A 57,671-nucleotide genomic window follows, 5' to 3' on the forward strand; every position below is an offset into this window, starting at 1 on the left:
GTTTAACAATTTGTATTTTTTCTTCTGCTGTAAATCTGGCCATAAAAACACCCCGTAAAAGTTAGATTTGTGTCTAACTTTTACGGGGCAGTTCAAATGACGGGAAGCTTTTTGACATGAATGGGACAAGGTACCTGTCCCCGATGTCCCATTAGTATGCGCGGCCGAACCAAACTGTGTGTTTTGCTTCTTTGCCACAGTTGATGCATGTGTGCTTTTCTGCAGGTGGGTTGAATGGAATGTTACGTGTTGTAAATTTCGTTTCTTCTTTCACGTTTGATTCACAAGCGTCGTCTCCGCACCAGCCAGCAAGTACCCAACCTGGGATTGTTTCATTTTTCTCTGAATCCGCTAAATGTTGGTGTAATTGTTCTAATGAGTCGATATGTGTATGTGAGTTTGCATCACGGAATGCTTTTGCTTTATCGAATAGACGTGTTTGCATGACTTCAAGCTCTTTTTCGATTGCTTCAACGACAGAACCTAATTCTACTGTTTGTTTGTCAGCTTCGTCACGCATCTTTAATAATACTTGGTTGTTTTCAAGGTCACGTGGTCCAAGCTCAATGCGAACTGGTACCCCTTTTAGTTCCCATTCGTTGAATTTATAACCTGGAGATTGATCTGAATCATCTAGACGAACACGGATACCTTTTGCTTTTAATGTCGCGAAGACTTCATCTAATTTCTCCATGATGGCAGGGTTCTTTTTCCAAGGACCAACTGGGATTAACACTACTTGTGTTGGTGCGATTTTTGGTGGTAATACAAGACCTTGCTCATCACCATGAACCATGATCACAGAACCGATTAAACGAGTTGATGTACCCCATGAAGTTGTGTGAACATGTGTGTGTTTGTTTTCTTTCGTTAAATATTTAATGTCAAATGCTTCAGCAAATTTTGTACCTAAGTAATGAGAAGTACCAGCTTGAACTGCTTTTCCGTCTTTCATCATTGCTTCGATTGAATACGTATCGACAGCACCTGCGAAACGTTCAGATGGTGTTTTTTGACCATCATAAACTGGAATTGCTAGGAATCCTTCTACTACTTCTTTGTAGATGTTTAACATCTGCATTGTTTCTTTACGCGCATCTTCTTCATCGACGTGAGCAGTGTGTCCTTCTTGCCATAAGAATTCAGATGTACGAATGAATGGAAGAGTTTTCTTTTCCCAACGGAATACGTTTGCCCATTGGTTGATTAACAACGGAAGGTCGCGGTAGCTTTTAATCCAATCTGAATAAAGGTGACCAATCATTGTTTCTGAAGTTGGACGTAATGCAAGGCGTTCTTCTAATTTTTCCCCTGCTGCTTCAGTTACCCATGGAAGTTCCGGAGAGAATCCTTCGATATGATCTTTTTCTTTTTGGAAGAAAGACTCTGGAATTAACATTGGGAAGTAGGCGTTACGGTGACCTGTTTCTTTAAAACGACGGTCCATTTCTCCTTGAATATGTTCCCAAATTTCGTAGCCATCTGGTTTGAAGGCGATACAACCACGAACTGGTGTGTAGTCCATTAAATCTGCTTTTTGAATTGTGTCAATGTACCATTTTGAAAAATCATTTGTTTGTTGTGACATGGTTTGTTCCTCCTCAATAATTTGCCTCGTGTATTGTTTGTGCGTTACAACGATAAAAAATGGCCATATAAAAAGCGTAAAAGCATCCTCATGTAAGGACGTCTTTACGCTGAATCGACGTGGTACCACCTTAGTTTGGCTTCCACCTGAATTGTGAAATGCCCTCTAAACGTTTTGTAACGAAAACGACTCGGTTAATTTTGTTAACATCTCCGTGATAGGTTTCAATAAGAAGCGGTGATATAGCTCTCAGCAAATGCTATACTTTCTGTTTCACAATTCTTATTTACTTGGTCACTTCATAGATTGTCTATTTCTACTATAATGTATCAAATTCCCGTAAAAAATACAATTCTTACCGAAAAAATTTCTAAAATATTCTTCGATGTGCTGATCTAGGAAGTTACACATAATCAATCAACCATCTTTTACCATCCACTCAAGGGACCCAAAAACAGCTTTCACTTCTTTTTCAAGTGTTTCGATTAGCTGACACTCTTTTTTTCGCGGAGACAATTCCTGGACGATACTGCTGTAGTACCAATGCTGCTCCTCTCTTCCTCGTTTAAATCGATCCCAAACCGATTCTCCCGATTGTTTAAGATCTTCCCGGATTGATTGTAAGTTATGAACTTTATCCGCTGTAATGACATGGATTTCATCAATGGATGCGTGTTGTAATGAATGAATGGTGTGACGTTTTCGCTCTTTCCAAGGTAATGTTTTATCGGGTTCGGATGCAGCTTCGACTAGACGTGTGACTTGTTCACCAAACATTTCGAGTAACTGCTCTTTCGTCACATCTGTATCTTCTAACGTGTCGTGTAAAATTCCAGCAGCAATCACTTCTTCGGAACATCTTGTCTGTTGCAACATCATTCCCACCGCAAAAGGATGTGTAATATAAGGGATATTCGTTCCTTTACGCATTTGTCCCGCGTGAGCGACCGCTGCTAAATTAATGGCTTTTTGTACAATATTCATATTTGCCTCCCGTTTAGAATAATTGGCCTTTATCACATGACCAGTCTTTTGCATGCTTCAATGTAATGTCTATAAAACTTGCTAGTGCAGGCGAAACCCATTTATTTTTGTGATAAATAACTTGGGAGTAGATTTGTTTTAATCCCGCTTCACAAGGAATACTTTTCAACTTCCCTTCCTCGACTTCATTTTGTACGGTCATTAAAGGTAAGTAAGAAATTCCAAGTCCACTCATAACGGAACGCTTGATAGCCTCAATACTCCAAAGTTCCATGATGTTAGAAGGTACAATCCCTTTCTCGCGTAGGTATTCTTCAAATACTCTTCGGTAACTGGCTTCTTTCTCGTTCGTAATGAAACACTCACTAAGCTTCTGATTTTCGACACAGTCAGTTAAACTGCGGATGGAACAGTCAGGACTTCCAACGAGAACAATTGATTCATTTAATAACGGGTGGATGACTAAATCTGAATCCTCAAACTTTGGCAACATGACAAAGGCAATATCTGCATTTCCATCTAGGATTGCCTTTTTGTTAGCTCCACAAGTCGCATTACTTAAACGAATGCTGACATGGGGAAATTTTTTTCGATATTCTCTTAAGATTGGTTCTAAACGATATACAGTAAGAGATTCAGGAGCCGCAATCTTTAGTGTCCCTCTTATATCTTCTTCCTCATTCGTAAGGCTTTCGATTTTTCGATAAGTATCCAAAATTTCTTTTGTATAGGGTAACAGTTTCTTGCCGATCTCCGTCAGTCTTACTTTACGCCCCATCCGATCAAATAAAGGGGAGCCGAGATGCTCTTCAAGTGTCTGAATATGAGAGGTCACGGTGGATTGAGTGTAACCTAAATGTTCAGCCGCTTGGGTGAAACTTCCCGTTTCAATCACCTTGTTAAACGTAATAAAATGGCGTATTTCCATCCCTTCACCCCACCTTTAACATTGTCTTTTTTTTCAATCGTATCAGAAAAATCAATGGATCACTTCATAAACTTCAATTTTACACATGGGTTGTGACTCGTTAAAATGAAAGAATCATAGAGTGAGAGACGGTTTCTCATATGCGTGTTGAGAATGGGACGAGGGACCTGTCCCCCTGTCCCGGAGGAGGTTTTGCTTTGAAGCGTATTCACTATAGTTGGTTTGTTTTGACGGTCACCTTTTTTTCTATTATTGTCGTCGGCATTGTGGTGGCATCATCTGGGGTGTTTTTAACTCCGTTTGAAAATGAGTTTGGCTGGAGTCGCCCTACCATTTCCCTTGCTTTTGGTATATGTATGTTTTTCTTTGGAGTTTCAGGTCCTTTTATGGCCGCTTTACTAGAAGTATTAGGGCTAAGGAAAATGATGTTAACTTCAATGGCCACTCTGTTAATAGGTCTTTTATTCACCTTCTTGATGAGTCAGTCTTGGCATTTGATCCTTATTTGGGGAATGATTATTGGGTTAGGTTCAAGTGTTTTCTTAACTGTATTAAGTCCGTATGTGGCAAATCATTGGTTTAAGGAAAAAAGGGGTCTCGCAACGGGAATATTAACGGCGAGTACGGCAATGGGACAGTTAATTTTACTTCCCGTTTTAGCAATGGTCATTGAAAATTACTCATGGCGATGGGCAATTGGGTTAATCATCACGCTGGGTATCGTGATGTTCATCATGATCTTTTTATTTATGAAAAACTCTCCAAAGGATATGGGAATTCTTCCATATGGTCAAAAGGAAGAATTAGATGAAAAGAACGTAACACAAAAAGGAAATCCAATCATTATTGCTTTCAAAGGATTATTTAGTGCTTTAAAGGCAAAGGAATTTTGGTTATTGGCAGGAAGTTTCTTTATTTGTGGCCTTTCCACGAGTGGGTTGATTGGGACACATTTTATTTCTTATTGTATTAGCTTTGGAATTCCTCTCGTTACGGCTGCTTCTTTACTATCATTTATGGGCGTTTTTAATATGGTTGGAACGACTTTATCTGGCTTTCTATCGGACCGTTTTGATAATCGTTGGCTGTTATTTTGGTATTACTTGTTTAGAGGTGCTTCCCTTGTGCTCCTTCCCTTTGCATTAATGAGCGGGAATATCACATGGATTATTGTGTTTACTGTGTTTTATGGTTTAGATTGGGTGGCGACCGTACCTCCAACGATTAACCTCTCAAGACAAATCTTTGGGCTTCAGAAAAGTGCGATTATATATGGTTGGATTTATGCCGCTCACCAAGCAGGAGCTGCAGTTGCAGCATACGGCGGAGGGTTAGTCTATAAGTATTTTAATAATTACACATGGGCATTTACGATGGCTGGCGTGTTCTGTGTGTTGGCGAGTCTGTTTGTCATTGTTGTAAAAAAACAATCGACCGCGCAATTAACGAAAGAAGAACTTGTGAAAAGTTAGTCATGTAGATTGTTGAGGTGGACGGAGTGGATTCTTCGATACGTACCACTCCCCACTTCATCCCATATTTTTAACTTAGAAGAACTTATTTATAGTTGGCTATTTTAAATAACCTAAGACCCAAAAATAATAAAATAACCGTATAAATAGTTAAACCTGCGATCATTAGTATTGCTTCCCCGGTTAAACTAATCAGTGCATAACCACTATGACTGTTAGTATGTTCTTCTTCTGCTTTGTAAGTGAACCATATAATAATAGAAATAAAACCATATAATAGTATGAGAGTTGACCACTTTACATAACCTAATAATTTGTTATTCGAAGATACTAAATTCACAAATAAAAACAGTCCCCCATATACAAGCATTATGATGATTATTTCGGAAATCCCCATTTTATCCCTCATATTCCACTAGAAATTATTACTATTTATGACTATAATAAAATAATAAAGGTTTCCAGAATATAGGAACATTCCTATTTCTTACATAAAAGTGAACACATATAATATGAGAAGTTTTAATTTCTTATGTTAGAAGCACAACATGTGTTAAAAGGCTACCTCAAAATGACTTAAAAATGGGCATAAGATGACACTTCTTTGTCAAAATCCAAATAATACGTTAACTACAAATCGCTTTATGTTAACATATTATAAAGTCTAATATATTTAGTTGTTATTGAACATTTAGTCAGCGGGGCACTTCACATTTTTAATTCCTACTAAAAACATAATTTTTATCACCTTTAATCAGTACATATTATTTCTCATCGAAAGGATCGTGCATGATGTATTTCAAAAAAGAACCGAAACAAATGACACCACAAGAATTATTAGAAACATTTACTCGTTTGTCGCAATTACCTTCTCGAATACGGACAGAGGAAGAAGAAGAATATCTCTTCGTTATACGAAAAGAAATCATAAAACGGATGGAATAAAGTAAAGGAAGGATGTTGGAACATGAGTGTACGCAAAAGATTTGACTTAGAACTTGAAGCTCTTCAAAAGGAATTTTTAGTGTAAGCCGAAAAAAGCATCAATACTTTAGAGAAATCATTTACCGTTTTTACAAATAAGGACACGAACACTGCGGAACAAATTATTGAGGAAGACGTGAATATTAATCAACTTGAGGAGTCAATAAATGACCAAGTGATTTTACTTTTAACAAAACAACAACCGATTGTTGGAACTGACTTACGAAGATTAATCGTTCTATTAAAAGCAGCCGCAGATATGGAACGTGTGGGAGATTACGCAGTTAAAATTGCCAAAACAACCATTCGTATTGGCAAAGACCGTTTCGTTACTTCCATTGAATTGATGGAAGATATGTGCTATAAAACTTCGCAAATGTTACGTCATATTGTGCAAGCATTTATTGATGAAAATACAACAAAAGCAAAAGAAATTGCAGAACTGGATAATCATATTGATGAAATGTACAGAAATATTATTAAACATTTGATGTCATTGAGCAACGTGAAACCCGAATATGTTCCGCAAATTACGTATTTATCATTTGTGTGCCGCTCTATTGAGAGATGTGCAGATCATGCTACAAATATAGCGGAATATCTTTTCTATCTTAAAAAGGGCCTTCGTTTAGATTTAAATAATTAACTTTTTAAGTAAGACTAATTAAATGAAAAAGTCACTAAGGCTGTTCACTTAAGAGGAATAAGGAGTTTCCAATATTCCTTGCCTTACGAAAAGCCTTTTAATCGTGCGGTCAGACTCCGATTATTCTTGTAACTAAAGGTTCCCACCCAATCATTTCAAGATACCCCTACATATTGTACTCCAAGTAATCACCTACTATTTTGGAGGGATTCATATGCATAGGGATTTTCCGTTTGGCAACGATACTTCTGCTAAAAACATGGTCTTGCTTGATATGAAACAAAGCGATGTGACGGGTGACGGAATAATTGACAATATTTATTTAATCGGCAGTAAAACCAATGTAGCCCAATTCTATATCGATCATATTACACTGCTTATTCAAGATGGACGGACCAATCATATTTCAACAGTAACCTTTCAATATAATGGTGGATACAATGCGCGGCTTTTCCTCGGAGATTTTTCCAAGGATCACGTTTTGGATATTTTGGTAAGTATCGATTCTGGAGGAAGTGGAGGCTACGGTTATTACTATATTTATTCCTTCAAGGATCACATCTTGCGTCAACTGTTCGATGTCGAACAATATAATCAAGAGTATTTATTCGAAGTGAATTATGAGGATTTTTATAAAGTGAGTGTAAAAAGTGCTTCGCTTAATATCCTATTCACCATTGATCTTAGCAATAAAGGGCAAGAGTATTTATCACAGTTCTACGATGAAAATGGCAAACTAAAACACCCGGTTCAAGGTGGGGCTCTTGCTTTAGGTATTTTATACCCTGTCGTTACAACGAATAAAGAATTGAGTTATGACTTACTTGCTTTTCAACGAATCATAGGTCCAACGAATTCAGATACATTAGGATCTATTGAAAATCACTTAACATGGAATGGTACCCAATTCATCTCATCCATATTGAATATCTCTTTACCTGGGTCAAAGTTAAAGCCGCTTGATTAGAAAAATTGTCGACTATGTCGGGAGTTTAATTTCAGGATGGATATTTACGATTGATGTTGTGATTCATTTTACACATCTAGAAGCTTTAGCTATACTTGTATCTCTAGAAATGCGTATCAGCGATTTTCATTTCATCTCCCCCTCTTTCTTAGATAGGACTCATATTGAAAAAAAGTGGTTGTTCATAATCTCCCCTAATGGTTTATTAAAATTAACCAAGCTCCTTTAAGGAGACGCTTTCCTTATTTAAGGATTACACCCATTTCTTCGATAAAAAATGTTACTCAGGTATTGTTCTAAAAATAGGTTGTTACTAGATTTATTAATTTTCTAATATTAGAATTCTGTGTCGAAGTTATGTTAAACTTACAAAGTTATTTTGATCAATATACACAGTTTAAATGAGGGGAAGCTATGATGAATCAATTGTCAAATAGATGGTTTGATAACCCTAGCTATTTTCGCTATGGGTTTTTTCTTCTTTTAATTTTTAGTGTGATCTTAAATTGTATCATTCCTAATGGTGACGATCATTTTTATATATTGTATATTTTTTGCGTTATATTTCTTGGCATCGGTTTCTATAATAAACCGGCATGGTTCTTAATCTTTCTTACCGTTTTGGTCGTATCATTCCGGTATTTATTAATTCTCGATGAAGAACTGAATGTCGTAGTGTTTTGTATTCATTTATGTACGTATTTTTTAATCACGCTAATATCATCTCGGTTAATGAGGCTTGTGCAAAAAGTGAAAGCTGATAATTTGGAATTAACTACAGCACTTGCTAACGCCTTGGATTCCAGAGACACTTATACTTTGCACCACTCTGAAAATGTTGCAAAGTACGCTGTTCAAATAGCTGAGAAGATGAAGTTGTCTAAAGAAAGTTGTGCCATTATCCGCAAAGGTGCATTATTGCATGACATTGGGAAGATTGGAATCCCCGAACATATCTTGTTAAAGAATGATAAATTATTGCACCATGAATATGAAATCATTAAAAGTCACCCTTCTGTTGGCTATAACATCATTAAGCATGTTACAGATTTTCATAAAAATGGGGTTTTAGATATTGTATTGTACCACCATGAAAGATTTGACGGGACAGGCTACCCTAAAGGAATAGCAGGCCATCAAATTCCTTTGTTCGCTCGAATAGTTGCTGTTGCCGATGCGTTTGATGCCATGACGTCAAAACGCGTCTATCGTGATGAACTTAATTTAACATACACGCTCAATGAGATTCGGAAAAATAAAGGAACACAATTCGACCCTGAAATTGTTGATGTTTTTTTAAGTCTTTTTGAGGACAAAAAATAATGTAGATAGAGGCTATGACAAAGCCCGAAAACACCAGTTACTCTCATTTTGGAGAAAACTGGTGTTTTTTTGCTGTGAATGATGATTCTGATGTGGTGTTCGGTGAGAGTGGAGTATGGTGCCTTATGTGCTTGGGTCCTGGGCGAGACTTGTGGCCGTGCGCGTACTTGGTCATTGGGTAGAGACTTGTGACCGTGGGTGTTCTTGGTTTATGGGGCATGACTTGTGACCGTGGGTGTTCTTGGTCATTGGGGCGAGACTTGCGGACGTGGAGTTATCGCCCCCTACCTTAAGGGAACTTTCTTCCGTTATTGAAAAATGTGGCGGCTTTTGAGGATGAAATAAGAGAGTACTATTCCGTTAAGTGCTCTAAATCATGCTGAATTCGAAGATTTTCCTATGATAAGGGAAAAAGTTTCCGCTATTTTTCGAAAATTATGGATTTTTTGAAACATAAGGGAATTTTCTTCCGTTATTGTAAAAAGTGGAGACTTTTGAAGCAGAAATAAGGGAAAGATATTCCGTTAATTGCTCTAAATCAGGCGAAATTTGAAGATTTTCCTATGATAAGGGAAAAAGTTTCCGCTATTTTTCGAAAATTATGGTTTTTTTGAATCTTAAGGGAATTTTCTTCCGTTATTGAATAAAGCGGAGGCTCAGAACAGATTTAAGCGGAGAAAATCCGATTAACCTTTTATCAGAAACCTGTTAAAAGTGGTTTCCCTTAAAAATCTAGCCTCTTAATTATTCAAGTATCTTGTTTCTAAAGATTATTCAAGCAAGCGTTCCTTGATATCCCATCATTAAAGCTTGTCCTGCTTGTTCTCATTAATCTCTATAGGAACACGTGCTTACAAATTAGGTTTAATATATTCCCCTGTAGATGTATCAAAGCCTGCTGCTGTCATTTCTGTCTGGTCACTATTCCAACCAATCACTAATAATAGGTTTATATTTCGCTCCGTGTCTTTTTTTAGCATAAAATTATAACCCTTCGCCCAGTCTTTTCCAGGATAAATATTCCCCATCTTTAGTGCTTTTTTAAGTAACTCAGGTGAATCATACTTAATATCCTCCAATTGAATAAACTCTTTTTGGGGATAAGGAGATGTACCCTCTCCTGTTAAGTCATTTGCTTGATCAATTTTCCCTTCATGAATCGTTACTAAATAAAACTTATTCGTATCAGGTACGCCAAATGAAATATTCCAATATTTCCTTTTTCCATTACTTCCAATTGACTTCCCTGGCTTATCTAAGTCGATACTGATTGCATCTAACAATTCCGCATGTTCATTCCATTCCAAAGCAGATGGATAGGCTAACTCAATTGCTTGTTTTATTGATAGTTGCTGCTCTTCAACGGTTTCTAATGCATCATCTGTTAATTGCAAAGTCCGAGCCGAACCTTTCTCCGTCATGCTAATTGAAATAAACATTAATAAAACAATAAAAACTAATTTTTTCATTTTTTATGAGTCCCTTTTAAGCTGTATTCTTTCCCAGTTCTGTGTTTTTAAGCTCCTCTAGTGATAAAATCGAAATATCATTAAGATAAAGGAGTAAGAACTGAATGGGAGAATTAGATTGGAAATATAATGCACATGGGCGTAAATTTATCGCTTCTTTTAGCGGAGGCAAGGATAGTACGTTAGCTCTTTTTAAAGCAATGAAGGATGGAGAAGCTGTAGGACTCATCGCGATGATGGAAGAAGAAGGAAATCGGTCGAGATCTCATGGAATGCCCCCGGAACTCATTTATGCACAAGCAAGTTCTATCGGTGTACCTCTATGTACAGCTGCTGCAAGTTGGGAAGATTATGAAAAAGTATTTATTGGTCTATTAGAAAAGGCTAAAAATCAAGGAGCAGAAGTGTTAGTCACTGGAGATCTAGATATGCCTGCTGATGGTTGCTGGCATGAAAAGGTTACAAACTATGCTGGATTAAAGCTTGCGATGCCTCTATGGGAAATGGACCATCGTACAGCTGTTGAAGAATTCATCGATTTAGGATTTGTCACGATGATGGTGACGGTTAATTTATCTCTTGGAATGCGTGAGGAAGATTTAGGTAGAACATTAACTCATGAATATGTGAAAGAGCTTGAAGCCCGTGGTATTGACCCGTGCGGAGAAGGTGGAGAATTCCATACGACAGTAATCGACGGACCCATCTTTAAACATCCTATTCCAGTTCGCAAATGTGAAATCGTCAGAGATGGAGAATATGCTTTTTTACCTTTGGAGTTAGATTAGTAACTTACTAAAGCTTTATAAAAAAAGATTCTGAGTCATTAAAAGATTATTCTAATAAAGAATCTAAATTAAGTGTCTGGTGAGAGCGGTCTGAGCACACAAGCCGCAAAGCCATGTTGAAACATGTCTTTTCGACTTTTCTATGAGGCCAACACGATGTTGGTCATGGGGGCAATGCCACAGGACGTGGCGTTTTTGCCCCCGGCTTTGTGTAAGGACCGCTCACATATAATGTATTCTTCTCAACGTACTGGAAACTTTGCGCGGCTTACAGTGGTAGGCCGCGGTTTCTGGAGAATGGCTAACACTTATTAATCTCAAATATTAATGAATCAGGACTTATTAAAGATAATAGTGGATTTTCTTAAAAATTCTACTTATAGAAAGTTGACAATTATGGAGCCTCTTTTTATCTATTAGGTGTTGCATTCTTTATTTGTGTATTCCCATTCATTCGTCAAAAGTCCATATATTACGTGATCCACATAATGATCATATAACCACTCTGCTTGCCTTATGATCCCTTCCTCTTTGAATCCAAACTTTTCGGGAAGTGCTCTGCTTTTTTTATTTTCAATTGCGACTCTCACTTCAATTCGATTAAGTTTTAGGTCATTAAATCCGTAATCAATTAGCGCTTTGAATGCTTTTGACATGATTCCTTTACCTTGAAACTTTTCCCCTATCCAATAACCCACAATCCCCATTTTGTTAGCCTTGTGAATCTCATTAAATCCAATGGTTCCAGCAATTTTATCGTTGTATAGGATGGCAAACGATTGTGGATAACCTCCATTTTCTACTAGCTCTTTACATCTTGATAAAATATGTTGCGCAGTATCTTCTACACTTTTTGTATGGTCGAGCCAACCAAGCCACTCTTTTAAATAGGTTTTTGATCCAATAGTTAAATTGTAAAATTCTTCTGCGTCATCTAAATTGAACAACCTCAAAGAAACTTCATCATCAATCTTGTGTACCAACATTCATCTACACCTCTTTCATTTATTTCATATAATGCTAGAACTTAGTAGTACTAGTAACGGATCAAAAATAAGCTAGAATATTTAAAAGAGTTATTGCACCTACTGGTAACCCGGTTAAAATCAATATTGTGATAAAAAAACTACTTTCAAGAGCATTTCTATATCGTTTTCTATATGAAAATGTGATCAAACAAATGCCCATATAAAGAACGATCAAAATCATAAACAAAAGTTCAGTCGAAAGCATAGTTAACATTTCATTATTAAAAATCAAACTTGAAAAAGATAAGTATATAAACATTAGTAATCCGCCAATGATTAATGCTAAATGTTGTTTTCTGTTCATTTAACATCTCCTTTAATCGCTCATGTGAGGCAGCTTGCAAGGATTTTTACTCCTTTTTCAATTTCCTCACTCGACAATCCTCCAAATCCTAACATGATGTAGGAATTGCTTTCGGAGGTTGGCCGAAGCCAAAATCTTTCCGGTGAATAAACTTTGACTCCTTTTTGAAGTGCCTTTTCAATCAGCTCGTTGTTGGATTTGTTGTGTAGTTTTAATAAAATATGTAATCCTGACTTTTCTCCAACGATTTTTACTTTCGTTCCCATATGTTGTTCGATACTTTTTAACAAGATCTGATGTTTTCGTTGATACTGTTTGCGCATTCTTCGGATATGCTTTTCGAATTCACCGGATTGCATGAATATGGCCAAGGCCCACTGAATTACCGGGGAGACTGATTGGTTGTAATTTGCAAACTTCTGTGAGTATTGTTCCATTAGAGAGGGTGGAAGTACCATATAACTTAAGCGTACTGAAGGAAGAAAGGATTTAGAAAATGTCCCTAAATAAATGACCTTCTCCTCTTCATCCAATGATTTCAGTGAAGGAATTGGTTGCCCCCGGTACCGAAATTCGCCGTCATAATCATCTTCAATAATGAATCCCCCAGATTGATAAGCCCAATCTAATAATTGGTTTCTTTTCGAAATGGACATGACCATACCATATGGAAATTGGTGTGATGGTGTGACGTAAGCAGCTTTTGCTTTGCTCGTTTGAAGATACTCTACTGATAAACCGTCCTTATCAAGAGGCACAGGTTCAATAAAGCATCCCTGATCTACAAATACTGAACGTACCCCACTATACCCGGGTTCTTCCATCGCTACCCTTTTCCCCTGCAATTCTAAAAGTCGGCAAATTAACGCAATGGAATTTTGTGTTCCAGACGTGATCACAATTTGTTCCGGTACACATCGTACTCCTCTAGATTGCAATAAATAGGATGAAATCTCTTCCCTCAATACCAGTTCGCCCTGTTTTTCACTGTATTCAAATAACCAGCTATTCTCCTGATCGACAGCGTCAGATAAGCATTTTTTCCATTGCTTCACAGGAAATTTATCGAGATCCACATTTCCATATTCAAAATCCACAAGGACGTCTCTTATTGGCTTACATTCCGAACGAATGGGATGTATCTTCTCTATCTGATGAAGGGTTGGCTTTTCTATTTCCGCAACCCATATGCCACTTTTCGGAACACTTTCAAGATATCCCTCTGATTGCAGCTGCTCATAGGCAGATACCACCGTATTCCGACTGACCTTTAAATGTGTTGTTAATTGCCGTATTGAAGGCATTTTCATCCCTGGCAAAAGCCGATCCTCTTCAATTTCTTTTTTTATCCAATGATATAACTGGCTGTATAACGGCTCAGGTGAGTCCTTTTGTAAAAATGGGGAAATTTCCACTGTACTCCCTCCATCTGTCCCTATTAAACTTTTCGTTTCTGTCACTTTCTCTATGTACAGAATTTTCTTAAAATGATTTTATCATGTAATTGAAGGATGGGATATACAATGGAAAAAATTCGCCAAGAAAAATTAAGTTGTACAGATGAACAGCGTATTGATCAGTTTTTGAACCAGGCACGGACGGGTTACCTGGGATTAGCGGATGGGGAATTTCCTTATGTAGTACCTTTGAATTTTATCTGGATGAATGGCGCCATGTATTTTCACGGGGCCGCTCATGGGAGAAAAATAAATGTAATTGATGCGAACTCCAACTGTTGTTTCACGGTGGCAGAGGATGTTGGAACGATGGTCAGTCCGATACCCGCTAAAACGGATACGGCCTATATGAGTGTGATGTTGTTTGGCGTATTAGAAACAGTAAGTGATTTAAATGAAGCTACCGCAGCCATGCAGGGAATGTTAGATAAATATGTACCTGGTTACTACGATAAAAACCTTTCGCAGTCCCATGTGGAGAGATATCGCTCCTCACTAGGGAGTCATACCGTTGTATTTAAACTAATTCCGAAAGTACGAACGGCAAAGGAAAATCAATTAAATCCGCAACTGTCATTCTATACTGGACGCAAGGTTGAGATGGATCTTTAAATAAGAGTGGGAGCCAATGCAGTACGACTCATTGACTCCCATTTTGAAAAAAGAACGCCAAATTCGTTAAATGGCGCTCTTTGTGATAAAAGATTATTGATTTTTTAAACTGATAATTCCGGTGATAAAAACTTAGGCAATGCTCTTTCACGCTTATCGAGTAGTATCTGTTCCGTTTTAACACCCTGTTCACGTAGTACTTCAATGTTTTGTAGTAGAAACTCATCACTACCAACAATATAGAAGAGACCCTCTTTGTCAGAAGCAAATTTTTTCACTTCATCATAGTAGTCTTTACGATTGTCGACGAATTGTGCAGTAAAGTTTTTGTCAGGTGCGGATGTGAAAATATCAGTGAATAAATAATCCTTAGATGAGTCGATGTTTAAAGACTGAATTTGATTCACATTGTCAGCACGTTCGAAATATTCAAGGACAATTGGTCTAAAAGTTGCTAATCCAACCCCCGATGACAACAGGTAAATATTTTTGTTTTCTCTTTTTAGCGGTACATTTGAATGAATTTTAAATAGTGCAACTTGATCGCCGACTTTTAGCGTTTTTAAAATCGATTTAAACTCAGAGCATAATTCTCTAATACGTGTTGTAATACCGATTGAATTTTCTTTAGGTAAAGTAGAGATTGACATATGGCGAACAAGGCTTTTATTCGGTTCATCTCCTGCATTAAAACCTTCTAGTGCAAGATGAGTGTGAGCGCCTTCTTCCCATGTAAACCCTTCTGGAATGTCCAGCATATATGTTTTCACTTCCGGTGTTTCCTCAATAATTTTATTTATTTTCGTCCAATATATTTGCATGGTGTAATCCCCTTTTTCATTATTTATCTCTAAAACTACTATACAACAATTGATAATTATTCTCAATTAAAAACTCTTAATAGATTATTACTTATTTAGTACCTTCTCTTTTGGTTGTCGAAAATGGTATTCCTAAAGCTCCAGGTAACGACCTGATTTAGCTAGTAGTTCATCGTGTGTACCACATTCCACGATGTTCCCTTTACTAACACGACAATTTGATGGGCCATGCGAATGGTAGAGCATCCTTCATACAATAGATGCCGAAACATTTAATTTTTTACGAATTAAAAAAACCATTATTTCAACACGATTGAAATAACGGTCCTTTCGGCTATTAGACTGTGTTCTTTCTTGGATTAACGCTCTTCCTTTAAAACCAGCTAATACTTCACGATAATTTTGCTGACTTTGAATTATTTAATTTATTTTTCACTTTAAAAGCACAAGTAAGAGCAATGGTGATTGTCGCTGCGGTAATCAGGTATTGTACGTATTTCGACATTTCAAAACTAGTTGTTGTATACATGCTTGGCATATAAATGGACGTTAACAGGATTCCAGTTAATAGATCAGCTAGTCCAATTGAGATGAGGACAATGATGAAGATTGACACTATTTTTTTCATATGATTCCCCCTTATTTTACTTTACGGACGATAAATGGAAAAAGTTTCAACAAATGTGTTACAAGCCATATAAACGGCTGGTAAAAAAATGAAAATTGACGCATTCCTGACAGTAGAAATGCGTCATAATTATTCGTGTAGTTTACTTCTCCCAAAGCTCTACTAGTCGACCGTCTGGATCTTCAATCCAAGCAAACTTTCCATATTCACTAACCTCTTTTTCCTTTACGAGCGGAACACCAATCTGTTCAAGATGCGTCATGACCTCATCTAGATGATGTACTTGGAAATTTAGCATCACCTGTTGTTCTTTCGGGAAGTAATTGTCATCTTCCGTAAAGAATGAAAAGATTGTTTCATTTCCAGATTGAGGTTTAATCATCGTGCCATTCCAATTATTTATATCCAGTTTTAACACGTCACTGTACCACTTTTTTACATCTTCCAAATTCTTCGTTCTCCAAAATACGCCTCCGAAACCTTTGATCATGTTCTTTCTCCAGTCTGTTCAAGATTTTGCGTAAAATCAAATTACAATTGCTACGATCGCAAGACAATAGTTAATAATAACTAGTATCGACAAACTAAAACCATTCCATATACATTCCTTTTAAAAACTGTTCAGTGATGGGATATCCCGAACTTTCACCAATGACAGCATCAATTCCGCAATATGGACAGAGTGCGGTATTTCCATGTTCGATCCATTCAGATATTTTAGTAGGATGAAAAATTTTCCCACAATAAAAACAACCACAGATTTTGTCCTCTTCTAATTCCTTACGATGTAGACTACTAAAACGGTGTGCCAGTTGGTATTGATTTTCCACTTTTATTCACCTTCTGTATTCATTCATAATATGTATGTAAGATTTTTTCTGAAAGGTACAAGCAATTGATTTAGGAATTGTACTTTTGGTTTGTTTTATTGGCTAATAACTTTCTTATCATGGCAATGTATACGATCAATCCGATCAACCCCGTAATGGCGAAAAGATAGGCAACAAACAAAGATGTTGAAGAAAGGGACTCCGTAAGTATTCTATAAATACTAATCGTAACAAGTAGCAAACTGCTTATAAGTCCAATAATTGTTCTAATTTTACTTTTCATTTTTACAACCTCCTAACTTTACTTTTCAGATGAAATCACCTTAATTTTTTAACGCTCGAAAATTTTAGCCGAGGGAAGCTTAGTCGCCCCCTCCGCCTCCATCTCCTCCACCACTGTCACAACCGTCGTTTGCAGAGTCTGAAGAAAACCAACCACCACCGCCAGAATCAGAGGAAGTATCGTATTTACTACTTTTTCTCCTACGTTTTCTTTCTTTATCGCTCAAACTACCTGAAGACTTACCAAAAATTTTCCTTATGATGCTATAAACAAAATACAACAAGTAACAAACAATAAAATATTTAAAAATAGTAAAAATTAATTCTAGAATAAATTCCACTATTCAACACCTCTTTCTTTAAATTTATAAATCTTTCAATTCCTTCGCTAGTTTTGAACTGCGGAACCCTTTTTGTTGAATGAATTCCTTGATTTCTCCTGCAGACATATAAGAAAGTCGGATATGGAAATAGTTAATATATTCTATCAATGCAAATAGAAATACAAATAGATAAAGGTAAAAATAAACAGGCATTTGTATCAATTGAACGATTAAGAGTACGAATCCAACAATAATTAATAGAAGATTTAGTCCTTTGAACAAGGCAAAAACCTTCAATTGTTTAACTGGCAAATGGGTAAAATCCTTATTCTTTACCTGTCTCCATTTTAGATACCAATAGCAACTTCCTTGAAGGAGAATGAATTCTAATAAGAAAAATGCATAAATCGTTGGCAAGGCCGCTAAGTAAGCAGGACCCCAATCGTATGTTCTTAAATATAAGATCCAGACGATAATAAACAAGATTGTTGCCGTTAATTCCCCTGTAAATAAATTAAATAATTTCTTCTCCACTTTTTTATGCATGCCCGATTCCCCATTTACATCCTTTTATTTACTTTATATACGGATATGTGGCGGAAATGTTTCAGAGATTGGAATATTTACATAAAAAATTACGAACTTGGGCCATATTGCCAAGTCCTTAAGGTGTCGACAATTAGTTATGGTTATTTAGTTCCTTCATAAGAAATTCAACATTTTCATCGTGACAGTCTTTTAAGCTTTTTTTATACTGATAACCGTCTAGTAAATGAAGATGATCTGTATTCGCTTGGAGCGCGGTTTTTAATTGTTGGATATAGTTTAGGCCATCAATTTTTCTTCTCATGATGTCATTTTCATTTTCCGTTGCATGACCATGGCCAGGGATGAGTAAATTGATTTGATGGGTTTGTAAGATTTTATCTGTTTTTTGTAAAGTTGCTATGTAGTCTTCTGAACTTGAATAAATAAATGGAAATTCCATGTCCGATAAATAGTCCCCTGCAATCCAAATACCAAGTGGTTCGATGACTGTAAAAATCCCATCATCGGTATGCCCTTTTGCATTGTAAAATGTAAGCTTTGTATTTCCCATGTCTAGTTGTTGTCCATCTGAAGTGACCACTTCATCGACAATTGGATACGTAATTGGATACGGTCGATCAATATAATACTGGTCGTCAAAGGCATGGATTTGTTCAATGATCTCGTCTTTATTTTGTCTTTTTGAAAAGGTTTCGCTTGCGATGACTTTGGCTTCTGGAAAAGCCCCATAACCTACGATATGATCCCAATCCGAGTGAGTGAATAAGAGATAAATCTGGCGTCCATTTTGAATTTCTTGAACGTATTGGCGAATGTCCTCCACTTCATTTGGGAGCAAGTTCGGGTCCACCACTAGAATACAATCCTCAGTTTGAATCACAGTTGCGGTTGTTTTGTATAATTGGCTTTCAAATACGGTTAACTGTTCGTTTTTATATTGGATCAATTGCTGCAACCTCCAGATTCTTTAGCTATTTATTTATTTTTTTATGTAAGATATTTAATGAAAATTTGACCTTCATCCAATTGATGAAGGTCAATTTTATCCATGAACCATCGAATTTTGAACTTCATACCCTTGATGAAGTTCATTTATATCCATGGGGATCGAATTTTGAACTTCATGCCCCTGTTGAAGGTCATTTTAATTCTCTTTCTATATAACTTTGAACTTCATTGCCCCTTATGAGTTTACTTGTCACACGATTTCCTCAAATCCTGAACTTCATCCCTCTACAATCTTGGGTCAACGGGATCTGACTCCATAGCGAGGGTTCCGAGTACACATTCATGCACTCTTTCGATGGATTCGCCATTGACGAAGCGCTGAATTCCCTCGACTCCTAAGGAAAATTCTTTTAAGGCGAGTTTTTGTTTCTTGCCAATATTCCGTTGCTTTAGTCGCTTCAAGTTTTCTGGATCCAAATAGTCCATGCCATAAATAATATGGAGATATTTTCTACCTCTTACTTTTATAGCAGGTTGTAACAGTTTGCCCTTCGATGTTGAAATGAATGTTTCTGGTTTGATGACAATTCCCTCATGGCCATCACTAGTAATATTCTCCCACCAGTGGATTACTTCTTCTTCACTCGCTTCGTCATCAATCACCACATATTCTGTTTCCACAAAGAGAGTTTCCATCCGCGCGAATTCTTTGTTCATTTCCATATGCCAAGTATGCGGCTTATGGAAAAATGTTTCATTGCTGTGAGCGAGGATGTGGAAAGGCGCAATTTGAATTTGATCAATCTCATTGATTTCCCAACAGTATTTTTGAAACACTTCTTTGAACACGTAGGCATTTGTCAGTTTTTCATCATATTCTTCAAGCCATTTCTCTAAATCCGCATGCTTGTCCCCTATACTTTCAAGCTTGTTCTTCAGCAAGGCACGGTCTAAAATGGCATTTTCAGCAACATGTGCATATTGACTACTAATGAGCTCTTTCGCTTTTAAATTCCACGGCATAATTTCTGCATCAATCAGAACGAATTCCGTTTCATATTTCGTGAAATAGTCACTAGCTTTTAAGCCATTGTTCATTCTAGAAAGGATTTCACCCTCTGTTTCTTCATCAAAAAATCTTCGGCCTGTTCTAGTGTAAATTACGCCAAGTGTTTTTCGACCTACGTATTTAAGACCTGCTTCCTCATCTTTAAACAAGAGCAAAATCCCTCTACTACCCATATGTTTCTTTTCGGCCACCATCCGTTCAATCCCCATACTTCGATAGTATTGAATCGCTTCTTTTGGATGTTCAAGATAGTCTTCTAAAGAAGAAGGCGCTGGCGTTGGGCTCATCGTTGGAGGAATGTACACCAACTCTTCTATCGGAACGGTATAGTGTGACACGGTATCAATTGAAGCAAGTGCATACTCTTTTGGAATATGAATTTCACCGAGTGCATCTGTTAAAACCTGATAACCATTGATGTATTTCGCAATGTTCGGTGGATTTAACCTTTTCTTCTTGAACTCCACTAAAGGATTATGTTTCCCATCAGAATAATCCTGTTCGGCTTGAACCGCTACAAATTCCTTTTCTGGGTAGCGGAAGGCTGTCAACTCTCCACCAAACACAATCCCTTGGTCTATATTAATTGTATTATTAATCACAAGTGGTTTCGGCTTAGGGTCATGCCCCCACACGATCGTTGTGCTTGTTTTGTGATGAATGGTCCAGTCTTTCCTTATAGGTCTTCCGGTTTCATCAAATCCTTCTGAATCACCATAACGACAGAAGTCACTGATATCATGAGACTCCTTCCCAATAAATTCATCTTTAATGCCTGCATGGGTACAAACTAAAGTTGGAACACCATTTTTTGTCAACACATAATGCGATGGAGCTTTCAGCAACAATTGCTTTAGCTCTTGCTTGAATTGCTCCGTAGCTTCTTTACCATGCTGCGCTTCATATTGAATGAATTCTTCTTCTACAAGTTCATCACCATGACTTAAAGTAACTTTCTTGCCGTCCAGCCAACGAGCAATTTTCCAGCCATGATTACTATCGATCATGTAAGCAAGTCCTTCTTTTATATGACGCAAGAAAAATTCCATCGTTTGCAGCGACTTTGGTCCACGGCTCATAATATCTCCAAGGGATAAAAACTTCCTCCCCATTGGATGAACGTACAATTGATCAGCATTTTTCTCATATCCTAATTTTTCAAGAAGTCGAATCATTTCATCAAAGCAACCATGGATATCTCCAATAATATCGATGCCATTACTAACATCCAGTTCAAGTGGATGGTTCGTACGTCTGATTACTTCCATGTCTTTTGATTCTGAGATGAAGTAAGTGGCTAAGTAGCCTTCTTTTTTAATATAACGCTTCTCTTTTTTAAATTGATAGACTTGCTGCTTAATTCTTTTGTTTCCTCTTGGATTTTCACGGGTTTTATCACGTTCAAGTAACTCGCTTTGATCAATATCCAGTACAATCGAGACAATCGGCAGATGATGCTTTTTAGCAATGTTAATATATTTTTTTCGGTCATCTGGATATAAATGAGTTGCGTCGATACATGTTAGCTTATTGAGACGACATCTCGTTTCAATCAACGAGTCCATTAAAGAAAAGGCCTCTGCAGATATTGTTTGGTATTGATTATAGAGCGCATCTGCTTCATCTTTGTTTCTTCTATGCCAATCGATAAATTCAGTGTCACCTACCAACACCCGACATTCATCGGAACTGACGATTTCAGAAGGAAGTATTTTACCTTGCTCAACTAAGTGTTTTAGAAAAGTAGATTTCCCACTATTGGAAGGGCCCACAAGCAACACAATTCCTGTTAAAGGGAGAACGATATTCAATTTTACATCCCCTTTCTCGAAAACAAGCACATTTGGGTCGGGTAACCATAAAGTTCGTGTTGTTCGCCGATTCCATCGAATATTAATTCATATTCTTGTGCTTCATTTTGCTTTTCACACCATTGTGTAAATTCATCTCTCGTCCACTCAAATCGATGATCAAGATGTCGGTATTCGGTATCCATCTCATAAACAGCATTATATTCTTTGTTTGGCGTCGTTAGCAGTAATGCCTTTGGTCGATAATCCTGTAAAATGGTTTTCATGATTTTTGGTAAACGATGCTCATCAATATGTTCGATGACTTCACACAGAATGATGATATCTTTGTTTTTTAATCGTTCATCAAAGTAAAAAAGAGAGCCGATGATTTGTGTAGGCATAATGAAATTCTCTTTCGGTTCTACTTGCTCAAAGCGTTTAAGGGCTTTAATGGATGCTGACTGTGAAGGTTCAACAGCTAAAATTGCTTGTACGCCTTCGATAAAACCTAGTTTTTCAGACAACTTCCCCTCTCCTGAACCTAAGTCAACAATGCTTTCTTTAAATGGTAGTTGGTTAATTTTTTGGATGATTTTCTCGTATCGGAGATCATTTAGTCTCACTTTCGGTTCTGGTTCTTGATTTGTTGCCTCTTCGGTCTCTTTTTCCAATTGGCTATAAACTTCCTGGAATCGAAGTGCTTTTCGTATGATGAAGTCACGTTGTGGATGTTGATCCAACCACCCCTCACCATAGCGCTCAATTTTTTCGACTTCTCTTTCATCAATATAATAATGCTTATAATTATCGAAGACCGGGATTAAAACAAAAAGCTGGCGCAGCCCCATTTGGAGTGTGGTTGAGCCTTTTATCGTAATAAATCGGGCAGTACTCTTAGTTTTAAAATTCATATTATAATCAGCTGCACCGTAAGTAATTTCCACGTTGTATCCTAGTGGCTGAAATAGTGCGGCAATTTCATCATCTGTAAGGTCTGATGCTAGTGGACCAAAGCTGAATTCTAAAGGAAAGGAGTGATATACCCAGGGTTCATATTCCTCTTTTGGTTTCCCATTCAGTGCTGTTCCTAGGGCAGACCTTAAAAATGTACAGAAGATACTACTCACAACAAATTCTCGGTCATTTATATAGGAAGTAATGTCGTATTTTTCTGAATTATTTCGTGAAAGTTCAATTGGGTCTGGTGTAACAAAAAACGTCACATCCACTTCTTCTTCGCTAAATTTTCTAAAAAACATTCTGACAAAATGCCCGCTAACACTTCTTTCGTAAAGGTTATTTGGGTTTTTCGCCAATAAATAAGAGAGCATTTGTACATCTTGTCCTGTCGCACGTATCGATAATTGCATGTCACACACACCTACTTTCTTAAATCAGTTCCCAATTTATAGCCTCTAAACTTACAGTACCATTTGTTATAAGCGGCTGCAAAGTTTCATAAATCAAATGCGACTTGGCGTATTTGATTCCAGATTTTATCGAGCTTAGGCCAACACGATGTTGGTCATATCACTGTTGCCACAGGACGTGGCGTTTTTCAGTGATAAGTGGCGTTCTTAGTCTGAGTTCATCGATTTCAATGGGAGTTGAACCCCATTGAATGAAGTAAAAAAAGAGCATCAACCCCTATCGGATCAACACTCCATTCATCAAAAAATTTTCAGATTACATTTCCGATAGATTTAAACAGTCTACATTGCCTTATAGCATTCTTTTTTATGTTGCATTTTAATTTTATACATATTAGAATCGGCTTTCGCAATTAAGCTGTTCAAATTTTGGCCATCCGTTGGAAATATGGCTTTTCCAATCGATACAGAAACATTATGATGCTGTATTTTCCATTGTTTTTGTTTCATTCCATGTTTAAATTGTTCTATTTTTTGGGATAAAACATGTTCGTCTTCAAACTTTGACAGAACCAGGAATTCATCGCCACCCCATCTAGCGATGATATCTTTTGGATCAAACGTCTCTTCTAACAGTTTTGATATCCCTACCAGCACTTGATCACCGGTTTCATGGCCAAACTGATCGTTTATTTTTTTAAAATCATTCACATCCAAGACTAAGACGGCCATATGTATATTTTTCTTCATGCAATAAGTACTTTCTTTAGGAAATTTATTTAAAACATATCGTCTGTTAAAAATCTTCGTTAACGTGTCTCTCGTTGAAAGATCTACCGATTTATCATATTGGTAACCTAAGTACCAAACTATTATTAAAGGGATAAGCGCTGGTACTGGTAACATGTGAGGTACTTCTCCAAAATGGGATTTGACCACTTCCCTAATTGCAAAAATCGTACATCCGAAAACAAGAACACTAATGATTCTACCCTTATGACTGACCTTTTTAAAATTCACCATGTCAATGTTGTACCCCTCCAACTAAATTGCAGTTATATTATTGTACACTTAAATTATGTTTAATTCTATATTAACCAAAAAATGGAATTAGGAAAATGCTTTTATTAATATTAATGTTGTAGAAGAGGTATAAAAATCCTTTTTTATAATCACTATCTTAGTGCTTTCAATCTTGCAGGAGTTTAGCTTATAATGAACTAACCATTAAATAATTGGAGGAATTCCCTATGAATGAAAATAATCAATCCGAATCACCGAAAAAGAAAATGAGCCTACAAGAGATGATGAAGCAACAACTTGAAAATAAAAAGAACCAGGCTTCAACTTCCGCTAAAGGGAAAATGAACGGCGACCAAACTACGAAGAAAATGAAAAGCCAACAAACAAAAAAAGCTAGCAATACGCGTAGAAAAATGGGTGTTTAATGAACGGTCAAAATCGAAGTAACGTCATGCCTGGGGTAGAAGTTGATATCGTATTAAAACAGGATCAAAAAACGGGCAAATTAACCCACGGCGTTGTAAAAGATCTACTTACAAAATCAGCTACGCATCCCCATGGAATTAAAGTAAGACTAACAGATGGACAAATTGGACGTGTAAAAGAAATTTATTCGAAATAAGAAAAAGCATTTAGAGATCCGTTCTCTGAATGCTTTTTTTGACTTATTTGTAGTTACTAATGCTTCCTAGCTTTCTTTAATTTGTTCGTATATTTTTTGAAGTTCCTCAAAAGACAGGTCACTAAGTGATTCTTTAATTTTTTCTTCAATGACTTTCTTGTTGTTTTCTCGGTATTGAGTCCACCATTCTCGCAGTCCTTCCGTCTTGTCAAAAATGTATTCAATATCGATTTCTTCGTTTTCATCATCTGACAGATAGTCTAATACAGACGCTAACATACGGGAAAGATCCTCGAGATCACCCTGATTTTTTGGTAGTTGAACAATTTTCTCCTCTTCTGACTCTTCATTCGTTTGAGAAGGCTTTCTAGGCATAAATTTCTCTCCTGTTCTACATCATTTATGCTTAGTATGACCTTCTTTAACAGAAAGAAGCGTAGAATCTTTTTTCGTTCAGCCTACTCTTCATCATTTCTATATTCTAAAATATCGCCAGGCTGACAATCTAAAGCTTTGCAAATAGCCTCTAAGGTTGAAAATCGAACGGCTTTGGCTTTTCCATTTTTTAAGATTGACAGGTTCGCCATGGTAATTCCCACTTTTTCCGAAAGTTCCGTTACGCTCATTTTCCGTTTAGCTAACATTACATCAATATTGATAATTATCGTCATGTTGTTCACCTCAGACCGTTAAATCATTTTCAGATTTAATATTGATGGCTTCTTGTAAAAGTCGTTGAAGTACAGCCGCAAAGACTGCAATGACTAACGCTGCAAAGATAGGAACCATGCCGATGATGACCAAACCTGGTGCATCGTCTAGCTGTGCTAACATAAAAACAAATGGCAATATAATCAAATACACAACACTAATCATTAGCGCGCAATATTTAATTTTCTTTAGTACATCTACAGACATTTGAGAAAATGCCTGATTTTTATCAATATTTCCCAAAAGTTTAAATGACTGATACAGTGCAGCAATATACGGAATCACAGCAACAAACATACCTATTACAATTGGGTAAAGGATATGGGCATAATCAGGATTTGCTGGATTATGACTTAAATAAATCACCATATAGATACACAAAGCAAGAACTGGAAGTCCCATTAGAAAAACAGCTATTTTTAAAAAGATGGTTGAACCTCGGTTCATCAAAAACACCTCACTTACTTAATTTCAATTTGATATTAGCATTAAATTTATCGTTTATCAATAAATTTTTATTCATTTTCGCGAATAGATTATAAAAAGGCATTTCTCAAGGCAAAGAAATGCCTTTATCATGTGAAATCTGTATTTAGTATTGAGAAAGTGGCTCAGAAATATTTTTGAAATGGGTGTATGAGAAATTGAAACGCGGCTATACTATTAGAGATTTCACTTCAACCGAATTGACTAAGGAGGGTTAACCCGATGAGTGCGATTGATCGTTAGCTCAGAAGGACCGTCAAGACTGAAAGCTAAAGCAATGGATTAAAGACCCAATGCGGAAAGCGAGGCAGTGTGTCATGGAGGCAGAATGTAAGTGAATCATGCCCGGAAATTATTTTCCGGGCTTTTTTACAGTATCTATTTTTGACTTTCATTTGTAGAAATGAGAATTCATAAGAGAAAATTATTTTGTTGTATTATGTTGCTGGGGCTTTTGTAGGCTAAATAAGGGAATATTTTTCCGTTAACTTCTGAAAAAATGCCAAAATTCATTGACTTCGGAGAGATAAGGGAAAATACTTCCGCTATTATAAAGAAAATATCCGGATTTTATAATTTAAGGGAAAAAAGTTCCGTTATTGTATGTTGCTGGGCTTTTGTAGGCTAAATAAGGGAATATTTTTCCGTTAATGTACGTTACAGCTGCTTTCATAAGCGAAATAAGGGAGTATTTTTCCGTTAATGTACGTTACAGCTGCTTTCATAAGCGAAATAAGGGAGTATTTTTCCGTTAACTTCTGAAAAAATGTCAAAATTCATTGATTTCGGTGAGATAAGGGAAAAAACTTCCGCTATTTTAAAGAAAATATCCAGATTTTTTAATTTAAGGGAATAAAGTTCCGTTATTGTATGTTTCCACTACTTACATAGCGGAGAATTTTTATACAGTTAGCTAAACTAAAAAAAGAGCACGATTCTACATGTGAATCGTACCCTTTTCAAATACTAACTATGAGAATACGGCAATTTTACGTGCGATTGATTCTGTTAGACGAGAGGCTACTTTTGGAACAGCCCATTTAATAATCGGTGTTAACATTGCACCTGATATTCCGCCTGCATTCACTTCTACTGTACAAGTCATCATTGTTTTCCCACTCATATCTTCAGCAGTAAAGTGACCGCTTCCTGTAAAATTGTCTGATAACCCTTTTAGTTCGAACTTAATATTTGAAGGTTCATTCCATTCAGTAATATCTACTTGAGCTTGGATGGTTTTCTTGATTCCCTTTACACTGCCTTCAAATGTCCAAATGGATTGCTTGTCGGTTACGATTTTATGTTCTTTATAGGCTGGTACTGCTGTTGCCCATTTTTCTAGATCACTCACATAGTCCCACACTGCTTGTACATCTACTGGAATTTCTACTGTATGTGTTCCTGTTGCCATTTTTGTTCCCTACTTTCGCTATCTTATATAATTAAAGATTACTATACATAATACCATAATTTACATCAGTTAGATATTTTAACTTGTTCTTTTGTTCATCAAAAATGTAACGGATCTTAAGCACATTCGTCAAATTCATAAATGGAGGCTTGGTTATGAAAAGTTATATTTTATCGATATTCTTACTAGGCAATTTTTTGTTATGGGGATGTTCTCCTGCAAGTAATAATCATCAGCAAACAACGGTCATAACAACTGGTAATCCAACTGCACAAGAGATCTTGGAAAATGATCCAAAGGCAGATATTTTTCAATGGAACGGTACAATTTATCAAACGAATATTGATTGGGTAAATGAACTGGTTTTATCAGAAGGTGATTTTGTAGGTGTCATGAAATATCACACTTCCAATCCAACTGATTTTGTAGATCTTTCGGCAAATGTCTTACCAATTGGAACTGAAATCTATAAGGTGAAGGAACGAAATGATATTCTTATTACAAAATATAACGGTGAATTGAAATACTACTATCAATTAGTGGAAGGATAAACACGCACAATAAAAGAAAGAGTGGTTCATGATGAGTAAATTTGAATGGAGAAAAGAACTCAAGGATCTCTATTTGCCTAAAAAGCCTACGAAAATTGACGTCCCCGAAATGAAATATTTTACAATTAATGGAAGTGGAAATCCGAACGGTGAACAATTTAAAGAGCATGTAGAAGCCCTTTACTCTTTATCCTATACAATTAGAATGATGCCCAAAAAAGGACTAACGCCTGGGGGCTATTTTGAATATACAGTATTCCCCATAGAGGGGTATTGGGATTTAGATGAAGAAGGCCGAAAATTAGATTATTTAAATAAAGATCATTTAGTTTACAAGTTAATGATTCGACAGCCTGATTTTGTCACAGAGGATTTGTATCAATATGCAGTAGAGACGGTTAAGCAAAAAAAGACAACGATTCATTTAGATCATGTTCAGTTTGAATCCATCACGGAAGGTTTATGTGTTCAAGCGATGCACATTGGAAGTTATGATGAGGAACCAAAAACATTCGAATTGATGGAACAGTTTTGTTTGCAAAACAACCTAACGAGAGCAGAAAAAACTCATAAAGAAATCTATATTTCAGACGCAAGAAAAACAGCGCCAGAAAAGTTAAAGACGGTTCTGAGATTTAAAGTGACTGAGAAGTAGTGTTTCTGCAACCATGTAAAAAGAACGGCAAATTGAATCTCGGTGTCACACCTTTTTAAATCAAAATTCTCCTGCTTAATTGCAATATCGAACTTTTCCATAAAACTCCCCCATAGATATCACATATTTATTTGGAGTTCATCACATACTTTTACTTATAGTAATATAAAATTCCACCTCCCTATTTTTTGTTATAATTGGTACAATAAGGGTTAAATATTTTAGATTACTGCAAAATAGTAATGGATACGGAAAATCTATTAATTTTCAGGAGATGTTTATTCCATTTTTTCCTTTTCTATAGAAAGATGGAATTAAATAGGGTAAGATAGATTTATAAATGTACGGTAGGAGGAGTGATACGATGTTCGACCATACTGGTGTGCTTATTTTAAAAGCTCTCATCATATTTACAATTGTGTTTGTTCCGTTTTTAATCCCTCTTGGGGAAGTATTATTTAAAAAACATTAAAGAGCTGGGACATAAGTAGAATTTTTAAGGAAAGCCACAATTATCTATAATAAGATATTGATACTTTATAGTTTGAGAGCAATAAGTGTTAGCCATTCTCCGAAAAAACGCGGCCTACCACTGTAAGCCGCGCCAGTTTTCATTCAACACCAGTCCTCATTCAAAACACCAACCTTAATCGATGAATTAAATTTTTAAAAAATGTGTATGAAAAATTAAGTGCAAGCTATACTATTAAAGATTTCACTTCTACCCAAATGACTAAGGAGGGTTAACCCGATGAGTGCGATTGAACGTTAACTCTGAAGGACCATCAAGACTGGAAGCTAAAGCATGGATTAAAAACCCAATGCGGAAAGCGAGGCAGTGTGTCATGGAGGAAGATCATAAGTGAGTCATGCCCGGAAATTATTTTCCGGGTTTTTTATTGTTTCTTCCCCTCCAAAAACAAATTTTCACTTACTTAATAAAAAGCCATTTGAACTATTCATTAATATTATTTCTTCTCACATTATTTCGGAAAAAATCAAAATTCACCCGTATGAAAAATGAAAATTGATCTATACTATTAAAGATTTCACTTCTACCAAGTGACTAAGGAGGGTTAACCCGATGAGTGTGATGGATTAGCTCAGAAGGACCGTCAATACTGAAAGCTAAAGCATGGATGTAAGTCTAATGCGAAAAAGCGAGGCAGTGTGTCATGGAGGCAGAATGTAAGTGAATCATGCCCGGAAATTATTTTCCGGGCTTTTTATATGAAAAAAACTACACTGATCATTGACCAAGTTAAATCCTTTTGATGTGATACTCCTCGACCTCCCCTTTATTAATGGTTTCCACCACCATATATCGCAGTTAAACAATCTAATTTGGTTTAATCCCCTATTTTTCACATGAATCAGAAAACCCCGTTGAGTTGTAAACGATCATATATCCAATTAAAGAAATATCCATTTCTTTCTAGCAACTTATGATAAAATGGAATAATCTACGCACAAAAAGGCTTTAAGAATGTTTGTATTGTATTTATAAATTTAAGTAGTAGGTGATGGAGTTTGCGCTTTAAAAAAAGTATCCCTAATATGTTAACTTTAGGGAATTTATACTGTGGTTTTCTTTCAATTGGTTTTGCTGCAAATGGTCATTTTAATAATGCTGCCATTTTGATCATCATTGGTATGATGTTAGACAGTATGGACGGTAGGTTAGCTAGAATTTTAAAAGCTGATAGTACTTTAGGAAAAGAGTTAGATTCATTAGCAGATATCGTAACTTTCGGAGTGGCTCCATCTTTTTTAATGTATTACACTTATTTTCATCAATTTGGATTACTAGGGTTGGCTGTTGCTGGCATGTTCCCATTATTCGGTGCCTTTCGTTTAGCTAGATTTAATATAAGTACGAATAAAACATCTCAAAATTATTTTATTGGCGTTCCTATTACAGCAGCCGGTGGGATTTTAGCGTTACTTACTTTGTTTGGTAATTACATTCCTAATATTATTACAACTGTAATCTTTACGATGCTTTGCTTTTTAATGATTAGTCGGATTAGAATACCTAGCTTAAAAGAAGTTCCATTACCTAAATACGGAACGATTGTTACGGTATTTTTAGGATGTTTATTATTTTTAATCTATAAAGAAACGTATGGAAGGTTTCCCTACCTAATTTACATTGCTACGCCTATTTATTTATTTTATTTGCTGCATCTAATAGTAAAAAAGAAAAAAAGTAGTTAATGCAAAACAACACGCTACACTTATCACTGACGGATTTGAAATATGACCATATTTAACACAATTAGATTACCTGTGCTAAAGTACCTCGAAAGGATCTACATAGATGAAAATATCACGTAGAGTTAAATATTATTTAATCCGTCTATTTCGGCTAAAATCTAGTCCTCATCCAGTAGCATTGGGTTTTACTATGGGTCTTATTCCAAGCTGGCTTCCTACGTTTGGTCTAGGTCCCGTTCTTTCGGTTGGTTTAGCTAAACTAGTAAGGGCCAATACCGTTTCAGCCCTCGTCGGTGGTGTCATAGGAACTCTAATTTGGCCACTTCTTTTCTTATTAAACTATCAAGTTGGAAGCTTACTATTGGATAGGAATTCAAAAGTAGATGAACTGGAAGAAGTTGAATATATAGACGCGATTCATCATGCCTATAAGGGGATTGTTGGTTCCCATTCTAGTGGAATCTTATTTCTAACAGGTGCCGTGATTAATATACTTACCTCTTCAGTTTTAATTTACTTCATGATGTATTTCTTATTTAAGACGTGCCGAATGAGGATTTTAAATAAAATCAGAAGAACTTGAAGTTAAAGCGCTCAATATTAAGCGCTTTTTACTTTGCCAAATTTGTTTATTCATTATGAAAATAAATGCCTACGAAAATTTTGTTAATTAAATTCTTTCATCAAATTGTGTCGAGTAAATGGTTTATTTCTAATAATGTCTATCCAAAAAGAGAAGTACATAACTCCCCGCACAAATTAAATAAGCCACCTTAATGATGAGGAACATTGAATATTCAAATGAAGTGAGTGTACGTTCCCTCTTCAGTTTTTTCAGATATCGATACAAGAAAAATAAACAAACAAAAAGCATGATGAGTGAGAATTGATGGAGATTTTCTAAGAGACGAACCAAAAACTTCCCCTCCCTTCCTTCCGATTCCTAATTTTAGGAAAGTTGTCCACGATCCTTTCCTTTTCACCTTATGATTTGTCCGCACTGGAAATGAAGTTAAAAACCGACGAATCCCGCTAGAATTACTCTTCATAAAGTGCGATGAAGTTCAATATACGACTGAATCACACTAGAATCAATCTTCATAAAGGTGATGAAGTTCAAAACTCGATCGAGTCACACTAGAATTGATCTTCATAAAGGCAATGAAGTTCAAAACACGATCGAGTCACACTAGAATTGATCTTCATAAAGTCAATGAAGTTCAAAATACGACTGAGTCACACCCAAATTGATCTTCATAAAGGCGATGAAGTTCAATATACGACTGAATCCCACCCAAATTGAACTTCATAAAGGCGATGAAGTTCAAAAAAGGACTGAGTCACATCCGAATTGATCTTCATAAAGGCGATGAAGCTCAAAACAGGACTGAGTCACATCCGAATTGATCTTCATAAAAGGCGATGAAGTTCAATATACGACTGAGTCACACCCAAATTGATCTTCATAAAGGCAATGAAGCTCAAAACAGGACTGAGTCACATGCGAATTCATTTTCATAAAGGTGATGAAGTTCAATATACGACTGCGTCACACCCAAATTGATCTTCATAAAGGCAATGAAGCTCAAAACAGGACTGAGTCACATGCGAATTCATTTTCATAAAGGTGATGAAGTTCAAAACACAATCGAGTCACACTAGATTTCAACTTCATCTAGGAGACGAAATTATTTTACCAATCTCTAAAACAAGTTAAGAACTTCATCAAATTAATAAAGCACAATTTACCCGTGAAAACACACCTGAAACAAGCCTTTTCAATATACAGAAAAAGCATTTCTCCTTCTTAGAAGTTGAAATGCTTTGTTATTTTTCATTCAATATACATTACAATCATGCTAAACTGCAAAAACTGTTCCAATCGCAAGTATTAATAATGCGATCAAAAGGAAGATCACGACGAGTACAATGATTAAGATAATCGTTGGGATAAATAAAGTAAAGAAGGCTTTCCAGTTTGAGATTTTATGAGCTTCTGCCACTATTGCAATTGAAATGACGAAACACCAAACCGTGACGACAAACGTGACAATTAACGTGATGATTGGTAATACAATGAAGTCACCAAAAACATCACCAGAAAATAAACTCTCTGGTTCCACAAACATCCAAATTAAATAGAATGGAATTAACACAATATAAGGTATGGCAACGAGGGACATTGATTTAAAGATGTCTTGATACGTACCTGTACCTTTAAACAGTTTTCCAATTAACCAAACAATTAAAGAGTAAAGTGCATTTGATATAATTCCTAAAATCGGTGATAGGATTACTAAAAGTAATAAAATCACCCATAACGACATCATTGGATACAGTTCCGTATCTGTTAGCCCAGCACATAAACTACCAATATACCCGATTGCGATAATGAAAAGCGTATAAGGAATCCCCTTCTGTTCCATCACATATCTGGCTGTTTTTTTCGGATGCAACCAAACGGATAAAAACGGATTTAACCTTTCTTGTTCATTCATAAACTCACCTCAAAAAATTATTTTATTACCTAATAAAGAGCATATAAATATCAAATATATAGGAAAATATACTAAAAAACTAGACTTATATTTAAACTTTTTTATGAACCTCTAAAAGCGTAAGTATTCCTCAGTAATTTCCTGCTTGTAATCCCCTCAGAGTAAAATAGATTCTTTTATTAATTGCTCATGTTCTTCCGCCCCACCTTACTTCCTATTAATATAAATCTATTCATCAATTTGGAGATTTCCAATGTATTGGGCAGTACCATGATCCGTATTCAAATTTACTTCGATGACATAAGTACCTTTTTCTGATGGAAGCGTAAATTCCTTCGATTTATGATCGACTTCTAATTGTGTATGTTCACCTTTTTTCCAAAGGGTAACTGTTACTTCTTCTAATAAGAAATCTTCATGATTAAATTCAATACTTTCATTACTTCCTGCTGGAACGGTTACTGGCTTTTGTTCTTTTGCCAAAGCAAACATGTCTGCATTTATGACTGTACTATGCTCCGAAATGCCTTTTTTGGTATACCAATTTGTATTGGCTTCTTCTAACTCTATTCCACTTGAAGTTAGCGATACAGTTGGAGGTGTATAGTCGTAGTTCTCTCCAATCAAGTTACATCCTGTTAAGATCAAAGTTCCGAATACAACTGCAGTACATTTTTTTAAATGATTCACCGGTGTCCCCTTTCAAACATTTTAGTTTTTCATTTGAATTTGTGGATTCCTTTTTTGTAGCACAAGAATAAATTGATTTATGTCATTGGGAGAAATCTGAATGGTTTTATACTTGCCATAATTAATTTCAACCCGGTTCATTGAAAGTGCTGGAGCTACAAAGGGATTTTTTGTGTGACGAATGGAGTGAATGTCCTGAATATGTATAGACTTCTTTATAGGGCCATATGAGATGTCTAATCTTTCCTTTTCTAGTTTGTACTGTGTATGAAACCAAATTGCACTTAATAAATAAATCATTAGAGGCATTAGGATGATACCTAAAAGATCGATGGGCTGTTGAATCGAATGATAGAAAACCCAACCGAACAAGCCAATTAACGTCCAAATGACAATACCCATCCACCAATCTTTTTTTGATGAAAAAGCCACTGATTCACCTCCCTATTTTCTATACGGTTCAACCTTCCAAATGGTTTCAAAAATTTCCATTGCTTAGGAGATTGAAGAATAAACTATGGGGGCTTTGAATGTATTAAATTTGATAAACTGGTATACTTTGTAAGAAATTAAATCCATTCTTAAGGGGGTTGGGATTTGAAAAATAAGAAGTTATTATGGGGCTTGATGTCCGTTACCTTTCTTTTATTTGTAGGGTCCATTGTCTTTAGTTTATTGCGAGATGATGATCCATATCGCTACTACACAGGGATAGGTAGCTCCTTTGACCTTTCACCGGATGAAGAACAGTATTTATTTCCCTATTACGTAGATGGAAATGAAAGCATCTATCGCTCAAATGCAGATGGAACAAATGTTACGAAACTAGTGGAATCAGAAACCGCCAGATTACATAGTCCACGCTATTCGAATGATGGAGCGAAAATTCTTTATTTAGCCGAAAATCCAGAACATCTCAATACACTATTTGTTGCGAATGAGGATGGCAGTGAACAGAAATTGTTAACTCCAGACAAAACTCATGTTTCCGAAGCTGTTTTTTCAAAGACAGGCGATAAAATTTTTTTCGTTGGAACACCTGCAGAAGATTATAAAAAGGTTGAAGGCGAAACGACAGAAGGGTTTGACTTGTTTTCCGTGGATCTTGATTCAGGGAAGATTGACCAACTTACGAATCGAGATTACTTCACGATGAATGACCTTTCTATTTCACATGATGGGAAAGAATTATACTATAGTTTGTTTGAAGTGAATCGTGAGAATGTAACTGCCTACTCCATTGCAGATGGAATTGAACAAGAAGCACCGGGATCAAACTGGCTCCCTGAAGATAGCTATGCATACCGATATTCGTCTGACGGAAGTAAAATGGCATACACAAGTATTTCGGAAGAATCATTAGATAGTTCCCTGTTTAAATATGAGTTATTTTTGCTCGATTTAGAAAATGGAGAGTCAAAAAGGCTGACAAACCTTGGTTCATCGGTCGTATCGCCAATGTTTTTAAGAACACAAAACAGCATTGCCTTTTTGGAAAATAAAAATTGGCCACAAGTTCCTGAAAAACATACACTTAAGGTTTTGGACTTAGGCACTGAAAAAATAAAGTCGATTGAAATGGAGATGACGCCTTCTAATTCAAACCATTGGGTAATGAAAACACTAGATCTATTTGCCAATGGTTACACGGTGGCTGCTTTATATGTCATCTTATTAGGGTTATTAAGTACTTACCTATTCTTCTTCCATTCGACAAGAAAACGGTTTATACCAGCCATTATTAGCTTTACTCTTGCAGTACTTGTTTTCATCAGTAGTTTTATCGTAGCTATGGCTGTTGATCCATGGTACGGAATTGGTGTTGGAATACTCGCAGCTGCATTATTAGGTTGTACGCTCATTATTTTTGCCTATGCATATGCTTTAAAGTTCTTTTTTAAAGGGAACAATACTTCAATTGAGATGAATGAAGAGGCTGAGTAATTTACTAGGTATAATAATTTTTTTAAAAAAAGACTGGGATAGATGTAGATTTTTTAAGAATATTTATAGTAAGATTTTGACTTTATTCTTAGGATGAAGAGATATTATTCCGACTAGTTAAGAATTGTTAGCCACTTTCCAGAAACCGCGGCCTACCACTGTAAGCCGCGCAAAATTTCCGGAACATTTAGAAGGCCATATTTTATGTGAGCGGACATTACACAAAGCACAAAGACAAGTCGAAAAGACATGTTTCAACATGGCTTTTCGGCTTGTGTGCTTAGTCCGCTCTCAGCATAAACTTTATAAGAATTCTGATTAGAATGTGTTTTACTATAATAAAATCTAAAATAAGCACCTTTTCTTTTAAATAAAAAGTGTAATTTTGGTTTTATCCCAACCCGTTTATATTTTTACACCAAACGAGCCAGATTGTTCTCTTTTGACAACGGTGTCACTTTTTGCGCTTCCCCAGGAAATTTCGGAAATGATTGCACGTAATTTCCGGTCATTATTTTTTAAAAAATGCACGCTCCAAACACCACTTTTAAAGAAGAAATGACCTATATATTCCTTCGACTTCACATCTAATCTTATAAAAATCCAAAATTAACGGATGCGTATTTTCATTAAATTTCAATTCTTTTAATCTTCTTTTCCCAAGTCTTCGATCCAACATCGCATAGGCCCGGATGATGACATTTTCTGAACTCAAAGCCTCCTCAATAGATAAAGAACTGTACTCCATAAATGGTTCATAGAGGTGGAAACTGTTGAAAATGTTTTGATTGTTTAGGAAATCTTCCACCTCATCTGACACTTGAACTAATGCCTGCCGTTCCTTTGACTGGAACATAACTTCCCAATCAGAATTATAAGGAATACCCTTTAGATTTTTGTCCTTTTTCATCTGTTGATAGAGTTCCTCATGCATTACAGTATAAGTTACATCAGAGGCACTTAAGATCTCTTTTTTATCGAATGTAATCCATACTCTTGCTGGACCATCATGAAATTTACGGTACACCGTTGCATAGATCTTAATTCGACCTTGTAATTGATCACATAAAAAACTTTCAAGTGTTGATTTCGTTTTACTCCATTGCATATGATTCACCACCTCTAACTAGCTTTTTATTCTATTAATTTAACATAATGCTGTCATTGATCCCATCAGCAATCTGCCGCGCTTACTAAAATAATTCCCTCAACAAAAAAAAGTAATTCCCAGGTGATAAACCTTAGGAATTACTTTCATCTCATCAAACATAGTTCTCTAGAATATGTATCGTTTGAGCTATTTTCTTTTAACCATGTGAAATTGTAAAGTTTTGCAGTTCATCAGACGTTATACGATAAGAGGCAACTTTTTTCTTCCGTTGCTTTACGATATCGACGTGATCATTGTAATTATAGACAAAGAACGTTATTTCTTTTTTTCCTTTTTTAACGGTCATAATATATGGAATCACATCCGTTTCTGGGTGAAGAACCAATTCTTCATTACCAGGGAAAATATGATATCTTTCTAAAAAGAGCGCCTCATTAAAATAGTCAACCAATTGGACCTGATCTTCCTTTGCTAATTGTCTTCCATTATAGGTTACCGTAGTATTGGCGCTGTCAATTTTTGGATGAAGGGCAAATTTACTAACTACCCATCCAACGACTGCACTTGGGGGACTCGTTAATAACTTTAGGAAAATTCCACCCAACACAATAAGAACAGCAGTCCATGTCATATGAATCAACTCCTTGCTAAATCACTATTTACCAATTATTTTCCATTCAGTTATGGATTTCATATACCTACACTATCATAATGGATTTTGTCAGTTTATGACCATCCAATCCATTATTATTTTGACCATCCATTTGACGCGTAAAATTAAAGTGAATGAAGTGCTTCTGCAAACCGTTTAATTCCTTCATCAATTGATGGTTCGTCTTCCCTTGCGAATGTAAAGCGAACAAACCCTTGTTTTGAACTCATTGTTGAACCTGGAACATAGATGACGCCTCTCTTCATGGATTCCTCAAGTAATTGACTTTCATTATGCTCTTTTTTAATGTGAACCCATAGATGAATACCGCCATTTGGAACGGTAAATTCTATCTCATCCTTTAAATAAGCGTTTAGACTGGCTACAATTTGGTTTTTGCGCTTTTCTAATTCCTTTACTAACCTTTTCATATGGAATTGGAAATTTTCAGATTCCATAAAATCATTGGCAATCCATTGTGTAAAGCTGGAATGCCCAAAATCGATTTGTTGTTTGGCATCCGCTAATCTTTCGATCACTGAAGTTGGTCCAATAATCCAACCAATCCTTAAACCAGACGCAACAATTTTGGATAACGAGCTAATATATAAAACATTTCCATGGACGTCCATTGATTTGAGTGTAGGGATTTTCTCTCCATTGAATGAAGTGAGGCTATACGGATCGTCTTCTACTACAGGGATTCCATATTCAGATGATAGTTCTAAGATTGCTTCTCGTTGTTGAGCATTCATTAAATAGCCTGTTGGATTTTGATAAGATGGATTGAGAAAAATCATTCGAATCCGATGTTTTTTGTATAATGACAATAACTCTTCCGGATGTATTCCCTCTTGATGAACAGGCAAATCATAAACCTTTATTCCCGCAGATTGAAAAATGGGAAGACTATAATTATAGGAAGGGTTTTCGATGGCGACTGCATCACCAGGTTTTAATAAACACTGAACGACAAGGTGAAGTGCTTGCTGCGCCCCAGAAGTAATAAGGATTGAAGATGGAGTCGTTTCAATTCCTCGATACTGTTTCACGTGTTTTGTCAGCGTGTTTCTTAAAATGGCGCTTCCTTGTGGATGATCGTACCCTAAGCTTCCGATAAAGGAACGCGTTGAAGTGATCTCTCTTAAGGATTTTAGAGGGAATAGATCTTCGGACAACTCCCCACTTGCTAAATTAATAAGATGATGTTCAACCGCTTCTTTTCTGATTCTTTGTGTAACAGGTAAATTCGGCAAAAAAGAGCCGGCTTCGATATACCGGTTCCAGCTCGGAATACGTTTTTTAGCAATTCCCCATATATCTTTACTAATGGTCGTGCCGCTTCCTCTATTTCTTTGAATAAGTCCATTTGCTTCTAGTTCATCATACGCTGCCACGACAGTGCTTCTATTAACGTTCAGTTCCTTCGCTAAATATCGTTCGGAAGGCAATGGTTTATCCGGTGGGAATGTACCATCTGCAATTCCCTGTTCCATATACTCAGCCAGTTGTTTATATATTGCTTTTTTTGCGCTTCGGTCTGGTCTCCAATCCATGTCTACCTCTTCCTTTTAACTATTCGGTTCTAAAGTATTATTATACACCTAACCATCCAATCGTCTATTATATTCGCCATCCACTTATTTAATAAAGTTTGTTTACATTTCGGACGCCGTATTCGTTTTCCTGTGTAATTTAGTTACATTTACGTAATAAAAAGGGTGGTAATCTTCGAATGATTACCACCCTCGCTATTAATTTCGTTTTAATCTTCTTAACATCTAACATACTTCCGCTTAAAGCCAATTCGATCTTTTTCTATTTCTTTTTGAATATTTTCATAGGCATGTAGGAACGTATTTTTCTTGTTAGGTCTTTTCATTTCCACTGGACCAATCGCCTCAGCCGTTTCGACCGCTTTTTCATGTAGCGGCAAATAAGATACCCCTACCGTGTATACAAAATTATTCATTGCAGATTTTGTTCGTTCTGGTGATTCACGAATCGTATTTTTAACCGTTTCCAACATCGTAGCAATCTTACTTTCAGAAAATTCATGGTCCTTTCGATTCCCGAGTAGCCAACAGTAGCAACTCCAACCTGCAGACATTTTTAGTTCATCGCCACTAGCAATCCATTTATCTGCCACTTCTTGCGCAATATCCGATTCTGATAAAGTCACTGCCACGACATAATCAGACAGCATATAAAAATAGGCCGACTCCATCCAACGATCATAATCCGCCTCTGTCATCGCTTTTGGATCTGCAATTACCCCTGCAAAATACATAGCATCATAATTTCCTGTTGCATAAAGTTCTTCTGCTAGAGCTTGATTGATTTTAATTTTCTTTGCAATGGGTTTCATTGCACCCGTAGCAACGCCAAACACCGGTTCATGTGCGCCGTTCGATATGTACATTTTTTTCGTTCGTTCCTTGCCAAGGGCTTCCAGTTCCTGCATCACCGTTTGAAAATCCATCGTTACGTAACACTTCCTTTTTTTAATATTTTTCCGATAAAAATTTTAAGTAGATACATCTATTTTAACATTTGTCGTAGAAGAAAGAGCGTGGTAATTTTTTCGGGCATAATGAAAGGCCCCATCCCACCTAAAGGAACGGAGCCTATCATTTCAAATTCCCTAAAAGAGAACGATTATTTATTTACTTCCAATACCATTTTTCCTACACTTTGTCGACTTTCGATTAAACGATGTGCCTCGGAAGCTTCCTCTATTGAGAAGGTGTTACCTATTTTGATGTCTAAACGGCCATCTGCTAAATATTCTAACACTCGCTCTGCCGTTTCACGTAATAATTCAGGTCGGTTGTTTCTTGTTGTACCTAAGCTAAAACCAAGAACTGCACGACAACTGGAGTGTAAATCCACTGTTTTAACTTGGCCTATTTCACCGCTTGCATTTCCGAAGTTGACTAATCTCCCGTACATCGCTAAGCAGTCTAAACTTTTTTCAGCTACCTTGCCACCAATGGAATCTAAAATCACATCGACGCCTTTTCCACCTGTCAGGTCATTCACCTTCTCTACGAAATCTTCCTGTTCATAATTGATGACGTAGTCCGCCCCTGCTTCAAGGGCTGTTGAAATCTTGTTTTCACTGCCAACCGTACCGATGACACGACTCGCTCCTAAAATTTTTGCCAACTGAATGGCAGTCGTTCCAATGCCTCCTGCAGCTGCATGAATAAGAACCGACTCCCCTTGAACTAATCTTCCCACATCTGCCAGTAATTTATAGGATGTAAATGAAACAAGTGGACTCGCTGCAGCCTTACGATAATCAACGTTTTCAGGTAATACAAACGCAAGGTTTTCATCCGCTACGATATATTCTGCATAGGAGCCTGTCTTAGGGAAAGCAATAACTCGTTGTCCCACTTTTAAGTTTTGCACCTCAGATCCGACTTCCGCAATAACTCCTGTTGCATCCATCCCTGGAATAATTGGCGGTTTTCCTGCTGCATGAAATTTCCCTTGTCTTGTCATAATATCCGCAAAGTTCACACTTGTTGCGTCTACTCGAATAAGTACTTGGTTACTTTCGATTGTTGGCGTGTCTACTTCAATATACGTTAACACTTCGGGCCCACCAAATTCATTAATTACTACAGCTTTCATCTATGATTCCCCCTACGAAATGATACTTTACCTGCAAAAAATTCCCTTTTTTCTTCCACGCGCACTATATGATAAAAAACTCCATTTACAAATCAAATCGATAAAACCACTTACTTCCCTTTTAATGGAGATAGATATATTTGGATGAGGAAATTTTTTACTTTACAATAAATTCTATTTAATTCGCAAAAATCCCTTTAGTTTGATGAAGTTTTCTAAGTAAATTGATTTTTTAAATGAACGTGTATAAAAAAATCGAATCGCTCTATACTATTAAAGATTTCACTTCTAATCCAAGTGACTAAGGAGGGTTAACCCGATGAGTGTGGAAGATCGTTAGCTCAGAAGGACCGTCAAGAATCACTAAATAAGTGATTAAGGAGGGTTAACCTGATGAGTGTGGGAGATTATTAGCTCAGAAGGACCATCAATTTTCACTTCTAAATAAGTGATTAAGGAGGGTTAACCCGATGAGTGCGAATAGTCGTTAGCTCTGAAGGGCCGTCAATATTCACTTTTCATTAAGTGATTAAGGAGGGTTAACCCGATGAGTGGGAAAGATCGATAGCTCAAAAGGACCATCTAGACTGAGAAGCTTCAGCATTTAATGCGAAAGCGAGGCAGTGTGTCATGGAGGAAGATCAAAAGTGAATCATGCCCGGAATTTAATTTCCGGGTTTTTATTTTGCTTATTTTCCAGAGAGAAAGCACTAGGATAGCTGCTCTCAACTTAGTTTTTAAATGATAAACCTTTTTCTTGTAAGGCATTCTTAAGTTTTGGTAAAGATGCGGGTCCCATGCCGTGAAATTTCAAAATCTCACTTTCACTATAGGTTGAAAGCTGTTCCAAAGAAGAGATTCCATTGTTCTCTAATGCTCGTCTAGCTGGTGCCGACAGTAATGAAAGAAATCCATTTTCAGGTTTACGGATATTTTCACAAATCGGGCATGTTGGGCAGTCACTGCTTTTATAATAATTATGACCTTTGTCGCAAGTTCTTAAATTGTTTTGTAATTTCGTCATTTTAGAATCTCCCTTTCTTTAACGATTAGCATGCGCTTCTTTAAGAAAGCTTTTAAATAGTAGTTCTGCAATATTTTCGTTCACCATTCCACTAAGATGCAATAGCATTTTAATTAGTCTAACCATTTTTAACTGTATCGTTGAGCAAATCACAATCCCAACTTGTTTTTCCTTTATAAATCCACAGTACGTGTGAAACCCCATCGTTGTTCCACCGTGATGAATAATAGGATGATCACACCACTTTTTCTTCTCGATAAACCATCCGAGTCCCATATCCAACTGTTTAGATCCGGTTTTTGCATGAACTTGTTGTGTAAGATTGATTGCTTCTTTTAATGGACTATCTTTAAGCCCCATTTGATACTCGAGGTAAAGTAGCATATCATTCATTGTGCTTTTTAATGCACCCGCACCATTAATTGCTGGCAATTCGATTGGAGGAATTCTAATTTCTTTCTTATTATAGGATTTAATATAACGTTCATATTGTTCGGGTGTTCCATTTATAAACGTATCATTCATTCCAAAAGGATTCAAAATCTCTTTTTTGATGGCTTCTTCATAACTCAATCCTACAATTTCAGCTAATATGTTCCCTAATAAGCCAACGCCAATATTTGAATAGCCCCATTTTTGATCAATTTCTTTTTTTAAGTCAAAATCAATGAAAAATTGTTGTAAATCATCCTGGCTAAAATATTTATAAGGATTATCTTTTTCATCTTTATGCTCTTTCATTCGTTGTCGAATGGTTTTCATATCTTCTCTCGGGAAACGAGATCGATGTGTAGATAAATGACGAAAGGTTACTTCTTTTCCATTATACGTTAATGCTCGTCTATACTCGGGTTTGTAGTTGGATATTGGTTCATCAAGCCCGATTGTGTGATTTAAAATGAACTTTGATAATAGCAAACTCGTCAATGTTTTAGTTGTTGAGCCAATTTCAAATACACAATCTCCAACAGCTACACTACCTAGATCATCATAAATGGTTCCTGTAATAAATTTCTCATCTTTTGTCACAAACCCAATCACAATACTCGCTTTCTTTGCCTGATCTAATTCCCTCTTGATCAATACTTCCGTCTCTTGATTAATCAAACAAATCTCTCCATTCGAAGATGATAGAACTTCCAATACCTTCCTATTAACTATACGATTAACTAAAAGATTAGTTTCGTTTATCCAAAGCAAAAAGCCACAGTCAAATCGAGGGGACTCGAATTGACTACAGCTTTATACTCTTACTTTTATTCTTTTACCTTAAATGTCTTCACAATTTCTTCAAGTTCCTCAGCCATTTGACTCGATTCCGTTGAGCGGTCGGACACTTCCGAAATACCAGCAGTTGTTTCTTCAGCTGCTGCCGCAATATTTGTCATCGTGTTTTCGATTTCGTGAATTGATTGGTTTAATTCTTGAATTAATTGAACGACTTGCCCAGATTTCATCGTTTCATCTGTTAGTAATTTTGAAATATGGGCCATTTCACTTACAGTTTCTGTCACTGCAGATGAGATGTTGCCTAACGCATTGGCCGTTAATTCCACAGTTTTTGAACCTTTTTCGATATACTTACTATTTTCGGATGAAGAAATTAGTACGTTTCCAATATGGTCCATAATGTCCTTCACTAACTTTTCAACTTTCGAAACTTCTTGATTTGACTGTTCAGCTAATTTACGAACTTCTTCTGCTACTACAGCAAAGCCTTTTCCATGTTCGCCTGCACGAGCCGCTTCAATAGAAGCATTAAGCGCTAATAGGTTGGTTTGAGAAGCAATTCCAGCAATGGCATTTGTAATGGTTTGAATTTCCTTCGCTGCTTCAACTAAATTTTGTATTGTATTACTTACTTCAGTCGAACCTATGCGGATTTGTTCCATCCCCGTGCTAATTTCTTTCGCTCGTTGTTCTCCTTCAGAAGCAATTTGCATCGTTACATTCGATTTTTGCACCGCATCATCAGCGATTTCTTTTATGTTTTGCAAGTCATCCGCAAGTGTCACTAACACATTCGATGCATTATCTGAATGATGCATTCCGTCTGTTACCGATACGGAAACCTCTTCGATATTATTTGCAACGAGTGAAACCGCATCGTTCATTTCACCTAATGAACTTGCCGTTTCATTCGCATTCGCTGTTAACTGATGCGAAGTTGAACGTAATGTAGAAAGGATTTGTTGTAAGTTGACTGTCAATTGGTTAAGTGTACGTGCTAAATCTCCCACTTCATCCTGACTTTTTACTTTTACCGATTCAACCGTTAAGTTTCCATTTGCAATTTCTTTCGCTTGTTCAATTAATTGCGAAATCGGTTTTGTTTTACGACGAATTAGGAATGCTGTAGCGATTGCTGCAAGCAACATTGGAATAATGCTGATTAACATCCCTTGTGATACAACTCCCCAAGTACGTTCTGTTACAATTTTCGCATCAAAATCAATAACACTGATTGCGATAATGTCCTTTGTTGGGTCGTGATCTTCGTAAATTGGCGCATACCCAGATAAGCGCTCCATTCCAGCAAATTCATAGGGTTGAGAATAGGTTGGGTGTTTCATGTCAAGCATCATCGATATTGCTTCTTCATCGACATGGAATGAATCCCCAGGCTTAAATCCATCTTCTCGCAAATTATCATCAAGAGCGATAATGTTGCCTTGTAAATCTAATATGTATTGCGTTTCAAAAATGTCTTTATGATTGATTGTCCAGTTTAGTTGATCCCCAATTTTATCTTGTGTCTGTGCATCACCATCTAGGGCTTTCACAATATCCATGGGGCTAATTAACCCTGTTGTTATATTCGCACAACCATAAGCTTCTACCCCTGCAGCATCATATAATTTGTCGTATGCAGTAATGTAAGTTGCTACTGATGTAATCGCTAACATAACAACTAATATCCCCGCAATAAGCGTACCTAGTTGAAAAGTCAGTGTATTTTTTATTTTCATGACAAATGTACCACCTTTTAAATAGTCCACTACTAGTTCTATAAACTTATATTAGTTTACTATGAAATAATTTATTTAAAAAGGTTGTTTTAGGAAAATAATAGTTTATTGTAATTTTTTTCATATTTTTTGTCATTGAATTTTCACTTTTCCGAAATGGGCCATCTGTTGCTTGGTTGTTGACCGAAATTGTGTATTCTGCAAAAAATCCATATGTTATTCTTTCCTATGTAGATAAAATATTGAAATATTTTAAATAAAATGAAACGGACGTCTGTTGGGTCTCGTTTATATGTTACTACTGGGGGTGAACGTGATTGATAGACAAATAGATGAATTAGTGGACCAGTATGCTGAACACTTGTTACAACTGGCCTACTTCTATACAAAAGACCGCTATAGTGCGGAAGATATCGTGCAGGAAGTGTTCATGAAATTTCTTGAAGCCAATTATGAAGAAAGAGGAACAATCCGTGCTTATCTTTCCAGAATGACCATCAATAAAAGCAAAGATTATTTAAAAAGCTGGGCCTATAAAAAAGTACAGTTAAAGGAAAAGTGGTCTTTTGAAAAATCGAAGAGAAAGAAAGACGCCCTACTTGTAGAGGATGAACGCACTCTGATTGGGCAAGCCATTTTAAATTTACCACTCGAATATCGGGAGCCGATTATTTTGTATTATTTTGAAGAAATGTCGGTAGCTGAAGTCGCGGTGGTATTAGCTATTCCAGAAAATACGGTAAAAACCAGGTTGAAACGGGCTCGAGAGAAACTTAAACCTTTATTACAAGAAGAGGAATGGGAGGTGTTAGCAAATGAATGAACTTAAAAAAGGCTTAATTCGAGCAGCTGGTGATCTGAGTGAAAGCAAGGAAACCGTTCGAAAACGTTTGTACGAAAGGAATAAAAATCCTCGTCAAAAAACAATGTTTCTAGCGAGAACGCTAACGGCCATCGTCACCATTTCCATTCTATTTATCGTTGCCAATATACTAATGAAAGATGAGGAATTGGCCACAGCTACTCCTTTTGATGAATCTTACTATGAAGTGCACTACGCGATTACGAAAGCATTTGATTTTTCTCGCGATGAGGAATTGATTAAACAAAATGCTTACGAACAATATGAAGCAAAATTGGCCTATTATGCCTATGCATTATCGCTAGGGTATGAAATTTCAGATTCTGACATTAAAAAAATGGAGGAAGACCTATTAGTCGGAAATGGAATGGAACGGTATGAAGAATATAAACAACATCTTTTACAAGAAGCTAATATTTCGGAAGAAGACTATATGGAATATGAAAAAGCAAATGCCCCGTTTTTAGTGGCTCAAAATATGTTACAGGATCATTTTATGGCACTTTTCCCTAAAATAAACGATGTGCTCGCAAAATCCTTAGCCTATAAACATGCTATTCCCTATTTCCAAGATGCTTATGCCGAGGATATTAAGCAGTTTAAAGAAACACATAGCATAGTCGATAATGGATATCCTGGCGAAGGGGTACCGTCAGTCGGTCGAATAGTCGCATTGGAAGATAATATGTTTTTAGTCGTTGAAGATGCAACAGTAGAAGACATCAGAACGATGGACCAGGCAGCAATTGTAAAAAAATATCATCAAGGTGTTTGGTACCCACAGGATGGGACACCCGAACTTTCGGTTGGCGATTTAGTTGAAGTGTATACTAAAACAAAATTGACATCACAATTACCTTTTTTAGCAGACATTTGGGATTTCAATATGCTTGAAGAATATGACGAGAATGCTCCTACGACGGAACCAATTTCACTCCAAGTATCACCGGAAAATGAAACGAAATTACGAGTGTTATTAAGCATGATTCGCTGGGAAGATAAAGAGGTCTCGATGTCACGAATGCCCGAATACACGCTGGACTTTAAGGGAGAAACCTATAACCTATGGACGACACCCTCCCATAGCAACATCACCATCATCCCATCTAGTGGCGGACGCTATAAAAGTTTATCAGAAGAACGATCGAAAGAACTTGCGGAAATTTTGGGGTTGGAATAAATGTTTTTAGAGAACCTGAGCTATTTTGGGGTTCTCTTTTTGCGTCCTCAAAATACCGTAATTACTCTTTCATGATCGAAATTGGAGTGATTAAAAGATGTGGTGGATTTCTAGGATGTGTTGCGGTTTCGGAAAAATAACCGATGATCCATTCTATAAATAGCGGAATAAATTTCCTTAAAAATGAAAAATGCTTCTGTTTCCCATACAAATAAGGGAAGTTTTTTCCTTTATCTCAGTCTAGAGCATTGGATTTCGCCTTATTTATAGCAGTTAACGGAAATTTATTCCCTTATATCGGCCTTTCAGCTTCCGCTTTATACAATAGCGGAAGATTATTACCTTATTTCCCATTCTATAAAATAGCGGAATAAATTTCCCTTAAAATGAAAAATGCTTCTGTTTTCCATACAAATAAGGGAAGTTTTTTCCTTTATCTCAGTCTAGAGCATTGGATTTTGCCTTATTTTGGGCAGTTAACGGAAATTTATTCCCTTATATCGGCCTTTCAGCTTCCGCTTTATACAATAGCGGAAGATTATTCCCTTATTTCTGTCTTAGTATGATCCCATTCTATAAAATAGCGGAATAAATTTCCCTTAAAATGAAAAATGCTTCTGTTTTCATTCAAATAAAGGAAGTTTTTTCCTTTATCTCAGTCTAGAGCATTGAATTTCGCCTTATTTATAGCAGTTAACGGAAATTTATTCCCTTATCCCCGTCTTCCAAGCTTACCTTTTATACAATAGCGGAAAATTATTCCCTTATTTCTGCCATTTAAATTTCCAAACTTACATTAGTCGGAAATCTTGCCCATATATCAAACTTGGAATCTTAAAAACCAGCCACTTCCCCCCTCAAGTTTGACTGATGTCCCCAGTTCTTTTGATGATGCCAAATTTTGCGATAAAATAAATGGCCAAAAATAAGAAGCACCCTAAATTCGTACTATTACTAGTTATTAAATTTGATATGACGAGTTGCTGTCCCACGAGTATGTTTAATACCTAAGAAAACAGTAATCCAAAAAGTGAACCACACATCAAAAGATGCCCAACCCATGTCCTCTTAGGAATCATCACTTTTGATTGTCGAAGGATCCATGTATCGTAAATTTGCCTTACTAAACAAAACATAATGGTGAAAATCATCAATAAAACAACGAGCCATCCTACCTGTTCACCCATGAAATCCCCCACTTTTCCGCTACTCTTTTCACAATGGAAACGATAAGCCAAATAAATACAATATAGATGATTGATTCGGCAATACTCGTAATCAAGTAAAATAATATTCTTCCGTAATATTCAAACTCATCCATCTGATAATGCTGTACTTTCCCAAATTTCAAGAGATTTTGATAACTAGTTAAAAGCATGATGAGGATGAAAAGAAGCCAATATGCTTTCGGTAATGTATTCCCGTTTACTAACATCTAACTCCCCCTACTTTGTCATTTATTCCAACTTCTGTAGCTCATTCACCGTCACAAATCTATATCCCTCATCTGTTAGTTGTCGAAGGGTTTCTTCAATGACTTGTAGCTGCATCCCGGTTTGATCATACATTGGATGAATTAAAATAATCGAGCCAGGTTTTATATTATTGACGATATATTCAACCTTTTCATCTGCAGTCGTGTAATATGTATCCGGCTCCAGATCCCACATAATCGTCTCTGTACCTCGTTGTTTTAAATAAAATGGCAAGACGACTAACTTCTTTCCAAATGGAGGTCGGAAATCAATTTCACCTTCGAAACCTGCTTGTCGAATTAATTCATCTGTTTTCTCGAGTTCTTCTTTTACAAAGCTAGGTGTCTTAAATACCATACGTTCATGGGAGTAAGTGTGATTGCCAATTTGGTGACCAGCCTCGGCAATTTTCTTCGCTTCTTCAGGATGATCAGCAATATCGCCACCAATCAAGAAAAACGTTGCCTGTGCATTGTACTGATCAAGAAGTGGAAGAATTTTATCTACATTCTCGGTTGGACCATCATCAAAGGTTAAAGCCACTACCTTTTCATTTGTCTCCACTCGGCTCGTTATGTCCCCCATTAGCTGAAAGTTTCTCATATTCATCCATTTCATTAATCCGAAAAATAGTAAAAAAACGACTAAAAGCCCTATGATAATACGTAAAATTATCTTCTTCATTTCTAACCCTTTCTTGTAAGCATTGATCAATCTATTTTTTCTTTTTGCACTTTCAGAATATTGTTCAATGTGTCATGAATAGTTTGTAAAGTAACGAGATTGTGTACAAGCATCATAAATATCACAACTCACCTGTAAACCAGGACGGACATTATGTATACACATCTAGTTTATTAGTAAAATTCCGATTCCTACAATCATCACGAGTACCATGTTGGCTAATGTTATGAGATATTCCCGGGACTCTCTCATATACTTCCATTCAACGAATAATTCAAAGCCAAATCGAGCGATGAAGAACAGGAATAGAAACAACGTCATATAAACCCTTTCCTTTGTAACAACAATGGGGATGAAACAAATTGTGATGACAGTTATGATAAATATTCCGATTCGGAACACCTTTTTTCCTTCCGTCTCTGAAATATGTTTCTTTTCGATTTTAAATATTCGGCGAAGAATCGGCTCCAAAAGGATGAAAAGGAGAATGATGATGACGAGTAAAAAAATGTTCATAGTAAGCTCCTAAATGTTTGATATTTCTATCTTACCTTACGAACGTTAGAATTTACATAATTTAACTCAGATTGAAATGAAAGGGTGACTGACCTTTGAAAAAAAACAATAAGAAAATAGCCTTTTTTGCGATGATGGCCATTGCCCTCTTTATCGTACTGGCGATTATGACATACCAAAATCAGTGGAATCAAAAACAATATTTTTTAGATAATTTTCAACAGCAATTTGTTGAGCTGCAAGGCGTTATTACACACGTGGAAAAAGAAAACTGGAGCCATCCCGAACTCATATCGAACCAACTATCCCTTATTTTAGATGATTTAGAATATGTGATGTTGAATCATTCGTATCCCTCTAAAGTGCTTTCTGAGGACGAAAAATTTATGTTCGCTCGGATTTATGGTTCCTTAAACCAACTTCCCTTTAACGAAATTTACCACGAGGCAGTTTGGTCAAAAAAAGATCTCGAAAAAGTGAACATCGTTAACGAAGCACTCGTAAAAGCCGAACTAAAAATGGAAACGACAATTCCTGTGGACTGGGACGTTTTTATGAATCAATGCAAAATTTTAGATAAGGAATTGCAGAAGTTACGAAGTATGCAAAAATAATTATGTTTCGTGAAGCATATTTATTTTCTGCGACGTGGGACAGGGGGACAGGTTCCTTGTCCCACCACCTGCTACACAACAGCTTTCACTTTAACATTTGATCAAAATCTACTCGCCAATAATCCACCAACCACTAATTATATTTTTTCGGCCACATATTTAACACAAATATTATAAACTCCACCAGTGAATTCATCTCCATTAACAAATAAAAATTATAGGCGGTCGAGATTCATCTCGACAATATATTTATTTTTTTAAATCTTTTTTTAAAGTCTCTTTATTGTCGTCTCATTTTGTCGTGAGATGCCTTTCCATTTTGTCGTGCTATGCCTTTCCATTTTGTCGTGCTATGCCTTTCCATTTTGAGAAGTCTGTCGTGTTTAAACAGATGAAAATTACGTCACGAACTCGGTTGTCATAAATTCGAAATCACAACAGTTACGAATCCTGCCAAGTAACACTTTGGTCATTTCGAATTTTACTTTTATCAATTTTAAAATATTGCTTGCCATCCTCCTTGGAGGATATGCCCGTTCTCTGATGTAATCTTTTATTGTATTCTCTGTGTAATCTATTGGTATTGCTCCCGTCATTTTGACGTGTCCCATTCCGCCATATTGACGGGATGGAAACCGACAAGTTGACGTGTCTAATTCGTCATTTTGACATAATCCTTTTTTACTAATTGACGTATCCATTTCATCAATTTTTTGAGGGCTATTTTTCAACTCATCATTTTGGGAAAAGCCGTGATGAGAGATTTTCTTTACTTCCTCCTCATTAATTCGGTACCATTTTGTACGATCTGTTTTCCGCTCATTAAAATTGCCAACCTCAATTAGATTTAGTTGCTCTAACTTTTTCAAAATACGGTCAATCGTACTTTTCGACCAAAACGGAAATTGCTGATGAAATTCCATCAACGTTTTGGAAATCCACTTTTCCCCTTCCCTCACGCTGCCAGCAGTTTGCACTAAATCATTCAATTGCTGTAACATCAGTGCCTCATTTAATCCAATATTCATTGCAAGTGTCGTTGAAATTAGTATTGGTGTGTCGTTATTTAATAAGCTCATTGATTTCTGTCTCCTTCAAACTCAAGTTTTCTGAGAAATTCTTCATACTGCATTTCCCATTCATCCTTTATATAGTGATTTAGGTCCGAAAAAGAGACAAGGATTTAAAATTTTTTTGCCCTACCCTCAAAAAAATATTTCGTACCCCATATCTTTATCAAAAGCTTTATAATGAAATGACAAATATGTAAATCTCTGGAGGTCATCTCCTTGAAGGAAAAAATTTTATGGATTGGCTTATTGATTGTCTTCATCAGTTGGATAGGAAACTATTTTTATTTTCAGTCGAAACAGCTGGATCAACCCATTTTTTTAGACCACTATTATGAAACCTATATGCAGGATGAATCCCCTTTAACCTTTTACTATTTAAGCAATAAGACGGATGATGCTGTCATCAATCATGTTACCATCGATGGCATTGACCTCTATCCTGTGTTAGATCATGGTGTCGTGTGGTCATCTTCCCCTACATTTGAACAAGAATTTACCCATCAATACTTAAAATCCGTTACATTGGACTTTGCTCATGTTCCATTCCCAATTAATGAAACCGATGATGCTTGGTCTTTTGAGGAAATAACTGTGACTTTTACAAATGGTCAAACACTTACAACAGATATTGGTGAAGTACGTGTGTTCAAAAATTTACAAAATCATGAATTATTTAATTTTCATTCAGGATCGACGAGTAGCGAACATATACATCAAGAGATAATGGTTGCAACAATCCCCCTTACCGTGGAAGCAATTCAAATTCCTTTTAAGGAACTAGTTGAAGAGCTTGATGTGAAAGTAAATGTTGATACGAAACTTATAAAAGAAAATGAGTCTTTAAGGCAGAGAGAAAGTACAACAGGATGGCAGGATCCATTTGGAGTTTTAGAATGGCATGAAATAAAAGGTATTTCGAGTCATGAAGAAAAACTATTTCCGTTTCAATTAGAACGAGATAACTGGTTGCAGCTTTCCATGCAAATGAACCCGAATCATAAAAGTTATGTTAACTTTGGAGTGGAAATAACTGGTACAACAGATGATGGTAAACCATTTATGAGAAAGTCAACAATCATCGAACACCCCACCCTCACTCAAAAAGTGCTGAACGAAATAATAGACGAAAAAACAAGGAGGTAATGTCCATGTACAAAGCCTTTCATCGAATTTTCTGGGGTTATCTCATCGTGTGGATTGAAATTCATCTCTTCGTCATGGATATTCTGGCAGATCCAGTTGGATATTATCTTATATATTCTGGAATTTCTCATGTGGTAAAAGATTTTCCAATTGGTCATAAAGGAAAAAAACTTGCGATGATTCTCGTTTTTATCTCTTTCCCTACTGTCTTTATGCAACAAAACCTAAGAATTGACCAACTAACTCATTTATCGATGTTTTCTGGTTGGACGTTATACACGACACTATTAAGTTTGTTAAAATTTATACTCGTCTTCTATATTTTCCAACTGATCATGGCCATCGTTCAGTTGCATGGAGATGAACGGATGATCCGACGTTCGTTGAGAACATTTATATTTTATGTAATCGGCATGTTTTTCGTATTATGTTTAAATACCTTTATGATCAACCTGCCAGTTGAAATACTGTTATTTTCAGCGGTCGTTTCAGTCATTTGCAGTTTAATATTGGAAATTGTATTTCTACTTCTGTTACGGTCTGTCAGTGAAATTAAAATTGAACCTAATTGACAAGTTCTACACAATTGTCAATTAGGTTTTTTATTTTAGAATGCGATGTAATGATTTTTAAAAATAAGTTTCGTACTTCTTTCAATGATAAATATGAGGGATTCCTTCCAAAATTTTAGATGTATTTTTTATTAATATTCCGTGATAAAGTTTGTTTCAATAGGGACAACAAGACAAACACCCAAGGAGAGATTACTTGAAAAAACAATTATTCACGGTGGCAGCTACTGTTGGAATTTTATTCTTCTCATATTCTGTTCAAGCCTCAGCACATGAATTAACGTATAAAGTTCAAGCTGGCGATACACTTTGGAAAATCGCGACTTCAAATCAAATTACAGTTCAGGATTTGCAATCTTGGAATAACCTCAAATCTAATACAATTCGTGTAGGTCAAGAATTTTCGTTAATTGCCCCCCATTCTCATTATCTTTCGAAATCATATGTTGTTCAATCTGGAGATTCACTCTGGGGAATTGCTACAAAAAATGGCTTAACAGTTGATCAATTAAAATCGTTCAATGGTTTAACTAGCAACGTGATACATGTTGGACAAGTATTGAAATTAACATCCGAGGGCGACTCAAAACTAACTGCTCCTGTAGTAGAAAAAACATTAAATGCGGAAGCGTTAATTGCGGAAGGCAAAAAATATGTTGGGGTCCCCTATGTTTGGGGAGGTAGTACTCCGAAGGGTTTCGATTGTTCAGGCTTCCTTAACTATGTATATGGAAAAGTAGGCGTCTCGATCCCTCGTACGGTTGAAACGATTTGGAATGCGACAACGCCTGTTTCATCTCCACAAAAAGGAGATATAGTTTTCTTTACAACAATTAAACCGGGGCCAAGTCATGCTGGTATATATATAGGAGATAACAAATTCCTTCATGCAAGTTCATCGATAGGTATCACAATTACCGCAATGAATGACTCTTATTGGAAGGCTCGTTATCTCGGGTCAAAGAAAGTAAAACTAAACTAACAAAAAATAAAATCACCCTGCCTCTCTTAAATTTTGTGAGGCTAAGGTGATTTTTATTTTCATCATCTAATAAAAGACATTTCCCTTTAGAATCAACGTTTTTTGTTTGCCCCGGAATTGAGACAAAAAAGAGGAACCCAGTTAAGGATTCCTCTTTTAGATCATAGTAAATTTAATTTAATTAAAAATTAAAGTTTTACGATGTTTGTAGCTTGAGGGCCACGTTGACCTTCTTCAACGTCGAATTCAACTTTTTGGCCTTCTTCTAAAGATTTGAAACCGTCTCCAACGATTGCTGAGAAGTGAGCGAATACGTCTTTTCCACCTTCAACTTCGATGAATCCGAAACCTTTTTCTGCGTTAAACCATTTTACTGTACCTTGTGTCATGTAAATGACCTCCATTTGTTTTAAATTTAATATATAAGCTTTTTTGAAAAGAAAAAAATTCACATATTACAAAAAGTATCGAACGCTCACGATTACTCTTTGTAATAGGTGAATTCTACTTCGTTTCCATAAAGGACCTTATTAATTAATTTTATTATATATCATAATTTCGCGTTTGTCTACTGTAAAATTCAAATTCTAAAAATTAGCCAGTTAATATTGAAAAACAATGTGCCAACTTCTGAATAATAGAAATCGGCACTTCGCTTAGCGTGAGGCTTTTGACGGTTGGCATACGTCACATTTGCGCTGATTGTTGTTCTTAAATTTCGTAAATGTTTTTTCAAAATTGCTTCCACAAGCACATTTAAATAATAATTTTTGTGAAAAACCGTGATATTCCGTTGATAGCAACTTACTTTCAGAATTCTTCTCAACAAACTCTTTAATTTGATGAATCGTCCATCGCTTGTTCATTCTTACACCTCCATTATACGCTCCCGGAGGCATTCTTTGGCATCCGTTTAAAGTTTATTCTAGGCCGTGATGACCCTAAGTTTCTTATTATAACATGAATTATGACACAAAAATACACAACTTAAACTAACGAATCATTGCACTTGCTTAAAACTTGTTTTTCGCATCATTTGTCGGAGTAGTACAAGGCTAACAAACATAATCAAAACCAGCAAAATAAAATCAGTATTGCGTACATCAACCCCATGAAATCCATACCAAATCAAGAAGTAACCAAAACACCCTATTAGATTAAAAGCAAATAATAATCCCCATGCAGAGACTTTAATTCGCTTAACCCTTCCCTTCCCAATGAAATACTGGAGATACAAAAAACAAACAACAGTTAACCCTAAAACTAACAAACCCGCCTGAACAAATGATGAAATGGACGTTATCATTCGAATCGGCACTTCCCCAGCAGTATCTACATATATGACATTGGCAGCATTAATGAGATGAAAACCGAAACCCAACAAGATCACATAAAAATAAAGTATCCATTCACCAATAATCAGAATTGGAAACATAAATTTCTTCAACATATTCCACCTACTATTTTTTATATTAATAACGCAGGTAATTTTCATGGGGTTCCATATTTAACCATTAATAAATCGTAGTGAAAAATCTGCAAATCTTACATTTTACGATATACTTCGATTAGAACTGTTTGGAGGAAATAAAATGAAGATCAATAAATTTCTAGTGAAAACGTTGAGTACCTGCCTGTAAGGGGGAATTCCCCTTGGACCCTTGCAGGCGGTACATTCTCAAGGGAGGTTTTCACAAATGAAAAATCGATCACGGTCCTATTATCGCCATCAATGAGAGCGAGTTATTAATCGAAAGCTCAAAATTATCCAATTTGCCTGGGGGCTGGAACAACGGGATGCTATTGAACATCCATTTATTAAGAATCCGGGTAGATTATCAAAAGCAAAGATTAATTGCTCTTGTCAGATGTGCAAACATGATAAACATTTTAATATTCCAAAAGCAAACGTTAAATCGAAAAAGGATTTAATGGAATGGGATATGAAAAAATACTTTAATAAGTAACATTCAAAGTGCCCTACTTTTTAGAGGGGGCTTTGAAGTGTGACAGATGATTAAGCATGGTAACTCGTACTCGTATTGAGTTGCCATGTTTTTTATTTCTTTGTAAGTATAATCTCGGTCTATTGATAAAGTGGGTGCTTGATAGGGTGCTTGAAAGTCGGAGATAACGGAAAAATATTCCGTTATTGTACATTGGGAGGGCTAAATCGGCACGAATAAGGGAATATTTTTCCCTTAACAGCTCTAAATAAGGCAAAATTTAAAGATTTTATTAAAATAACGGAAAAACGTTCCTTTATTCTACAGAAAATAAAGGGATTTTCTAATTTAAGGGAAGTTTTTTCCGTTATTGAATATAGTAAAGCTTGAACGGCGGTGATAACGGAAAAATATTCCGTTAGTGTACATTGTGAGGGCTTGGATGGCATAGTATAATTCCTTTTGATTTCCGTAAACATCGAAATGTATGACTTCATCAACTTGATCTGCATCAAAAATGTTGGTTTGAGTTTTGACATTTCCATCTATATTTGCCTACAAAGAATTTCTATCATCTATTTATCAAATTTACTTTGAATTTTAAAAATATATATTTTATTTCCAAACTCCGCACTTATACCTTTTTGCTCTAGTAGATTCTCATAAGATACTTATAGTTTAACAAGGAGGTGAAACCTTAATGTCACAAAACAATGTTGGCGGAAGCTCTGATTATGGCAGAAACAACAATAATAATTTTGCTTTAATCGTTGTGTTATTTATTCTATTAATTATTGTTGGTACATCGTTCATGAACAATCGCTACTAATTTCAAGCATTTCTAACATATCTTGAGCTACCACCTCAAGATCCCTCACTAACCTTCCTTTTATATTAAGTAGCGAAATACACTAGCAAAAATACTAAAACGCTTCGCCACGAAAAAGTGAAGCGTTTTTTACTTTGTAAAACATTATCCCAAGAATATGAGAAAACATTCCACTTTCAACTAATTTCCCCATAGTTTTTTTAATTAAAAACAACTCTAAATACTTTACGAAAATCAGGAAACAATAAATGTCATCATGATTTTTTAGAGCATTCATTATAAATAGACTTGGAAGGCGGTCTACTATGGATCAGGTAAAAGTTAAACTATGGACCAATCAGTACATAATGATTGTCATATTGTCCTTAGTTATTTTCGCTGCCTTTTATATGATTACTGCAGGTTTTCCTATTTTTGTATCCACCA

Annotated in this window: 62 protein-coding genes and 1 other annotated feature (1 of these 63 running past the window's edge); of the genes, 22 read left to right on the forward strand and 40 right to left on the reverse strand. The window is 36.2% G+C overall.

Annotation, left to right across the window (positions count from 1 at the left end; translation table 11 throughout):
- Positions 1-151: 151 nt before the first annotated feature.
- The 3 genes from proS to JOD29_RS14695 all read right to left on the reverse strand — a co-directional run bounded on the left by proS (position 152) and on the right by JOD29_RS14695 (position 3,500).
- Positions 152-1,588: a proline--tRNA ligase gene (gene proS, locus JOD29_RS14685; protein WP_124766217.1), complete on the reverse strand. Its 1,437-nt coding sequence runs from the start codon at positions 1,586-1,588 to the stop codon at positions 152-154.
- A gap of 91 nt (positions 1,589-1,679) precedes the next feature.
- Positions 1,680-1,900 (reverse strand) — a binding site (T-box leader).
- 105 nt (positions 1,901-2,005) lie between these two features.
- Positions 2,006-2,572 carry an HD domain-containing protein gene (locus tag JOD29_RS14690; protein WP_124766218.1) on the reverse strand — a complete coding sequence of 189 codons (567 nt, stop codon included), beginning with the start codon at positions 2,570-2,572 and terminating at the stop codon, positions 2,006-2,008.
- Positions 2,573-2,585: 13 nt separating this feature from the next.
- The gene (locus JOD29_RS14695) at positions 2,586-3,500 is read right to left on the reverse strand and encodes a LysR family transcriptional regulator (protein WP_124766219.1); all 915 of its coding nucleotides are present in this window, start codon (positions 3,498-3,500) and stop codon (positions 2,586-2,588) included.
- Between the two features lie 197 nt (positions 3,501-3,697).
- On the opposite strand from JOD29_RS14695, the gene JOD29_RS14700 reads away from it, so the two are divergent.
- The gene (locus JOD29_RS14700) at positions 3,698-4,972 is read left to right on the forward strand and encodes an MFS transporter (protein WP_124766220.1); all 1,275 of its coding nucleotides are present in this window, start codon (positions 3,698-3,700) and stop codon (positions 4,970-4,972) included.
- 85 nt (positions 4,973-5,057) lie between these two features.
- On the opposite strand, the gene JOD29_RS14705 is transcribed toward JOD29_RS14700, so the two are convergent.
- Positions 5,058-5,369, reverse strand: a complete 312-nt coding sequence (locus JOD29_RS14705) for a peptide ABC transporter permease (RefSeq protein WP_124766221.1) — start codon at positions 5,367-5,369, stop codon at positions 5,058-5,060.
- Positions 5,370-5,791: 422 nt separating this feature from the next.
- Here JOD29_RS14705 and JOD29_RS20635 point away from each other — a divergent pair, with 422 nt between their 5' ends.
- The 4 genes from JOD29_RS20635 (at position 5,792) to JOD29_RS14720 (ending at position 8,892) form a co-directional block, all read left to right on the forward strand.
- Entirely contained in the window at positions 5,792-5,917 is a 126-nt protein-coding gene (locus tag JOD29_RS20635; RefSeq protein WP_275579655.1) for a hypothetical protein, read from the forward strand.
- Between the two features lie 97 nt (positions 5,918-6,014).
- Positions 6,015-6,602: a phosphate signaling complex protein PhoU gene (phoU, locus tag JOD29_RS14710; RefSeq protein WP_240033631.1), complete on the forward strand. Its 588-nt coding sequence runs from the start codon at positions 6,015-6,017 to the stop codon at positions 6,600-6,602.
- A gap of 214 nt (positions 6,603-6,816) precedes the next feature.
- Positions 6,817-7,569, forward strand: a complete 753-nt coding sequence (locus JOD29_RS14715; protein ID WP_124766222.1) for a VCBS repeat-containing protein — start codon at positions 6,817-6,819, stop codon at positions 7,567-7,569.
- A 417-nt stretch (positions 7,570-7,986) separates the two neighbouring features.
- Positions 7,987-8,892, forward strand: a complete 906-nt coding sequence (locus tag JOD29_RS14720) for an HD-GYP domain-containing protein (RefSeq protein WP_239585741.1) — start codon at positions 7,987-7,989, stop codon at positions 8,890-8,892.
- An 851-nt stretch (positions 8,893-9,743) separates the two neighbouring features.
- On the opposite strand, the gene JOD29_RS14725 is transcribed toward JOD29_RS14720, so the two are convergent.
- On the reverse strand, positions 9,744-10,361 hold the full coding sequence (locus tag JOD29_RS14725; protein ID WP_124766224.1) for a hypothetical protein: 618 nt from the start codon (positions 10,359-10,361) through the stop codon (positions 9,744-9,746).
- Positions 10,362-10,465: 104 nt separating this feature from the next.
- Here JOD29_RS14725 and JOD29_RS14730 point away from each other — a divergent pair, with 104 nt between their 5' ends.
- Entirely contained in the window at positions 10,466-11,149 is a 684-nt protein-coding gene (locus tag JOD29_RS14730; protein WP_124766225.1) for a Dph6-related ATP pyrophosphatase, read from the forward strand.
- Between the two features lie 416 nt (positions 11,150-11,565).
- Here the strand turns inward: JOD29_RS14730 and JOD29_RS14735 are convergent, their stop codons facing one another.
- The 3 genes from JOD29_RS14735 to pdxR (JOD29_RS14745) all read right to left on the reverse strand — a co-directional run bounded on the left by JOD29_RS14735 (position 11,566) and on the right by pdxR (JOD29_RS14745) (position 13,896).
- Positions 11,566-12,135 carry a GNAT family N-acetyltransferase gene (locus JOD29_RS14735; RefSeq protein WP_124766226.1) on the reverse strand — a complete coding sequence of 190 codons (570 nt, stop codon included), beginning with the start codon at positions 12,133-12,135 and terminating at the stop codon, positions 11,566-11,568.
- A 61-nt stretch (positions 12,136-12,196) separates the two neighbouring features.
- On the reverse strand, positions 12,197-12,481 hold the full coding sequence (locus JOD29_RS14740) for a hypothetical protein (protein ID WP_124766227.1): 285 nt from the start codon (positions 12,479-12,481) through the stop codon (positions 12,197-12,199).
- Positions 12,482-12,501: 20 nt separating this feature from the next.
- Entirely contained in the window at positions 12,502-13,896 is a 1,395-nt protein-coding gene (pdxR, locus tag JOD29_RS14745) for a MocR-like pyridoxine biosynthesis transcription factor PdxR (RefSeq protein ID WP_240033627.1), read from the reverse strand.
- 108 nt (positions 13,897-14,004) lie between these two features.
- On the opposite strand from pdxR (JOD29_RS14745), the gene JOD29_RS14750 reads away from it, so the two are divergent.
- The gene (locus tag JOD29_RS14750) at positions 14,005-14,550 is read left to right on the forward strand and encodes a pyridoxamine 5'-phosphate oxidase family protein (RefSeq protein ID WP_192894244.1); all 546 of its coding nucleotides are present in this window, start codon (positions 14,005-14,007) and stop codon (positions 14,548-14,550) included.
- 104 nt (positions 14,551-14,654) lie between these two features.
- Here JOD29_RS14750 and JOD29_RS14755 read toward each other — a convergent pair whose 3' ends face one another.
- From JOD29_RS14755 to JOD29_RS14800, 10 genes are all read right to left on the reverse strand, one after another.
- Positions 14,655-15,371 (reverse strand): ferredoxin reductase domain-containing protein, encoded by a 717-nt coding sequence (locus JOD29_RS14755; RefSeq protein WP_124766229.1) that lies wholly within the window; start codon positions 15,369-15,371, stop codon positions 14,655-14,657.
- A gap of 391 nt (positions 15,372-15,762) precedes the next feature.
- On the reverse strand, positions 15,763-15,999 hold the full coding sequence (locus JOD29_RS14760; protein ID WP_124766230.1) for a hypothetical protein: 237 nt from the start codon (positions 15,997-15,999) through the stop codon (positions 15,763-15,765).
- Between the two features lie 142 nt (positions 16,000-16,141).
- Positions 16,142-16,489, reverse strand: a complete 348-nt coding sequence (locus JOD29_RS14765; protein ID WP_124766231.1) for a VOC family protein — start codon at positions 16,487-16,489, stop codon at positions 16,142-16,144.
- Between the two features lie 94 nt (positions 16,490-16,583).
- Positions 16,584-16,829 carry a cytoplasmic protein gene (locus JOD29_RS14770; protein ID WP_124766232.1) on the reverse strand — a complete coding sequence of 82 codons (246 nt, stop codon included), beginning with the start codon at positions 16,827-16,829 and terminating at the stop codon, positions 16,584-16,586.
- 362 nt (positions 16,830-17,191) lie between these two features.
- Positions 17,192-17,452, reverse strand: coding sequence for a hypothetical protein (locus JOD29_RS14775; protein ID WP_124766234.1), 261 nt, complete (start codon positions 17,450-17,452; stop codon positions 17,192-17,194).
- A gap of 24 nt (positions 17,453-17,476) precedes the next feature.
- Positions 17,477-17,980, reverse strand: a complete 504-nt coding sequence (locus tag JOD29_RS14780; RefSeq protein ID WP_124766235.1) for a hypothetical protein — start codon at positions 17,978-17,980, stop codon at positions 17,477-17,479.
- A gap of 133 nt (positions 17,981-18,113) precedes the next feature.
- Positions 18,114-18,929 (reverse strand): MBL fold metallo-hydrolase, encoded by an 816-nt coding sequence (locus JOD29_RS14785; protein WP_124766236.1) that lies wholly within the window; start codon positions 18,927-18,929, stop codon positions 18,114-18,116.
- A gap of 287 nt (positions 18,930-19,216) precedes the next feature.
- Positions 19,217-21,811: a polynucleotide kinase-phosphatase gene (locus JOD29_RS14790; protein WP_124766237.1), complete on the reverse strand. Its 2,595-nt coding sequence runs from the start codon at positions 21,809-21,811 to the stop codon at positions 19,217-19,219.
- A 2-nt stretch (positions 21,812-21,813) separates the two neighbouring features.
- Positions 21,814-23,163 (reverse strand): 3' terminal RNA ribose 2'-O-methyltransferase Hen1, encoded by a 1,350-nt coding sequence (locus tag JOD29_RS14795; protein WP_124766238.1) that lies wholly within the window; start codon positions 23,161-23,163, stop codon positions 21,814-21,816.
- Positions 23,164-23,505: 342 nt separating this feature from the next.
- Positions 23,506-24,186, reverse strand: a complete 681-nt coding sequence (locus JOD29_RS14800; protein WP_124766239.1) for a GGDEF domain-containing protein — start codon at positions 24,184-24,186, stop codon at positions 23,506-23,508.
- Between the two features lie 227 nt (positions 24,187-24,413).
- Between JOD29_RS14800 and JOD29_RS14805 the strand changes: the two genes are divergently transcribed.
- Together JOD29_RS14805 and JOD29_RS14810 are read left to right on the forward strand one after the other, a co-directional pair.
- Complete coding sequence (locus JOD29_RS14805) at positions 24,414-24,611, forward strand: hypothetical protein (RefSeq protein ID WP_124766240.1); 198 nt, start codon at positions 24,414-24,416, stop codon at positions 24,609-24,611.
- Positions 24,611-24,808 (forward strand): YwbE family protein, encoded by a 198-nt coding sequence (locus tag JOD29_RS14810; RefSeq protein ID WP_124766241.1) that lies wholly within the window; start codon positions 24,611-24,613, stop codon positions 24,806-24,808. Before JOD29_RS14805 ends, JOD29_RS14810 begins: the two co-directional genes overlap by 1 nt.
- Positions 24,809-24,874: 66 nt before the next feature.
- Here JOD29_RS14810 and JOD29_RS14815 read toward each other — a convergent pair whose 3' ends face one another.
- From JOD29_RS14815 to JOD29_RS14830, 4 genes are all read right to left on the reverse strand, one after another.
- The gene (locus JOD29_RS14815; RefSeq protein ID WP_124766242.1) at positions 24,875-25,183 is read right to left on the reverse strand and encodes a hypothetical protein; all 309 of its coding nucleotides are present in this window, start codon (positions 25,181-25,183) and stop codon (positions 24,875-24,877) included.
- Between the two features lie 83 nt (positions 25,184-25,266).
- The gene (locus JOD29_RS14820) at positions 25,267-25,479 is read right to left on the reverse strand and encodes a helix-turn-helix domain-containing protein (protein WP_124766243.1); all 213 of its coding nucleotides are present in this window, start codon (positions 25,477-25,479) and stop codon (positions 25,267-25,269) included.
- 10 nt (positions 25,480-25,489) lie between these two features.
- Positions 25,490-25,966, reverse strand: coding sequence for a DUF2975 domain-containing protein (locus JOD29_RS14825; RefSeq protein ID WP_124766244.1), 477 nt, complete (start codon positions 25,964-25,966; stop codon positions 25,490-25,492).
- A 1,009-nt stretch (positions 25,967-26,975) separates the two neighbouring features.
- Positions 26,976-27,416 carry an SRPBCC family protein gene (locus JOD29_RS14830; protein WP_124766245.1) on the reverse strand — a complete coding sequence of 147 codons (441 nt, stop codon included), beginning with the start codon at positions 27,414-27,416 and terminating at the stop codon, positions 26,976-26,978.
- Between the two features lie 155 nt (positions 27,417-27,571).
- On the opposite strand from JOD29_RS14830, the gene JOD29_RS14835 reads away from it, so the two are divergent.
- The 4 genes from JOD29_RS14835 to JOD29_RS14850 all read left to right on the forward strand — a co-directional run bounded on the left by JOD29_RS14835 (position 27,572) and on the right by JOD29_RS14850 (position 31,422).
- Positions 27,572-27,967, forward strand: a complete 396-nt coding sequence (locus JOD29_RS14835; RefSeq protein ID WP_124766246.1) for a hypothetical protein — start codon at positions 27,572-27,574, stop codon at positions 27,965-27,967.
- Between the two features lie 31 nt (positions 27,968-27,998).
- Positions 27,999-28,622, forward strand: coding sequence for a GyrI-like domain-containing protein (locus JOD29_RS14840; RefSeq protein WP_124766247.1), 624 nt, complete (start codon positions 27,999-28,001; stop codon positions 28,620-28,622).
- A 1,530-nt stretch (positions 28,623-30,152) separates the two neighbouring features.
- Complete coding sequence (pssA, locus tag JOD29_RS14845; RefSeq protein WP_124766248.1) at positions 30,153-30,839, forward strand: CDP-diacylglycerol--serine O-phosphatidyltransferase; 687 nt, start codon at positions 30,153-30,155, stop codon at positions 30,837-30,839.
- A 103-nt stretch (positions 30,840-30,942) separates the two neighbouring features.
- Positions 30,943-31,422, forward strand: coding sequence for a DUF2062 domain-containing protein (locus tag JOD29_RS14850; protein ID WP_124766249.1), 480 nt, complete (start codon positions 30,943-30,945; stop codon positions 31,420-31,422).
- A gap of 1,276 nt (positions 31,423-32,698) precedes the next feature.
- Here JOD29_RS14850 and JOD29_RS14855 read toward each other — a convergent pair.
- From JOD29_RS14855 to JOD29_RS14865, 3 genes are all read right to left on the reverse strand, one after another.
- Positions 32,699-33,337 (reverse strand): Yip1 family protein, encoded by a 639-nt coding sequence (locus JOD29_RS14855; protein WP_124766251.1) that lies wholly within the window; start codon positions 33,335-33,337, stop codon positions 32,699-32,701.
- A 228-nt stretch (positions 33,338-33,565) separates the two neighbouring features.
- The gene (locus JOD29_RS14860) at positions 33,566-34,027 is read right to left on the reverse strand and encodes a hypothetical protein (protein ID WP_124766252.1); all 462 of its coding nucleotides are present in this window, start codon (positions 34,025-34,027) and stop codon (positions 33,566-33,568) included.
- Positions 34,028-34,048: 21 nt separating this feature from the next.
- Positions 34,049-34,459 (reverse strand): PH domain-containing protein, encoded by a 411-nt coding sequence (locus JOD29_RS14865; RefSeq protein ID WP_124766253.1) that lies wholly within the window; start codon positions 34,457-34,459, stop codon positions 34,049-34,051.
- 165 nt (positions 34,460-34,624) lie between these two features.
- Between JOD29_RS14865 and JOD29_RS14870 the strand changes: the two genes are divergently transcribed.
- The gene (locus JOD29_RS14870; protein WP_124766254.1) at positions 34,625-35,971 is read left to right on the forward strand and encodes a hypothetical protein; all 1,347 of its coding nucleotides are present in this window, start codon (positions 34,625-34,627) and stop codon (positions 35,969-35,971) included.
- A gap of 547 nt (positions 35,972-36,518) precedes the next feature.
- Here JOD29_RS14870 and JOD29_RS14875 read toward each other — a convergent pair.
- From JOD29_RS14875 to JOD29_RS14910, 8 genes are all read right to left on the reverse strand, one after another.
- Entirely contained in the window at positions 36,519-37,079 is a 561-nt protein-coding gene (locus tag JOD29_RS14875; RefSeq protein WP_124766255.1) for an SF0329 family protein, read from the reverse strand.
- Positions 37,080-37,278: 199 nt separating this feature from the next.
- Positions 37,279-37,713, reverse strand: coding sequence for a YfmQ family protein (locus JOD29_RS14880; RefSeq protein ID WP_124766256.1), 435 nt, complete (start codon positions 37,711-37,713; stop codon positions 37,279-37,281).
- Between the two features lie 146 nt (positions 37,714-37,859).
- Complete coding sequence (gene pdxR / locus JOD29_RS14885) at positions 37,860-39,290, reverse strand: MocR-like pyridoxine biosynthesis transcription factor PdxR (protein WP_124766257.1); 1,431 nt, start codon at positions 39,288-39,290, stop codon at positions 37,860-37,862.
- Positions 39,291-39,508: 218 nt separating this feature from the next.
- Positions 39,509-40,216 (reverse strand): DNA alkylation repair protein, encoded by a 708-nt coding sequence (locus tag JOD29_RS14890; RefSeq protein ID WP_124766258.1) that lies wholly within the window; start codon positions 40,214-40,216, stop codon positions 39,509-39,511.
- Positions 40,217-40,392: 176 nt separating this feature from the next.
- Positions 40,393-41,376, reverse strand: a complete 984-nt coding sequence (locus JOD29_RS14895) for a quinone oxidoreductase family protein (protein ID WP_124766259.1) — start codon at positions 41,374-41,376, stop codon at positions 40,393-40,395.
- A 730-nt stretch (positions 41,377-42,106) separates the two neighbouring features.
- Positions 42,107-42,400 carry an RNA polymerase alpha subunit C-terminal domain-containing protein gene (locus tag JOD29_RS14900; protein WP_124766260.1) on the reverse strand — a complete coding sequence of 98 codons (294 nt, stop codon included), beginning with the start codon at positions 42,398-42,400 and terminating at the stop codon, positions 42,107-42,109.
- An 18-nt stretch (positions 42,401-42,418) separates the two neighbouring features.
- Positions 42,419-43,507, reverse strand: coding sequence for a serine hydrolase domain-containing protein (locus JOD29_RS14905; protein WP_158610584.1), 1,089 nt, complete (start codon positions 43,505-43,507; stop codon positions 42,419-42,421).
- 149 nt (positions 43,508-43,656) lie between these two features.
- Positions 43,657-45,369 carry a methyl-accepting chemotaxis protein gene (locus JOD29_RS14910; RefSeq protein WP_124766262.1) on the reverse strand — a complete coding sequence of 571 codons (1,713 nt, stop codon included), beginning with the start codon at positions 45,367-45,369 and terminating at the stop codon, positions 43,657-43,659.
- Between the two features lie 313 nt (positions 45,370-45,682).
- Here JOD29_RS14910 and JOD29_RS14915 point away from each other — a divergent pair, with 313 nt between their 5' ends.
- Both JOD29_RS14915 and JOD29_RS14920 read left to right on the forward strand, forming a co-directional pair.
- Complete coding sequence (locus JOD29_RS14915) at positions 45,683-46,192, forward strand: sigma-70 family RNA polymerase sigma factor (protein WP_240033629.1); 510 nt, start codon at positions 45,683-45,685, stop codon at positions 46,190-46,192.
- The gene (locus JOD29_RS14920) at positions 46,185-47,411 is read left to right on the forward strand and encodes a DUF3221 domain-containing protein (RefSeq protein WP_124766263.1); all 1,227 of its coding nucleotides are present in this window, start codon (positions 46,185-46,187) and stop codon (positions 47,409-47,411) included. Before JOD29_RS14915 ends, JOD29_RS14920 begins: the two co-directional genes overlap by 8 nt.
- 1,171 nt (positions 47,412-48,582) lie before the next feature.
- Here JOD29_RS14920 and JOD29_RS14925 read toward each other — a convergent pair.
- The 3 genes from JOD29_RS14925 to JOD29_RS14935 all read right to left on the reverse strand — a co-directional run bounded on the left by JOD29_RS14925 (position 48,583) and on the right by JOD29_RS14935 (position 50,086).
- The gene (locus tag JOD29_RS14925) at positions 48,583-48,846 is read right to left on the reverse strand and encodes a hypothetical protein (protein ID WP_124766264.1); all 264 of its coding nucleotides are present in this window, start codon (positions 48,844-48,846) and stop codon (positions 48,583-48,585) included.
- A gap of 22 nt (positions 48,847-48,868) precedes the next feature.
- Complete coding sequence (locus tag JOD29_RS14930; RefSeq protein ID WP_124766265.1) at positions 48,869-49,570, reverse strand: polysaccharide deacetylase family protein; 702 nt, start codon at positions 49,568-49,570, stop codon at positions 48,869-48,871.
- Between the two features lie 165 nt (positions 49,571-49,735).
- The gene (locus tag JOD29_RS14935; RefSeq protein ID WP_124766266.1) at positions 49,736-50,086 is read right to left on the reverse strand and encodes a DUF4181 domain-containing protein; all 351 of its coding nucleotides are present in this window, start codon (positions 50,084-50,086) and stop codon (positions 49,736-49,738) included.
- Positions 50,087-50,181: 95 nt separating this feature from the next.
- Here JOD29_RS14935 and JOD29_RS14940 point away from each other — a divergent pair, with 95 nt between their 5' ends.
- Positions 50,182-50,700, forward strand: coding sequence for a hypothetical protein (locus JOD29_RS14940; protein WP_124766267.1), 519 nt, complete (start codon positions 50,182-50,184; stop codon positions 50,698-50,700).
- A gap of 398 nt (positions 50,701-51,098) precedes the next feature.
- Here JOD29_RS14940 and JOD29_RS14945 read toward each other — a convergent pair whose 3' ends face one another.
- Positions 51,099-51,779 (reverse strand): helix-turn-helix domain-containing protein, encoded by a 681-nt coding sequence (locus JOD29_RS14945; RefSeq protein ID WP_124766268.1) that lies wholly within the window; start codon positions 51,777-51,779, stop codon positions 51,099-51,101.
- A gap of 210 nt (positions 51,780-51,989) precedes the next feature.
- On the opposite strand from JOD29_RS14945, the gene JOD29_RS14950 reads away from it, so the two are divergent.
- The 3 genes from JOD29_RS14950 to JOD29_RS14960 all read left to right on the forward strand — a co-directional run bounded on the left by JOD29_RS14950 (position 51,990) and on the right by JOD29_RS14960 (position 54,470).
- Positions 51,990-52,916, forward strand: coding sequence for a hypothetical protein (locus JOD29_RS14950; protein WP_124766269.1), 927 nt, complete (start codon positions 51,990-51,992; stop codon positions 52,914-52,916).
- A gap of 5 nt (positions 52,917-52,921) precedes the next feature.
- Positions 52,922-53,488 carry a hypothetical protein gene (locus JOD29_RS14955; protein ID WP_124766270.1) on the forward strand — a complete coding sequence of 189 codons (567 nt, stop codon included), beginning with the start codon at positions 52,922-52,924 and terminating at the stop codon, positions 53,486-53,488.
- Between the two features lie 196 nt (positions 53,489-53,684).
- Positions 53,685-54,470, forward strand: a complete 786-nt coding sequence (locus JOD29_RS14960; protein WP_124766271.1) for a C40 family peptidase — start codon at positions 53,685-53,687, stop codon at positions 54,468-54,470.
- Between the two features lie 188 nt (positions 54,471-54,658).
- Here the strand turns inward: JOD29_RS14960 and JOD29_RS14965 are convergent, their stop codons facing one another.
- From JOD29_RS14965 to JOD29_RS14975, 3 genes are all read right to left on the reverse strand, one after another.
- Positions 54,659-54,859, reverse strand: coding sequence for a cold-shock protein (locus tag JOD29_RS14965; RefSeq protein ID WP_124766272.1), 201 nt, complete (start codon positions 54,857-54,859; stop codon positions 54,659-54,661).
- 267 nt (positions 54,860-55,126) lie between these two features.
- A complete protein-coding gene (locus JOD29_RS14970) occupies positions 55,127-55,336 on the reverse strand; it encodes a hypothetical protein (protein ID WP_124766273.1) in 210 nt (69 codons plus the stop codon).
- A 134-nt stretch (positions 55,337-55,470) separates the two neighbouring features.
- Positions 55,471-55,917 carry a hypothetical protein gene (locus JOD29_RS14975; protein WP_124766274.1) on the reverse strand — a complete coding sequence of 149 codons (447 nt, stop codon included), beginning with the start codon at positions 55,915-55,917 and terminating at the stop codon, positions 55,471-55,473.
- Positions 55,918-57,116: 1,199 nt separating this feature from the next.
- On the opposite strand from JOD29_RS14975, the gene JOD29_RS14980 reads away from it, so the two are divergent.
- Positions 57,117-57,245 (forward strand): YjcZ family sporulation protein, encoded by a 129-nt coding sequence (locus JOD29_RS14980; protein ID WP_124766275.1) that lies wholly within the window; start codon positions 57,117-57,119, stop codon positions 57,243-57,245.
- Positions 57,246-57,550: 305 nt separating this feature from the next.
- Positions 57,551-57,671 carry the 5' portion of an MFS transporter gene (locus tag JOD29_RS14985; protein WP_124766276.1) on the forward strand. It continues 1,043 nt past the right edge of the window, so 121 of the gene's 1,164 nt are visible here — the first part of the coding sequence; its start codon is at positions 57,551-57,553; the stop codon falls past the right edge of the window.

This window comes from Lysinibacillus composti, from assembly GCF_016908465.1.
In the GTDB taxonomy this organism is placed as follows: domain Bacteria; phylum Bacillota; class Bacilli; order Bacillales_A; family Planococcaceae; genus Ureibacillus; species Ureibacillus composti_A.

What these genes read in the sequence shown, in the direction of transcription:
- proS (WP_124766217.1), bottom strand. Translation starts at nt 1,588, where the DNA reads ATGTCACAACAAACAAATGATTTTTCAAAATGGTACATTGACACAATT.
- JOD29_RS14690 (WP_124766218.1), bottom strand. Translation starts at nt 2,572, where the DNA reads ATGAATATTGTACAAAAAGCCATTAATTTAGCAGCGGTCGCTCACGCG.
- JOD29_RS14695 (WP_124766219.1), bottom strand. Translation starts at nt 3,500, where the DNA reads ATGGAAATACGCCATTTTATTACGTTTAACAAGGTGATTGAAACGGGA.
- JOD29_RS14705 (WP_124766221.1), bottom strand. Translation starts at nt 5,369, where the DNA reads ATGGGGATTTCCGAAATAATCATCATAATGCTTGTATATGGGGGACTG.
- JOD29_RS20635 (WP_275579655.1), top strand. Translation starts at nt 5,792, where the DNA reads ATGACACCACAAGAATTATTAGAAACATTTACTCGTTTGTCGCAATTA.
- JOD29_RS14715 (WP_124766222.1), top strand. Translation starts at nt 6,817, where the DNA reads ATGCATAGGGATTTTCCGTTTGGCAACGATACTTCTGCTAAAAACATG.
- JOD29_RS14720 (WP_239585741.1), top strand. Translation starts at nt 7,987, where the DNA reads ATGAATCAATTGTCAAATAGATGGTTTGATAACCCTAGCTATTTTCGC.
- JOD29_RS14725 (WP_124766224.1), bottom strand. Translation starts at nt 10,361, where the DNA reads ATGAAAAAATTAGTTTTTATTGTTTTATTAATGTTTATTTCAATTAGC.
- JOD29_RS14730 (WP_124766225.1), top strand. Translation starts at nt 10,466, where the DNA reads ATGGGAGAATTAGATTGGAAATATAATGCACATGGGCGTAAATTTATC.
- JOD29_RS14735 (WP_124766226.1), bottom strand. Translation starts at nt 12,135, where the DNA reads ATGTTGGTACACAAGATTGATGATGAAGTTTCTTTGAGGTTGTTCAAT.
- JOD29_RS14740 (WP_124766227.1), bottom strand. Translation starts at nt 12,481, where the DNA reads ATGAACAGAAAACAACATTTAGCATTAATCATTGGCGGATTACTAATG.
- JOD29_RS14750 (WP_192894244.1), top strand. Translation starts at nt 14,005, where the DNA reads ATGGAAAAAATTCGCCAAGAAAAATTAAGTTGTACAGATGAACAGCGT.
- JOD29_RS14755 (WP_124766229.1), bottom strand. Translation starts at nt 15,371, where the DNA reads ATGCAAATATATTGGACGAAAATAAATAAAATTATTGAGGAAACACCG.
- JOD29_RS14760 (WP_124766230.1), bottom strand. Translation starts at nt 15,999, where the DNA reads ATGAAAAAAATAGTGTCAATCTTCATCATTGTCCTCATCTCAATTGGA.
- JOD29_RS14765 (WP_124766231.1), bottom strand. Translation starts at nt 16,489, where the DNA reads ATGATCAAAGGTTTCGGAGGCGTATTTTGGAGAACGAAGAATTTGGAA.
- JOD29_RS14780 (WP_124766235.1), bottom strand. Translation starts at nt 17,980, where the DNA reads ATGCATAAAAAAGTGGAGAAGAAATTATTTAATTTATTTACAGGGGAA.
- JOD29_RS14795 (WP_124766238.1), bottom strand. Translation starts at nt 23,163, where the DNA reads ATGCAATTATCGATACGTGCGACAGGACAAGATGTACAAATGCTCTCT.
- JOD29_RS14800 (WP_124766239.1), bottom strand. Translation starts at nt 24,186, where the DNA reads ATGGTGAATTTTAAAAAGGTCAGTCATAAGGGTAGAATCATTAGTGTT.
- JOD29_RS14805 (WP_124766240.1), top strand. Translation starts at nt 24,414, where the DNA reads ATGAATGAAAATAATCAATCCGAATCACCGAAAAAGAAAATGAGCCTA.
- JOD29_RS14810 (WP_124766241.1), top strand. Translation starts at nt 24,611, where the DNA reads ATGAACGGTCAAAATCGAAGTAACGTCATGCCTGGGGTAGAAGTTGAT.
- JOD29_RS14815 (WP_124766242.1), bottom strand. Translation starts at nt 25,183, where the DNA reads ATGCCTAGAAAGCCTTCTCAAACGAATGAAGAGTCAGAAGAGGAGAAA.
- JOD29_RS14820 (WP_124766243.1), bottom strand. Translation starts at nt 25,479, where the DNA reads ATGACGATAATTATCAATATTGATGTAATGTTAGCTAAACGGAAAATG.
- JOD29_RS14825 (WP_124766244.1), bottom strand. Translation starts at nt 25,966, where the DNA reads ATGAACCGAGGTTCAACCATCTTTTTAAAAATAGCTGTTTTTCTAATG.
- JOD29_RS14830 (WP_124766245.1), bottom strand. Translation starts at nt 27,416, where the DNA reads ATGGCAACAGGAACACATACAGTAGAAATTCCAGTAGATGTACAAGCA.
- JOD29_RS14835 (WP_124766246.1), top strand. Translation starts at nt 27,572, where the DNA reads ATGAAAAGTTATATTTTATCGATATTCTTACTAGGCAATTTTTTGTTA.
- JOD29_RS14840 (WP_124766247.1), top strand. Translation starts at nt 27,999, where the DNA reads ATGAGTAAATTTGAATGGAGAAAAGAACTCAAGGATCTCTATTTGCCT.
- JOD29_RS14850 (WP_124766249.1), top strand. Translation starts at nt 30,943, where the DNA reads ATGAAAATATCACGTAGAGTTAAATATTATTTAATCCGTCTATTTCGG.
- JOD29_RS14855 (WP_124766251.1), bottom strand. Translation starts at nt 33,337, where the DNA reads ATGAATGAACAAGAAAGGTTAAATCCGTTTTTATCCGTTTGGTTGCAT.
- JOD29_RS14875 (WP_124766255.1), bottom strand. Translation starts at nt 37,079, where the DNA reads ATGCAATGGAGTAAAACGAAATCAACACTTGAAAGTTTTTTATGTGAT.
- JOD29_RS14880 (WP_124766256.1), bottom strand. Translation starts at nt 37,713, where the DNA reads ATGACATGGACTGCTGTTCTTATTGTGTTGGGTGGAATTTTCCTAAAG.
- pdxR (WP_124766257.1), bottom strand. Translation starts at nt 39,290, where the DNA reads ATGGATTGGAGACCAGACCGAAGCGCAAAAAAAGCAATATATAAACAA.
- JOD29_RS14890 (WP_124766258.1), bottom strand. Translation starts at nt 40,216, where the DNA reads ATGGATTTTCAAACGGTGATGCAGGAACTGGAAGCCCTTGGCAAGGAA.
- JOD29_RS14895 (WP_124766259.1), bottom strand. Translation starts at nt 41,376, where the DNA reads ATGAAAGCTGTAGTAATTAATGAATTTGGTGGGCCCGAAGTGTTAACG.
- JOD29_RS14900 (WP_124766260.1), bottom strand. Translation starts at nt 42,400, where the DNA reads ATGACGAAATTACAAAACAATTTAAGAACTTGCGACAAAGGTCATAAT.
- JOD29_RS14910 (WP_124766262.1), bottom strand. Translation starts at nt 45,369, where the DNA reads ATGAAAATAAAAAATACACTGACTTTTCAACTAGGTACGCTTATTGCG.
- JOD29_RS14920 (WP_124766263.1), top strand. Translation starts at nt 46,185, where the DNA reads ATGAATGAACTTAAAAAAGGCTTAATTCGAGCAGCTGGTGATCTGAGT.
- JOD29_RS14925 (WP_124766264.1), bottom strand. Translation starts at nt 48,846, where the DNA reads ATGTTAGTAAACGGGAATACATTACCGAAAGCATATTGGCTTCTTTTC.
- JOD29_RS14930 (WP_124766265.1), bottom strand. Translation starts at nt 49,570, where the DNA reads ATGAAGAAGATAATTTTACGTATTATCATAGGGCTTTTAGTCGTTTTT.
- JOD29_RS14935 (WP_124766266.1), bottom strand. Translation starts at nt 50,086, where the DNA reads ATGAACATTTTTTTACTCGTCATCATCATTCTCCTTTTCATCCTTTTG.
- JOD29_RS14945 (WP_124766268.1), bottom strand. Translation starts at nt 51,779, where the DNA reads ATGAGCTTATTAAATAACGACACACCAATACTAATTTCAACGACACTT.
- JOD29_RS14955 (WP_124766270.1), top strand. Translation starts at nt 52,922, where the DNA reads ATGTACAAAGCCTTTCATCGAATTTTCTGGGGTTATCTCATCGTGTGG.
- JOD29_RS14965 (WP_124766272.1), bottom strand. Translation starts at nt 54,859, where the DNA reads ATGACACAAGGTACAGTAAAATGGTTTAACGCAGAAAAAGGTTTCGGA.
- JOD29_RS14970 (WP_124766273.1), bottom strand. Translation starts at nt 55,336, where the DNA reads ATGAACAAGCGATGGACGATTCATCAAATTAAAGAGTTTGTTGAGAAG.
- JOD29_RS14980 (WP_124766275.1), top strand. Translation starts at nt 57,117, where the DNA reads ATGTCACAAAACAATGTTGGCGGAAGCTCTGATTATGGCAGAAACAAC.